70 protein-coding genes, 5 pseudogenes and 1 riboswitch (1 of these 76 cut by a window edge) are annotated in these 54739 nt (G+C 40.9%); of the genes and pseudogenes, 60 read left to right on the top strand and 15 right to left on the bottom strand.

Annotated elements, in window-relative coordinates; genetic code table 11:
• Positions 1 to 74: 74 nt before the first annotated feature.
• The 34 genes from P8F77_RS16640 to P8F77_RS16475 all read left to right on the top strand — a co-directional run bounded on the left by P8F77_RS16640 (position 75) and on the right by P8F77_RS16475 (position 18968).
• Complete coding sequence (locus P8F77_RS16640) at positions 75 to 377, top strand: nucleotidyltransferase domain-containing protein (protein WP_024729344.1); 303 nt, start codon at positions 75 to 77, stop codon at positions 375 to 377.
• Positions 364 to 753: an HI0074 family nucleotidyltransferase substrate-binding subunit gene (locus P8F77_RS16635; RefSeq protein ID WP_024729345.1), complete on the top strand. Its 390-nt coding sequence runs from the start codon at positions 364 to 366 to the stop codon at positions 751 to 753. Before P8F77_RS16640 ends, P8F77_RS16635 begins: the two co-directional genes overlap by 14 nt.
• 375 nt (positions 754 to 1128) lie before the next feature.
• Positions 1129 to 1449 carry a 30S ribosomal protein S10 gene (rpsJ, locus tag P8F77_RS16630; protein WP_009289945.1) on the top strand — a complete coding sequence of 107 codons (321 nt, stop codon included), beginning with the start codon at positions 1129 to 1131 and terminating at the stop codon, positions 1447 to 1449.
• A 118-nt stretch (positions 1450 to 1567) separates the two neighbouring features.
• Complete coding sequence (gene rplC / locus P8F77_RS16625) at positions 1568 to 2197, top strand: 50S ribosomal protein L3 (protein WP_024729346.1); 630 nt, start codon at positions 1568 to 1570, stop codon at positions 2195 to 2197.
• A gap of 23 nt (positions 2198 to 2220) precedes the next feature.
• Positions 2221 to 2841, top strand: a complete 621-nt coding sequence (gene rplD, locus P8F77_RS16620) for a 50S ribosomal protein L4 (protein ID WP_024729347.1) — start codon at positions 2221 to 2223, stop codon at positions 2839 to 2841.
• Positions 2841 to 3140, top strand: a complete 300-nt coding sequence (rplW, locus tag P8F77_RS16615) for a 50S ribosomal protein L23 (RefSeq protein WP_024729348.1) — start codon at positions 2841 to 2843, stop codon at positions 3138 to 3140. The genes rplD and rplW overlap by 1 nt, the downstream gene beginning before the upstream one ends.
• A gap of 188 nt (positions 3141 to 3328) precedes the next feature.
• Positions 3329 to 4171: a 50S ribosomal protein L2 gene (rplB, locus tag P8F77_RS16610; RefSeq protein ID WP_347256201.1), complete on the top strand. Its 843-nt coding sequence runs from the start codon at positions 3329 to 3331 to the stop codon at positions 4169 to 4171.
• Between the two features lie 16 nt (positions 4172 to 4187).
• The gene (gene rpsS / locus P8F77_RS16605; protein ID WP_006568489.1) at positions 4188 to 4469 is read left to right on the top strand and encodes a 30S ribosomal protein S19; all 282 of its coding nucleotides are present in this window, start codon (positions 4188 to 4190) and stop codon (positions 4467 to 4469) included.
• Positions 4470 to 4502: 33 nt separating this feature from the next.
• Positions 4503 to 4892, top strand: a complete 390-nt coding sequence (gene rplV, locus P8F77_RS16600; protein WP_006568490.1) for a 50S ribosomal protein L22 — start codon at positions 4503 to 4505, stop codon at positions 4890 to 4892.
• A 12-nt stretch (positions 4893 to 4904) separates the two neighbouring features.
• On the top strand, positions 4905 to 5561 hold the full coding sequence (gene rpsC, locus P8F77_RS16595) for a 30S ribosomal protein S3 (protein ID WP_024729350.1): 657 nt from the start codon (positions 4905 to 4907) through the stop codon (positions 5559 to 5561).
• Positions 5561 to 5998, top strand: coding sequence for a 50S ribosomal protein L16 (rplP, locus tag P8F77_RS16590; protein WP_006568492.1), 438 nt, complete (start codon positions 5561 to 5563; stop codon positions 5996 to 5998). The genes rpsC and rplP overlap by 1 nt, the downstream gene beginning before the upstream one ends.
• Entirely contained in the window at positions 5988 to 6191 is a 204-nt protein-coding gene (gene rpmC, locus P8F77_RS16585; protein ID WP_006568493.1) for a 50S ribosomal protein L29, read from the top strand. The genes rplP and rpmC overlap by 11 nt, the downstream gene beginning before the upstream one ends.
• Before the next feature lie 20 nt (positions 6192 to 6211).
• Positions 6212 to 6466 (top strand): 30S ribosomal protein S17, encoded by a 255-nt coding sequence (gene rpsQ / locus P8F77_RS16580; RefSeq protein ID WP_006568494.1) that lies wholly within the window; start codon positions 6212 to 6214, stop codon positions 6464 to 6466.
• A 28-nt stretch (positions 6467 to 6494) separates the two neighbouring features.
• On the top strand, positions 6495 to 6863 hold the full coding sequence (gene rplN / locus P8F77_RS16575) for a 50S ribosomal protein L14 (protein ID WP_006568495.1): 369 nt from the start codon (positions 6495 to 6497) through the stop codon (positions 6861 to 6863).
• A gap of 12 nt (positions 6864 to 6875) precedes the next feature.
• On the top strand, positions 6876 to 7187 hold the full coding sequence (gene rplX, locus P8F77_RS16570; protein ID WP_024729351.1) for a 50S ribosomal protein L24: 312 nt from the start codon (positions 6876 to 6878) through the stop codon (positions 7185 to 7187).
• 23 nt (positions 7188 to 7210) lie between these two features.
• Positions 7211 to 7750 (top strand): 50S ribosomal protein L5, encoded by a 540-nt coding sequence (gene rplE / locus P8F77_RS16565; RefSeq protein ID WP_024729352.1) that lies wholly within the window; start codon positions 7211 to 7213, stop codon positions 7748 to 7750.
• Positions 7751 to 7764: 14 nt separating this feature from the next.
• Complete coding sequence (locus P8F77_RS16560) at positions 7765 to 7950, top strand: type Z 30S ribosomal protein S14 (RefSeq protein ID WP_006568498.1); 186 nt, start codon at positions 7765 to 7767, stop codon at positions 7948 to 7950.
• A gap of 23 nt (positions 7951 to 7973) precedes the next feature.
• A complete protein-coding gene (rpsH, locus tag P8F77_RS16555; RefSeq protein WP_024729353.1) occupies positions 7974 to 8375 on the top strand; it encodes a 30S ribosomal protein S8 in 402 nt (133 codons plus the stop codon).
• 226 nt (positions 8376 to 8601) lie between these two features.
• Positions 8602 to 9144: a 50S ribosomal protein L6 gene (gene rplF, locus P8F77_RS16550; RefSeq protein WP_024729354.1), complete on the top strand. Its 543-nt coding sequence runs from the start codon at positions 8602 to 8604 to the stop codon at positions 9142 to 9144.
• Positions 9145 to 9158: 14 nt separating this feature from the next.
• The gene (gene rplR, locus P8F77_RS16545; protein WP_024729355.1) at positions 9159 to 9527 is read left to right on the top strand and encodes a 50S ribosomal protein L18; all 369 of its coding nucleotides are present in this window, start codon (positions 9159 to 9161) and stop codon (positions 9525 to 9527) included.
• A gap of 14 nt (positions 9528 to 9541) precedes the next feature.
• Positions 9542 to 10051 (top strand): 30S ribosomal protein S5, encoded by a 510-nt coding sequence (rpsE, locus tag P8F77_RS16540; protein ID WP_024729356.1) that lies wholly within the window; start codon positions 9542 to 9544, stop codon positions 10049 to 10051.
• 13 nt (positions 10052 to 10064) lie between these two features.
• Complete coding sequence (gene rpmD / locus P8F77_RS16535; RefSeq protein WP_009289941.1) at positions 10065 to 10247, top strand: 50S ribosomal protein L30; 183 nt, start codon at positions 10065 to 10067, stop codon at positions 10245 to 10247.
• A 23-nt stretch (positions 10248 to 10270) separates the two neighbouring features.
• On the top strand, positions 10271 to 10714 hold the full coding sequence (gene rplO / locus P8F77_RS16530) for a 50S ribosomal protein L15 (RefSeq protein WP_006568504.1): 444 nt from the start codon (positions 10271 to 10273) through the stop codon (positions 10712 to 10714).
• A gap of 1 nt (position 10715) precedes the next feature.
• Complete coding sequence (secY, locus tag P8F77_RS16525) at positions 10716 to 12032, top strand: preprotein translocase subunit SecY (protein WP_024729357.1); 1317 nt, start codon at positions 10716 to 10718, stop codon at positions 12030 to 12032.
• Positions 12033 to 12098: 66 nt separating this feature from the next.
• Positions 12099 to 12743, top strand: coding sequence for an adenylate kinase (locus P8F77_RS16520; RefSeq protein ID WP_024729358.1), 645 nt, complete (start codon positions 12099 to 12101; stop codon positions 12741 to 12743).
• 7 nt (positions 12744 to 12750) lie between these two features.
• Positions 12751 to 13506 carry a type I methionyl aminopeptidase gene (map, locus tag P8F77_RS16515; protein WP_287519851.1) on the top strand — a complete coding sequence of 252 codons (756 nt, stop codon included), beginning with the start codon at positions 12751 to 12753 and terminating at the stop codon, positions 13504 to 13506.
• Between the two features lie 17 nt (positions 13507 to 13523).
• Entirely contained in the window at positions 13524 to 13742 is a 219-nt protein-coding gene (gene infA, locus P8F77_RS16510; protein WP_006568508.1) for a translation initiation factor IF-1, read from the top strand.
• A 71-nt stretch (positions 13743 to 13813) separates the two neighbouring features.
• Positions 13814 to 13927, top strand: a complete 114-nt coding sequence (rpmJ, locus tag P8F77_RS16505) for a 50S ribosomal protein L36 (protein ID WP_024729360.1) — start codon at positions 13814 to 13816, stop codon at positions 13925 to 13927.
• Between the two features lie 245 nt (positions 13928 to 14172).
• Complete coding sequence (gene rpsM / locus P8F77_RS16500; protein ID WP_006568509.1) at positions 14173 to 14541, top strand: 30S ribosomal protein S13; 369 nt, start codon at positions 14173 to 14175, stop codon at positions 14539 to 14541.
• A 134-nt stretch (positions 14542 to 14675) separates the two neighbouring features.
• Positions 14676 to 15068 (top strand): 30S ribosomal protein S11, encoded by a 393-nt coding sequence (rpsK, locus tag P8F77_RS16495; protein ID WP_006568510.1) that lies wholly within the window; start codon positions 14676 to 14678, stop codon positions 15066 to 15068.
• An 18-nt stretch (positions 15069 to 15086) separates the two neighbouring features.
• Positions 15087 to 15680 (top strand): 30S ribosomal protein S4, encoded by a 594-nt coding sequence (gene rpsD / locus P8F77_RS16490; protein ID WP_024729361.1) that lies wholly within the window; start codon positions 15087 to 15089, stop codon positions 15678 to 15680.
• 45 nt (positions 15681 to 15725) lie between these two features.
• Entirely contained in the window at positions 15726 to 16682 is a 957-nt protein-coding gene (locus tag P8F77_RS16485) for a DNA-directed RNA polymerase subunit alpha (protein ID WP_024729362.1), read from the top strand.
• Positions 16683 to 16755: 73 nt separating this feature from the next.
• Positions 16756 to 17292 (top strand): L17 family ribosomal protein, encoded by a 537-nt coding sequence (locus tag P8F77_RS16480; protein WP_024729363.1) that lies wholly within the window; start codon positions 16756 to 16758, stop codon positions 17290 to 17292.
• Positions 17293 to 17600: 308 nt separating this feature from the next.
• Positions 17601 to 18968 carry an MFS transporter gene (locus tag P8F77_RS16475; protein ID WP_347256200.1) on the top strand — a complete coding sequence of 456 codons (1368 nt, stop codon included), beginning with the start codon at positions 17601 to 17603 and terminating at the stop codon, positions 18966 to 18968.
• Positions 18969 to 19029: 61 nt separating this feature from the next.
• Here P8F77_RS16475 and P8F77_RS16470 read toward each other — a convergent pair whose 3' ends face one another.
• Positions 19030 to 20979 (bottom strand): HTH domain-containing protein, encoded by a 1950-nt coding sequence (locus P8F77_RS16470; protein WP_148459116.1) that lies wholly within the window; start codon positions 20977 to 20979, stop codon positions 19030 to 19032.
• A 180-nt stretch (positions 20980 to 21159) separates the two neighbouring features.
• Between P8F77_RS16470 and P8F77_RS16465 the strand changes: the two genes are divergently transcribed.
• Genes P8F77_RS16465 through P8F77_RS16445 form a run of 5 tightly spaced genes read left to right on the top strand, consistent with a single transcriptional unit; the run spans position 21160 to position 27240 of the window.
• Positions 21160 to 21801: a class II aldolase/adducin family protein gene (locus P8F77_RS16465; RefSeq protein ID WP_270430656.1), complete on the top strand. Its 642-nt coding sequence runs from the start codon at positions 21160 to 21162 to the stop codon at positions 21799 to 21801.
• Positions 21802 to 21818: 17 nt separating this feature from the next.
• The gene (locus P8F77_RS16460) at positions 21819 to 22964 is read left to right on the top strand and encodes an iron-containing alcohol dehydrogenase (RefSeq protein ID WP_287519840.1); all 1146 of its coding nucleotides are present in this window, start codon (positions 21819 to 21821) and stop codon (positions 22962 to 22964) included.
• A 17-nt stretch (positions 22965 to 22981) separates the two neighbouring features.
• Entirely contained in the window at positions 22982 to 24949 is a 1968-nt protein-coding gene (locus P8F77_RS16455; RefSeq protein WP_287519838.1) for an FAD-dependent oxidoreductase, read from the top strand.
• Between the two features lie 44 nt (positions 24950 to 24993).
• Complete coding sequence (locus P8F77_RS16450) at positions 24994 to 26043, top strand: 2-hydroxyacid dehydrogenase (protein WP_287519836.1); 1050 nt, start codon at positions 24994 to 24996, stop codon at positions 26041 to 26043.
• Positions 26044 to 26058: 15 nt separating this feature from the next.
• Positions 26059 to 27240, top strand: coding sequence for an MFS transporter (locus tag P8F77_RS16445; RefSeq protein ID WP_148459117.1), 1182 nt, complete (start codon positions 26059 to 26061; stop codon positions 27238 to 27240).
• 217 nt (positions 27241 to 27457) lie between these two features.
• On the opposite strand, the gene P8F77_RS16440 is transcribed toward P8F77_RS16445, so the two are convergent.
• Positions 27458 to 28507: a zinc-binding dehydrogenase gene (locus tag P8F77_RS16440; protein ID WP_287519834.1), complete on the bottom strand. Its 1050-nt coding sequence runs from the start codon at positions 28505 to 28507 to the stop codon at positions 27458 to 27460.
• Positions 28508 to 28726: 219 nt separating this feature from the next.
• On the opposite strand from P8F77_RS16440, the gene P8F77_RS16435 reads away from it, so the two are divergent.
• Positions 28727 to 30289 carry an FGGY-family carbohydrate kinase gene (locus P8F77_RS16435; protein WP_287519832.1) on the top strand — a complete coding sequence of 521 codons (1563 nt, stop codon included), beginning with the start codon at positions 28727 to 28729 and terminating at the stop codon, positions 30287 to 30289.
• 318 nt (positions 30290 to 30607) lie between these two features.
• On the opposite strand, the gene P8F77_RS16430 is transcribed toward P8F77_RS16435, so the two are convergent.
• Positions 30608 to 32065: a DDE-type integrase/transposase/recombinase gene (locus tag P8F77_RS16430; RefSeq protein WP_270601766.1), complete on the bottom strand. Its 1458-nt coding sequence runs from the start codon at positions 32063 to 32065 to the stop codon at positions 30608 to 30610.
• Positions 32066 to 32230: 165 nt separating this feature from the next.
• Between P8F77_RS16430 and P8F77_RS16425 the strand changes: the two genes are divergently transcribed.
• The 9 genes from P8F77_RS16425 to ltrA all read left to right on the top strand — a co-directional run bounded on the left by P8F77_RS16425 (position 32231) and on the right by ltrA (position 39217).
• Positions 32231 to 32467, top strand: a complete 237-nt coding sequence (locus tag P8F77_RS16425; RefSeq protein ID WP_024729373.1) for an HPr family phosphocarrier protein — start codon at positions 32231 to 32233, stop codon at positions 32465 to 32467.
• Positions 32468 to 32601: 134 nt separating this feature from the next.
• Positions 32602 to 32676, bottom strand: a riboswitch (cyclic di-GMP riboswitch).
• A gap of 68 nt (positions 32677 to 32744) precedes the next feature.
• Positions 32745 to 33596 carry an energy-coupling factor transporter ATPase gene (locus P8F77_RS16420; protein ID WP_270430643.1) on the top strand — a complete coding sequence of 284 codons (852 nt, stop codon included), beginning with the start codon at positions 32745 to 32747 and terminating at the stop codon, positions 33594 to 33596.
• Positions 33581 to 34444: an energy-coupling factor transporter ATPase gene (locus tag P8F77_RS16415; RefSeq protein WP_287520520.1), complete on the top strand. Its 864-nt coding sequence runs from the start codon at positions 33581 to 33583 to the stop codon at positions 34442 to 34444. The genes P8F77_RS16420 and P8F77_RS16415 overlap by 16 nt, the downstream gene beginning before the upstream one ends.
• A complete protein-coding gene (locus P8F77_RS16410; protein WP_287520522.1) occupies positions 34437 to 35249 on the top strand; it encodes an energy-coupling factor transporter transmembrane component T in 813 nt (270 codons plus the stop codon). The genes P8F77_RS16415 and P8F77_RS16410 overlap by 8 nt, the downstream gene beginning before the upstream one ends.
• A 14-nt stretch (positions 35250 to 35263) precedes the next feature.
• Positions 35264 to 36022, top strand: a complete 759-nt coding sequence (gene truA, locus P8F77_RS16405; RefSeq protein ID WP_024729380.1) for a tRNA pseudouridine(38-40) synthase TruA — start codon at positions 35264 to 35266, stop codon at positions 36020 to 36022.
• Positions 36000 to 36347 carry a thioredoxin family protein gene (locus P8F77_RS16400; RefSeq protein WP_024729381.1) on the top strand — a complete coding sequence of 116 codons (348 nt, stop codon included), beginning with the start codon at positions 36000 to 36002 and terminating at the stop codon, positions 36345 to 36347. The genes truA and P8F77_RS16400 overlap by 23 nt, the downstream gene beginning before the upstream one ends.
• A 190-nt stretch (positions 36348 to 36537) precedes the next feature.
• Positions 36538 to 36972, top strand: coding sequence for a 50S ribosomal protein L13 (rplM, locus tag P8F77_RS16395; RefSeq protein WP_006568523.1), 435 nt, complete (start codon positions 36538 to 36540; stop codon positions 36970 to 36972).
• A 16-nt stretch (positions 36973 to 36988) separates the two neighbouring features.
• Positions 36989 to 37381: a 30S ribosomal protein S9 gene (rpsI, locus tag P8F77_RS16390; protein ID WP_006568524.1), complete on the top strand. Its 393-nt coding sequence runs from the start codon at positions 36989 to 36991 to the stop codon at positions 37379 to 37381.
• A gap of 552 nt (positions 37382 to 37933) precedes the next feature.
• Positions 37934 to 39217 carry a group II intron reverse transcriptase/maturase gene (gene ltrA / locus P8F77_RS16385; RefSeq protein WP_347256199.1) on the top strand — a complete coding sequence of 428 codons (1284 nt, stop codon included), beginning with the start codon at positions 37934 to 37936 and terminating at the stop codon, positions 39215 to 39217.
• Positions 39218 to 39365: 148 nt separating this feature from the next.
• Here ltrA and P8F77_RS16380 read toward each other — a convergent pair whose 3' ends face one another.
• The 7 genes and pseudogenes from P8F77_RS16380 to P8F77_RS16350 all read right to left on the bottom strand — a co-directional run bounded on the left by P8F77_RS16380 (position 39366) and on the right by P8F77_RS16350 (position 42069).
• Positions 39366 to 39542, bottom strand: coding sequence for a hypothetical protein (locus P8F77_RS16380; RefSeq protein ID WP_186992545.1), 177 nt, complete (start codon positions 39540 to 39542; stop codon positions 39366 to 39368).
• A 52-nt stretch (positions 39543 to 39594) separates the two neighbouring features.
• A complete protein-coding gene (locus P8F77_RS16375) occupies positions 39595 to 40122 on the bottom strand; it encodes a transposase (RefSeq protein ID WP_347256198.1) in 528 nt (175 codons plus the stop codon).
• Between the two features lie 89 nt (positions 40123 to 40211).
• A pseudogene (locus P8F77_RS16370) lies at positions 40212 to 40268 on the bottom strand (hypothetical protein); the annotation flags it as partial.
• Positions 40269 to 40362: 94 nt separating this feature from the next.
• A pseudogene (locus P8F77_RS16365) lies at positions 40363 to 41129 on the bottom strand (IS3 family transposase).
• On the bottom strand, positions 41126 to 41458 hold the full coding sequence (locus P8F77_RS16360) for a transposase (protein ID WP_289707462.1): 333 nt from the start codon (positions 41456 to 41458) through the stop codon (positions 41126 to 41128). The pseudogene P8F77_RS16365 and the gene P8F77_RS16360 overlap by 4 nt, the downstream one beginning before the upstream one ends.
• Before the next feature lie 78 nt (positions 41459 to 41536).
• Positions 41537 to 41806: pseudogene (locus P8F77_RS16355) on the bottom strand (recombinase family protein); the annotation flags it as partial.
• 62 nt (positions 41807 to 41868) lie between these two features.
• A complete protein-coding gene (locus P8F77_RS16350) occupies positions 41869 to 42069 on the bottom strand; it encodes a hypothetical protein (protein WP_051405269.1) in 201 nt (66 codons plus the stop codon).
• 383 nt (positions 42070 to 42452) lie between these two features.
• Between P8F77_RS16350 and P8F77_RS16345 the strand changes: the two genes are divergently transcribed.
• From P8F77_RS16345 to P8F77_RS16330, 4 genes and pseudogenes are all read left to right on the top strand, one after another.
• Complete coding sequence (locus P8F77_RS16345; RefSeq protein WP_347256197.1) at positions 42453 to 43307, top strand: AraC family transcriptional regulator; 855 nt, start codon at positions 42453 to 42455, stop codon at positions 43305 to 43307.
• 66 nt (positions 43308 to 43373) lie between these two features.
• Entirely contained in the window at positions 43374 to 44366 is a 993-nt protein-coding gene (locus P8F77_RS16340) for a C45 family peptidase (protein WP_347256196.1), read from the top strand.
• Positions 44367 to 44830: 464 nt separating this feature from the next.
• Positions 44831 to 45228 (top strand): annotated as a pseudogene (locus P8F77_RS16335) (sigma factor-like helix-turn-helix DNA-binding protein).
• Positions 45200 to 45403, top strand: a complete 204-nt coding sequence (locus P8F77_RS16330; protein ID WP_024729383.1) for a helix-turn-helix domain-containing protein — start codon at positions 45200 to 45202, stop codon at positions 45401 to 45403. The pseudogene P8F77_RS16335 and the gene P8F77_RS16330 overlap by 29 nt, the downstream one beginning before the upstream one ends.
• A gap of 417 nt (positions 45404 to 45820) precedes the next feature.
• On the opposite strand, the pseudogene P8F77_RS16325 reads toward P8F77_RS16330, so the two are convergent.
• Positions 45821 to 46075: pseudogene (locus tag P8F77_RS16325) on the bottom strand (helix-turn-helix transcriptional regulator); the annotation flags it as partial.
• A 158-nt stretch (positions 46076 to 46233) separates the two neighbouring features.
• Between P8F77_RS16325 and P8F77_RS16320 the strand changes: the two are divergent.
• The 3 genes from P8F77_RS16320 (at position 46234) to P8F77_RS16310 (ending at position 47696) form a co-directional block, all read left to right on the top strand.
• The gene (locus P8F77_RS16320) at positions 46234 to 47049 is read left to right on the top strand and encodes a helix-turn-helix domain-containing protein (RefSeq protein ID WP_347256195.1); all 816 of its coding nucleotides are present in this window, start codon (positions 46234 to 46236) and stop codon (positions 47047 to 47049) included.
• A gap of 70 nt (positions 47050 to 47119) precedes the next feature.
• Entirely contained in the window at positions 47120 to 47428 is a 309-nt protein-coding gene (locus P8F77_RS16315; RefSeq protein ID WP_024729386.1) for an antibiotic biosynthesis monooxygenase, read from the top strand.
• Positions 47429 to 47432: 4 nt separating this feature from the next.
• A complete protein-coding gene (locus P8F77_RS16310; RefSeq protein ID WP_347256194.1) occupies positions 47433 to 47696 on the top strand; it encodes a TIGR04076 family protein in 264 nt (87 codons plus the stop codon).
• Positions 47697 to 47700: 4 nt separating this feature from the next.
• Here the strand turns inward: P8F77_RS16310 and P8F77_RS16305 are convergent, their stop codons facing one another.
• Positions 47701 to 47958, bottom strand: coding sequence for a hypothetical protein (locus P8F77_RS16305; RefSeq protein WP_347256193.1), 258 nt, complete (start codon positions 47956 to 47958; stop codon positions 47701 to 47703).
• A 348-nt stretch (positions 47959 to 48306) separates the two neighbouring features.
• Between P8F77_RS16305 and P8F77_RS16300 the strand changes: the two genes are divergently transcribed.
• Both P8F77_RS16300 and P8F77_RS16295 read left to right on the top strand, forming a co-directional pair.
• Positions 48307 to 48585 carry a hypothetical protein gene (locus tag P8F77_RS16300; RefSeq protein WP_347256192.1) on the top strand — a complete coding sequence of 93 codons (279 nt, stop codon included), beginning with the start codon at positions 48307 to 48309 and terminating at the stop codon, positions 48583 to 48585.
• A 13-nt stretch (positions 48586 to 48598) separates the two neighbouring features.
• The gene (locus P8F77_RS16295; protein WP_186992527.1) at positions 48599 to 48769 is read left to right on the top strand and encodes a hypothetical protein; all 171 of its coding nucleotides are present in this window, start codon (positions 48599 to 48601) and stop codon (positions 48767 to 48769) included.
• Between the two features lie 277 nt (positions 48770 to 49046).
• On the opposite strand, the gene P8F77_RS16290 is transcribed toward P8F77_RS16295, so the two are convergent.
• The 3 genes from P8F77_RS16290 to P8F77_RS16280 form a co-directional block, all read right to left on the bottom strand.
• Entirely contained in the window at positions 49047 to 49640 is a 594-nt protein-coding gene (locus tag P8F77_RS16290) for a uracil-DNA glycosylase family protein (protein ID WP_024729387.1), read from the bottom strand.
• The gene (locus P8F77_RS16285) at positions 49637 to 50563 is read right to left on the bottom strand and encodes a YafY family protein (protein WP_235824642.1); all 927 of its coding nucleotides are present in this window, start codon (positions 50561 to 50563) and stop codon (positions 49637 to 49639) included. Before P8F77_RS16285 ends, P8F77_RS16290 begins: the two co-directional genes overlap by 4 nt.
• 559 nt (positions 50564 to 51122) lie before the next feature.
• A complete protein-coding gene (locus P8F77_RS16280; RefSeq protein WP_148460424.1) occupies positions 51123 to 52385 on the bottom strand; it encodes an IS110 family transposase in 1263 nt (420 codons plus the stop codon).
• Positions 52386 to 52680: 295 nt separating this feature from the next.
• Here P8F77_RS16280 and P8F77_RS16275 point away from each other — a divergent pair, with 295 nt between their 5' ends.
• Complete coding sequence (locus P8F77_RS16275) at positions 52681 to 54594, top strand: DNA mismatch repair protein MutS (protein WP_287520542.1); 1914 nt, start codon at positions 52681 to 52683, stop codon at positions 54592 to 54594.
• A 24-nt stretch (positions 54595 to 54618) separates the two neighbouring features.
• Positions 54619 to 54739: the beginning of a sugar O-acetyltransferase gene (locus P8F77_RS16270; protein WP_024729390.1), read on the top strand. It continues 440 nt past the right edge of the window; only the first 121 of its 561 coding nucleotides appear in the window; it begins with the start codon at positions 54619 to 54621; its stop codon lies off the right edge, out of view.

Genomic DNA, 54739 nt, shown 5'->3' with positions numbered 1-54739 from the left:
AATAGATATGCTACATTTATTCTATATAAAAGTAGTCAAACCAAAAAGAAAAATTAGAAATAGGAACAAAATATATGGATATCACTGATACAAGCGGAATAAAGAAAACAGTATTTGAAGAGATCAGAAAATTGGCAGAAGATTACGGCGTTAAAAAGGTTATTTTATTCGGCTCCCGTGCCCGTGGGGATTACCATAAGAAAAGTGACATTGATCTGGCAGTGTGCGGCGGAGACACAAATCGGTTTACACTGGCAGTGGATGAGGAGACTTCTACTCTGTTGATGTATGATGTAGTAGATTTGGGTCTGCCGGTTCAACAGGAATTGAAAGATAAGATAATTGAAGAAGGGTTAGTCATCTATGAAAAAATTTGAAAACTTCTGCAAGGCAGCAGATAATTTAGAAGATATATATAAGTATAAAGAGCCGTATGACAACGTTGTTCTCACTGGTTTGGTAGGGCTCTATGAAATCTGCTTTGAGCAGTCATGGAAGGCGGTCAAAGAAGTTCTATATGACAATGGAATAAAAGAGGCAGCCACAGGTTCACCCCGCAGTATTATAAAACTGGCTTACAGTTCAGATCTGATAAAGGATCAGGAGGTCTGGCTGGAGGCGCTGATTTCCAGAAACAATGTTGCTCATGCATACAATCATGCTATCGCCATGGATATTGTCAAAAAGACAAAAGAGAGATATGTTGATATGTTCCGGGAATTGAGAGAAGAAATAAAAGAAAACTGGATTTAAAGGTATTTCTTCTATATTATATAGCAAAAAGAAAAAACTTTGACCAATTTAGAAAATTTACAGTCTGGTATTCCAAAAAAAACAAAAAAAGCCTTGCAATACCTTGGATATTCGTATATAATCAAATCGTTGTGACCTTGATAGCGGTGAAGCGTGAGGTTGCTGTACCGGCAAAAGCCGGCGCAGGTTTTCCGTGGAGCGAATGTCAAGTTGTTAAAACTGGCGACAAGTCACTGTACGAATATTACAATCTATTTTTATAATATAAAGATAGAGACGCAGTGTGTAAATCTTACGATACACACGGAGGAGTGTACAGTCACCACTTGTCGTGCTACAAGAAATTTATAGTGCGAAAAGGAGGCGGCTTTTTTTATGGCAGCAAGTCAAGTAATGAGAATTACATTAAAAGCGTATGATCATCAATTAATCGATGCATCAGCAAAGAGTATCATCGAAACAGTAAAGAAGACAGGATCTAAGGTGAGCGGACCGGTACCGATGCCGACAAAGAAGGAAGTAGTTACCATCATCCGTGCCGTACACAAGTACAAAGATTCCAGAGAACAGTTCGAGCAGAGAACTCACAAGAGATTGATTGACATCATCACACCAACACAGAAGACAGTCGATGCATTATCTAAGTTAGAAGTACCGGCTGGTGTTTACATCGATATCAAGATGAAAACAAAATAGGAAGTTATCCCGCAGGGTTATGAACAAATAAGGAATCCCCTTTAGCTTTCATAGCGTCTAGGATGATTTTAACGTCATGCGTTATAATCCGCTGTAGATTAAATAGGAGGAAATATCAATGAAAAAAGCGATTTTAACAACAAAAGTCGGAATGACTCAGATCTTTAACGAAGACGGAGTTTTAACACCGGTTACTGTACTGCAGGCTGGGCCTTGTGTCGTTACTCAGGTAAAGACAGAAGAAAACGATGGCTACGAAGCAGTTCAGGTCGGATTTGCAGATAAGAAAGAAAAGTCTGTAAACAAACCGGAGAAGGGGCACTTCGACAAAGCAGGTGTTGCACCTAAAAAATTCGTGAGAGAATTCAGATTTGAAAATGCTTCTGAATACACAGTAGGTCAGGAAATCAAAGCTGACATTTTTGAAGCAGGAGATAAAATTGATGCAACTGCTACATCCAAAGGTAAAGGATATGCAGGTGGTATCAAACGTCACGGTTTAAGTACTGGTCCTAAGACACATGGTTCTAAGTATCACCGTCATGCAGGTTCCAATGGTATGGCTTCTGATCCGAGCAAAGTTTTCAAAGGAAAGAAAATGCCGGGACAGATGGGTGCTGAAAGAGTTACCATTCAGAATCTGGAAGTAGTAAAGGTTGATGCAGAAAAAAACATTATTTTGGTAAAAGGTGCTGTACCAGGACCTAAGAAATCTTTAGTAATGTTAAAAGAATCAGTGAAGGCGTAGGCCTAGGGAAGGAGGACAAACAGATGGCAGAAGTATCTGTGTTAAACATGGAAGGAAATGAAGTTGAGAAATTAAATCTTAACGACAGCATCTTCGGTGTTGAAATAAATGAGCATTTAGTGCATTTGGCAGTTGTAAGCCAGTTAGCAAATAACCGTCAGGGTACACAGAGCGCGAAGACACGTTCAGAAGTACGCGGCGGCGGAAGAAAACCCTGGAGACAGAAAGGTACCGGTCATGCAAGACAGGGATCTATCAGAGCTCCGCAGTGGACAGGCGGAGGAGTTGTATTTGCTCCGAAACCAAGAGAATATTCTAAGAAGTTAAATAAAAAGGAAAGAAGATTAGCTCTGAAATCCGCTTTAACTTCCAGAGTCAATGAAAATAAGTTCATCGTAGTAGATGAGTTCAAATTTGACGAAGTAAAGACAAAGAATGTTGCAAACATGTTAAACAACTTAAATGTAAAAAAAGCGCTGGTTATCATGGGAGATAAGAACGACAACTTAATCTTATCTGCAAGAAACATTCCTGGAGTAAAAACTGCTCTCACAAGCACCATCAACGTATATGATATCTTAAAATATGATACCGTTGTTGTTTCTAAAGAAGCAGTAGCAAATATTGAGGAGGTGTACGCATAATGGCAGACATCAAATATTATGACGTTATTTTAAAGCCGATTGTAACTGAAAAAAGTATGAATGCAATGGCAGAGAAAAAATACACTTTCTTAGTTCATCCGACTGCAACAAAATCTCAGATTAAAGAAGCAGTGGAAAAGATGTTCGAAGGAACAAAGGTTGCCAAAGTCAACACAATGAACTACGACGGAAAGACAAAAAGACGTGGAATGACTTTCGGAAAGACCGCTAAGACAAAGAAAGCGATCGTACAGTTGACAGAAGAAAGCGCAGATATCGAGATCTTCGAGGGGTTATAGGCATTGAGCACTTAGAGAATGCAAGCGAAAGCGCAGCATGAGCTTAGTGCGAAAGCCGTTACCGAGACTCAGTGAAGCCGAGCCGCAGGCGAAAGCTGAACGCTAGTCGAGTGTAACTACCTTATATATCTTATGAAGCTATACGCAACAAAAGCGTGATATTAAATTGGAATTGAAAGGAGAAAGACATGGGAATCAAGACATATAACCCATATACACCTTCCAGAAGACATATGACCGGGTTAGATTTTACTGAAGTGACAAAGAGCACTCCTGAAAAATCTCTGACAACTTCCTTAAAGAAGACAGCCGGCCGTAATAATCAGGGTAAAATTACAGTAAGACACCGCGGAGGCGGAGTCAGAAGAAAATATAGAATTATCGACTTCAAGAGAAGAAAAGATGGTATTCCGGCAACAGTAACAGCTATCGAATATGATCCGAACAGAACAGCAAACATTGCACTGCTCACATATGCAGACGGTGAGAAAGCTTATATCATCGCTCCGAACAAATTAGCTGTAGGCGCTACAGTTATGAACGGTCCGGACGCTGAGATCAAAGTTGGAAACTGCTTACCGATGGCAAACATTCCGGTAGGTACAGAAATCCACAATATCGAAATGTATCCTGGAAAAGGCGGACAGTTAGTTCGTTCCGCGGGAAATTCCGCTCAGCTTATGGCGAAAGAAGGAAAGTATGCAACCCTTCGTCTTCCGTCAGGTGAGATGAGAATGGTTCCTGCTGTGTGCAGAGCTACTATCGGCCAGGTTGGAAACATTGAACATGACCTCGTAAACATCGGTAAAGCGGGACGTAAACGCCATATGGGATTCCGTCCTACAGTCCGCGGTTCTGTTATGAACCCTAATGAGCATCCGCACGGTGGTGGTGAAGGTAAGACTGGTATCGGCCGTCCGGGTCCATGTACACCTTGGGGTAAACCGGCACTTGGTTTGAAGACACGCAAGAAACACAAACAGTCTAACAAGATGATCATTAGAAGAAGAGACGGTAAAAACGTTAAATAGTTTAAGGAGGTAACTTATGGCTCGCTCACTGAAAAAAGGACCATTTGCGGATGCAAGCTTATTGAAAAAAGTTGATGCAATGAATGAAGCTGGAGACAAAAATGTCATCAAGACATGGTCCCGCCGTTCCACAATCTTCCCATCCTTTGTAGGGCATACAATTGCCGTACATGACGGAAGGAAGCATGTGCCTGTATATATAACAGAAGATATGGTTGGACACAAGCTCGGGGAGTTTGTTGCGACCAGAACATTCCGTGGTCATACAAAAGCAGAAAAGAAATCAGGAATCAGATAATCGATAGAGGAATGGAAGGAGGTTTCACAATCCATGGCTAAGAAATACAGCAGATCTCAGTACAAAAAAGAAAGAAATGCACAAAAAGATACGAGACCTAGCGCTACCTTATCCAATGCCAGAGTGTCTGTTACTAAGGCATGTTTCGTATTGGATGCGATCAGAGGAAAGAGCGTTCAGGAAGCACTTGGTATCTTATTATATAACCCAAGATACGCATCTAGTTTAATCGAAAAATTATTAAAGTCTGCAATTGCCAATGCAGAAAATAATAATGGAATGAATCCGGAAAACCTTTATGTTGCAGAGTGTTATGCAAACAAAGGACCAACAATGAAAAGAGTTAAACCTCGGGCACAGGGAAGGGCATACAGAATCGAACACCGTATGAGCCATATCACTGTTGTGCTTGACGAAAGATAGAAGGAGGCAATAATGGGACAGAAAGTTAATCCTCATGGTTTAAGAGTTGGTATTATCAAAGACTGGGATTCCAGATGGTATGCAGAAGGCGATTTTGCAGATAACCTGGTTGAAGATGATAAGATCAGAAAATATGTAAAGAAAAAATTATACAATGCAGGAATCTCCAGAATCGAAATTGAAAGAGCTTCCGACAGAGTAAAATTGATCGTCTATACAGCAAAACCTGGAGTAGTGATCGGAAAAGGCGGATCTGCCATTGAAGAACTTAAAAAAGAACTCCAGAAGATGACAGACAAGAAACTGCTGATTGACGTAAAAGAAGTAAAAAGACCGGACAAAGACGCACAGTTAGTTGCAGAAAATATTGCACAGCAGTTAGAAAACCGTATCTCTTTCAGAAGAGCTATGAAGTCCTGCATGCAGAGAACGATGAGATCCGGAGCACAGGGAATCAAGACATCCGTCTCCGGACGTTTAGGCGGAGCTGACATGGCCCGTACAGAATTTTACAGCGAGGGAACAATTCCTCTGCAGACACTCCGTGCAGACATCGATTATGGATTCGCTGAAGCAGACACAACTTATGGTAAAGTCGGAGTTAAGACTTGGATCTACCATGGTGAAGTTCTTCCGACGAAAGAAAAGCAGGAAGGGGGAAATAAATAATGTTAATGCCTAAGAGAGTAAAACGCCGTAAACAGTTCCGCGGAAGCATGCGCGGAAAAGCGACTCGCGGTAATAAAATCACTTACGGAGAATTCGGTATCGTGGCAACAGAGCCGGCTTGGATCAGATCCAACCAGATCGAGGCAGCCCGTGTCGCTATGACCCGTTACATCAAGCGTGGTGGTAAGGTTTGGATTAAGATTTTCCCTGATAAGCCAGTGACAGCACAGCCTGCTGAAACTCGAATGGGTAAAGGTAAAGGTAACTTAGAGTACTGGGTAGCAGTTGTAAAACCAGGACGCGTTATGTTTGAGATTTCTGGTGTAAGTGAAGAAGTTGCAAGAGAAGCTTTACGTCTTGCTGTTCATAAACTACCTGTTAAGTGTAAAATTGTTTCTCGTGAAGCTTTAGAAGGCGGTGACAACAGTGAAAACTAAAGAATTTGTAAAAGAGTTAAATAATAAATCTATTGATGAATTAAACAAAGAGCTAGTAGCTGCGAAAAAAGAATTATTCAACTTGAGATTCCAGAATGCAACAAATCAACTTGAGAACACAAGCAGAATCAAAGAAGTTAGAAGAAACATCGCTCGTATCCAGGGAGCGATTACAGCAAAGGCTAACGCTTAAATCGAAAGGAGGAATTTGTTGTGGAAAGAAATTTGAGAAAAACCCGTGTCGGGAAAGTTGTAAGCGACAAGATGGATAAGACAATCGTAGTTGCAATCGAAGATAATGTAAAACATCCATTATATAAGAAAATCGTGAAAAGAACTTACAAGTTAAAAGCTCATGATGAAAATAATGAATGCCGTATCGGAGACAGAGTTAAAGTTATGGAAACAAGACCTCTCTCTAAGGACAAGAGATGGAGACTTGTGGAAGTAGTCGAAAAAGCGAAATAGATTGTTCCATTAGGAAAGGAGAAACAGCATGATTCAACAGGAGTCAAGACTTAGAGTGGCTGACAACACTGGGGCAAAAGAAATCCTTTGCATCAGAGTGTTAGGTGGATCCACTAGAAGATATGCTAACATCGGCGATATTATTGTAGCTACGGTCAAAGATGCAACACCAGGTGGCGTTGTAAAAAAAGGTGATGTAGTAAGAGCCGTTGTTGTTCGTACGAAAAAAGGTGCCCGCCGTAAAGACGGATCTTATATTAGATTTGATGAGAACGCTGCAGTTATTATCAAAGAGGATATGAATCCAAGAGGAACTCGTATCTTTGGACCAGTGGCAAGAGAGCTCAGAGACAAAAAATTCATGAAGATTGTTTCATTAGCACCAGAAGTATTATAAGGAGGAAACACTGTGTCAGGAATTAGAATTAAAAAAGGCGATCTTGTGAAAGTCATCGCTGGAAAAGATAAGGGTAAAGAAGGCAAAGTTGTTGCAATCGACCACAAGAAGAATACTGTTATCGTTGAAGGTGCTAATATGCTCACAAAGCATACAAAACCAAGCGTACAGAACCAGCAGGGCGGTATTGTGACAGAAGAAGGCCCGATCCATATTTCCAACGTGATGTTTGTTCATAACGGCAAAACTACAAAGATCGGCTATAAAGTAGAAGACGGTAAAAAAGTCCGTGTTGCAAAGGCAACCGGAGATGTGATTGATTAATAAAGAGAGGAGGTTTCGGACAGTTGAGTAGATTAAAAGAACAGTATACCAACGAAATCATGGAAGCCATGATGAAGAAATTCGGATATAAAAATATAATGCAGGTACCAAAGCTCGAGAAGATCGTGATCAACATGGGCGTTGGTGAAGCAAAAGAAAATAAAAAGCTCTTAGATGCTGCTGTTGCAGATCTGGAAACGATCTCCGGACAGAAAGCGATCGTAACCAAGGCAAGAAAATCTGTTGCTAACTTCAAGTTAAGAGAAGGAATGCCGATCGGATGCAAGGTTACATTAAGAGGAGAGAGAATGTACGAGTTTGCTGATCGTCTGATCAACCTGGCACTGCCTCGTGTACGTGACTTCAGGGGTGTAAGCCAGAACTCTTTTGATGGAAGAGGAAACTACGCATTAGGAATCAAAGAACAGTTAATTTTCCCGGAAATTGAATACGACAAAGTGGATAAAGTCAGAGGTATGGATGTAATTTTCGTTACAACAGCCAACACAGACGAAGAAGCTCGTGAATTATTAACCTTATTTGGTATGCCGTTTAAGAAATAGTTAGGAGGGTTCCCATGGCTAGAAAGTCAATGGTATTAAAGCAACAGAGAAAACAGAAGTTTTCAACAAGAGAATATAGCCGTTGTAGGATTTGTGGACGTCCACATGCTTACTTGAGAAAATACGGAATCTGCAGAATCTGCTTCCGTGAGTTAGCGTACAAAGGACAGATTCCAGGCGTGAAAAAGGCCAGCTGGTAAGAATAGGGAAGGAGGAACTAACAATGACAATGAGCGATCCGATTGCAGATATGCTTACAAGAATCCGTAATGCAAACACTGCGAAACATGATACCGTAGAAATTCCTGCTTCTAAGATGAAGGTTGCGATTGCTGAAATCCTTTTAAAAGAAGGTTTCATCAAATCTTTCGACATCAAAGAAGAAGGTGCATATAACAACATCGTTATCACATTAAAGTACGGACAGGACAAGAATGAAAAGATCATCACAGGTCTTAAGAGAATTTCTAAACCGGGACTTCGTGTGTATGCAAACTCAGAAGAACTTCCTAAAGTATTAGGCGGACTTGGAGTAGCGATCATTTCAACAAACAAAGGTGTTCTTACAGACAAAGAAGCAAGAAAAGAACACGTAGGCGGAGAAGTACTTGCGTTTGTATGGTGACCTAGAGCACTTAGCGAAGGCAAGCGTCAGCGCAGACTGAGGTCAGTGCGAAGGTCGTTCGGAGGAATTTAATGAACCGAACTTCCTTACAAAAGGCTTGCGTAAGTTTCGAAAAAATTTTTTAACTTGAATTTATCTTATTGTTAAACTTTATATTATATAATAAAACGAATTCTGAAAACAGAAAGGACGCCCAGTCCTTTCCGACAATTTAAGGAGGTAACCTATGTCTCGTATAGGTAGATTGCCAATCGATATCCCTCAGGGAGTTGAGGTTAAGATTGAAGAAGGAAATAAAGTGACTGTGAAAGGTCCTAAGGGAACACTGGAAAAGAATCTTCCGGTGGAGATGGAAATTAAATTAGAAGACAACCAGATCGTGGTATCCAGACCGAATGACTTAAAGAAGATGAAATCCTTACACGGGTTGACCAGATCTTTGATCGCCAACATGGTGACTGGAGTGTCTCAGGGATATGAAAAGAAGCTTGAAATTAACGGTGTTGGTTACAGAGCACAGAAAAAAGGAAAAGAAATTACTTTCAATCTTGGATTTTCACATCCGGTAGCAATGACAGATCCAGAAGGCATCGAAACTGAAATGGAAGGTCAGAATATCATTATCGTTAAAGGTATTGATAAAGAAAAAGTTGGACAGTACGCTGCGGAAATCAGAGAATTAAGAAAACCTGAGCCTTACAAAGGAAAAGGTATTAAATATGCTGATGAAGTTATCAGACGTAAAGTCGGTAAGACTGGTGCGAAGTAAAGGAGTGAGATAGGATGATTAAAAAACAGTCAAGAAGCAAAGTTCGTGCGAAAAAACATTTAAAGCTTCGTAATCATATTAGCGGAACAGCGGAGAAACCGCGTTTAAGCGTATTCAGAAGCAATAATCATATGTACGCTCAGATCATTGATGACACCGTTGGAAATACTTTAGTATCAGCATCCACTTTACAGAAAGACGTAAAAGCTGATTTAGAAAAGACTGACGATGTAAAAGCGGCAGCTCACTTGGGAAAAGTGATTGCTGAAAGAGCTATCGCAAAAGGTATCTCCACCGTTGTTTTTGACAGAGGCGGATTTATTTATCAGGGAAAAGTAAAAGCATTAGCAGACGCAGCACGTGAAGCTGGTCTTAAATTCTAACAGGAGGAAATCAAATGAAGCGTACAATGATCGACCCTAGCCAGTTAGAGCTGGAAGAAAAAGTTGTATCTATCAAACGTGTTACCAAAGTAGTAAAAGGTGGACGTAATTTCAGATTCGCAGCATTAGTTGTTGTTGGAGATAAGAATGGACACGTTGGTGCAGGATTAGGAAAAGCAATGGAAATTCCAGAAGCGATCCGCAAAGGAAGAGAAGCGGCTGCTAAGAAATTAGTGGAAGTACCGATTGACGAAAAAGGAAGTACACCGCATGACTTCACAGGTAAATTCGGAAGTTCATCTGTATTATTAAAGACATCCCCGGAAGGTACCGGAATCATCGCAGGAGGTCCTTCCCGTGACGTATTGGAGCTTGCAGGATATAAGAATATCCGTTCTAAGTCCTTAGGTTCCAATAACAAGCAGAACGTTGTTCTTGCAACGATCGAAGGACTTAAAAACTTAAAAACTCCAGAAGAAGTAGCAAAGCTTCGCGGAAAATCTGTAGAAGAGCTCTTAGGTTAGGAGGAACATGAAAATGGCAGATAAATTAAAAATTACTTTGGTAAAATCTACAATCGGTGCCATTCCAAAGCATAGAAAGACAGTGGAAGCTTTAGGACTCAAGAAGTTAAACAAAACTGTTGAAATGCCGGACAATGCAAGTGTCAGGGGAATGATTCATCAGGTTCAGCATTTAGTAAAAGTAGAAGAAATTTAATTGTAGATTAGGAGGTGCGAAGGATGGAATTATCAAACTTACGCCCTGCAGACGGATCTAAGCACAGCGACAATTTCAGAAGAGGTCGCGGACATGGTTCAGGAAATGGAAAAACTGCAGGTAAAGGACATAAAGGACAGAAAGCCCGTTCCGGCGGCGGAGTAAGACCGGGATTTGAAGGCGGACAGATGCCTTTATACAGACGTATTCCAAAGAGAGGCTTCACTTGCATTAACTCTAAAGAAATCATTGGAATCAACGTATCAGCATTAGAGAGATTTGAAGACGGAGCCGAAGTTTCTGTTGAGACTTTAGTAGAAGCAGGAATCGTTTCTAATCCTAAAGACGGTGTCAAAATCTTAGGCAGTGGGGAACTCACAAAGAAACTTACAGTAAAAGCAAATGCTTTCAGTGCAGGGGCAAAAGAAAAGATCGAAGCTCTTGGAGGAAAAGCCGAGGTGATTTAGTATGGCGAATGCATTGACAAATGCGTTTAAAAACAAAGAACTAAGGAAAAAGCTTACGTTTACGGTGATCATTCTGATTGTCGTGCGCTTCGGGTCACAACTGCCGATTCCAGGAATCGATACTGCCCAGGTGACTGCATATTTAAAGAGTACTTTGGGAGATTCATTCAATCTCCTGAACTCTTTTACCGGCGGGTCCTTTTTGCAGATGTCAGTATTTGCACTGAGTGTTACGCCATATATTACATCTTCCATCATCATGCAGCTGATGACGATCGCTATCCCTGCATTGGAGGAGATGCAGAAAGACGGCGAAGATGGAAGAAAGAAAATAGCTAAGATCACGAGATACGTGACGGTTGTATTAGGACTCATCGAGTCCGCCGGTATGACCATCGGTTTCAGCCGCAGCGGTGCGCTGGGAGCTGAACATACCAATTTTACCATTGTGACGATGATCATTGCCCTGACAGCAGGTGCGATCCTCGTTATGTGGCTTGGTGAGCGTATCACGGAAAATGGTATTGGAAACGGTATTTCTATCATCCTGTTGATCAACATCGTATCAGGAATGCCGAAAGATTTTTATGCGCTCTATAATCAGTTCATGAAAGGCAAACAGATCGGACCGGCACTTATTGCAGGATGTGTGATCGCAGCTGTTGTGCTGTTGACTGTCGTGTTCGTTATCATCCTTTCAGATGCTGAACGCCATATTCCGGTACAGTATTCAAAGAAAGTTCAGGGAAGAAAAATGGTCGGCGGCCAGTCAAGCCATATTCCGCTGAAAGTGAATACAGCCGGAGTTATCCCGATTATCTTCGCCTCATCTATTATGCAGTTCCCGCTGATCATTCAGCAGCTGTTTAAGTATGAGAGCAATGGATTTATGGGAAAAGTTCTGCACAGTTTAAGTTCGTCCACATGGTTTGACGCAAATCATCCGAAGAGATCGCTGGGTCTTCTTATATATATTGTACTTGTTGTTATTTTTGCATATTTCTATACATCGATTACTTTTAATCCTCTGGAAATCTCAAATAACATGAAGAAACAGGGAGGATTTGTACCGGGTATCCGTCCTGGCAAACCGACAGTGGATTATTTAAACAAGATCTTAAAATATATTATTTTTATAGGTGCAGCTGGACTAACAATTGTAGCAGTCATTCCGTTTTTCTTTAACGGTGTATTTAGTGCTCAGGTTTCTTTTGGAGGAACTTCCATCATTATCGTGGTTGGAGTTATATTAGAAACGATCAAGCAGATTAAATCTCAATTGTTAGTGCAAAACTATACTGGTTTTTTAAATGACTAATGTGCGATAAGCTGTAGGGAATTCTACAGCTTATTTGTGCATTACATAATGTAAGGAGGATTCATTATGAAGATTATTATGTTGGGGGCTCCAGGAGCAGGAAAGGGAACTCAGGCAAAGCAGATTGCAGAGCAGTATAACATTCCGCATATTTCGACCGGTGACATTTTCAGGGCGAATATCAAGAATGGAACTGAGCTTGGCAAAAAAGCCAAAGAGTATATGGACCAGGGACTGCTGGTTCCGGATGAGCTGGTAGTTGATCTCGTGGTTGACAGGATTGAGAAAGACGACTGCCAAAAGGGCTTCATTTTAGATGGATTCCCAAGGACGATTCCTCAGGCAGAAGCGTTGGATGCGGCTCTTGCTGCAAAAGATATGAAAATTGATTATGCGCTGGATATCGAGGTTCCGGATGAGAATATCATTGACCGGATGTCCGGAAGACGTTCCTGCAAGGAATGCGGTGCGATCTTCCACGCAAAATATAATCCTCCGAAATCAGAAGGAATCTGTGATATATGCAGCGGTGAGCTGATCCTCCGAGATGACGATAAGGAAGAGACAGTAAAGAAAAGGCTGGATGTTTATCACGAACAGACCGCACCGCTGATCTCTCACTATAAGAGTGCAGGCAGCCTGCATGAGATCGACGGCACAAGGCACATTGATGTAGTATTTGATGAGATCAAAAGTATTTTAGAGGCATAAGATTAAGATGGCAGTGACGATCAAATCAAAAAGAGAAATCGAACAAATGAGAGAGGCCGGTAAGATCTTGGAAGAGACGCATGACCGTTTGGCCGAGATCATCAAACCGGGAATTTCTACTTTAGAGATTGACGAGTTCGGGGAAAAGATCATAAGGGAATACGGGTGTATTCCTTCTTTTCTGAATTACAATGGTTATCCGGCATCCATCTGTGTGTCTGTCAATGACGAAGTGGTCCACGGCATTCCAAAGAAGGAGCGGATCTTAAAAGATGGAGATATTGTCAGCCTGGATGCAGGGGTCATCTATCAGGGATACCACTCTGACGCCGCCAGGACTTATGGCGTCGGGGAGATCTCAGATGAAGCAGCCCGCCTAATCAGGGTTACAAAGGAAAGCTTTTTTGAAGGTATGAAGTTTGCCAAAGAAGGGAATCATCTATTTGACATTTCCGAGGCAATCCAAAGACACGTAGAGAACAATGGCTATTCCGTGGTGAGAGACCTGGTGGGCCATGGGATCGGAACGCATCTCCATGAGGACCCTCAGATCCCGAATTTCAAGGAACGCAGAAAAGGCATGAAGCTCAGGGCCGGTATGACCCTGGCAATCGAGCCGATGGTTAATGCAGGGACCTGGGAAGTCGAATGGCTTTCTGATGACTGGACTGTAGTGACAGCAGACGGAAGTCTTGCTGCCCACTATGAAAACACAATTTTAATTACCGAAGATGGTTACGAAATATTATCATTATCAAAGTAGAAAAAGGAGTCGGAAAAATGGCAAAGTCAGAAGCAATTGAAGTAGAAGGAATCGTATTGGAGAAACTGCCGAATGCGATGTTTAAGGTAGAGATCGAGGGAGGGCATGTGATTTTGGCACATATCAGCGGAAAGCTCAGAATGAATTACATCAAGATCCTTCCGGGCGACAAGGTTACTCTTGCACTTTCTCCGTATGACCTGTCAAAGGGAAGAATTATTTGGAGGGATAAATAAGAAAAGCCTTGAAAATTAAATAACATGATGATATAATTGAATCCGAACGTTTTGGGAAAGGAGAATTACAAGTGAAAGTTAGAGCATCTGTAAAACCTATGTGTGAAAAATGCAAGGTAATTAGAAGAAAAGGTTCTGTCAGAGTGATCTGTGAGAATCCGAAGCACAAACAGAGACAGGGATAATTTCTATTTCATATAGCAAGGATTCCTATCTTTGTTCTTTGTGTGTTTATATTACTGTATTCAAGGTACCATACAGTAATACTTTTTGTTAGGCGGCTGCAGTATGGAACGCAGATTCCATGCTGATATTTATATAGATAAAATCGTAGTCAGGCAAGAGACATATATATCATTTCACCGTACGCGGATATATGGATTGCCCCTGAACAACATTAAAATGAATAATTTTTGGAGGAAGAAAAAACATGGCTCGTATTTCAGGTGTTGATTTACCAAGAGAAAAACGTGTGGAGATTGGACTTACCTATATTTATGGAATCGGTCTTACAAGCTCTAAACGTATTTTATCAGAAGCAAATGTAAACCCGGATACTCGTGTACGTGACCTGACAGATGATGAAGTTCGCAGAATCAGCGAAGTTATCTCTGAGTCACAGACAGTAGAGGGAGATTTAAGAAGAGAAATCGCTCTTAATATCAAGAGATTAAAAGAAATAGGATCTTACAGAGGAAAACGCCATAGACAGGGACTGCCTTGCCGTGGACAGAAGACAAAGACAAATGCCAGAACATGTAAAGGTCCTAAGAAAACTGTTGCAAACAAGAAAAAATAACAGCATATACATGGATCATCAAATATTTGATGGTATACTTTGGACGGAAATACATGACACGCCCCGTTGGGTTGTCAGGTTTTCTCGCTGTTTAGTGGATATGGTTTAGTTTAAAGAAAGGTAAAGAGTTAATTATGGCTAAAGTTACAAAAAAAGCGGCTAAAAAACGTGTGAAAAAGAATGTTCAGCACGGACAGGCACACATTCAGTCATCTTTTAATAATACAATCGTTACATTAACTGATGCTCAGGGAAATGCTCTTTCTTGGGCCAGTGCAGGTGGATTAGGATTCAGAGGATCCAAGAAATCTACTCCTTATGCGGCACAGATGGCTGCTGAGACAGCAACAAAAGCAGCATTGGTACACGGTTTAAAAACAGTGGACGTTATGGTAAAAGGACCGGGATCAGGAAGAGAAGCAGCAATTCGTGCTTTATCAGCAGCTGGTCTGGAAGTTACAAGCATCAAAGATGTAACACCGGTACCTCACAACGGATGTCGCCCACCAAAACGCAGAAGAGTTTAATTAGGAGGAATTTGAAAGATGGCAATTGATAGAACTCCAGTCTTAAAAAGATGTAGATCCTTAGGCCTCGATCCTGTATTTTTAGGAATCGACAAAAAGTCTAACAGAACCTCAACAAGAGGAAATAGAAAAAAGAGTGAGTACGGACTTCAGCTCCGTGAAAAACAGAAAGCGAAGTTTATCTACGGTGTATTAGAAAAACCGTTTAGAAACTACTACGCAAAAGCAGAAAAGATGAAAGGTCAGACAGGTGTAAACCTTATGACACTTCTGGAACTGAGACTTGACAATGTATTATTCCGTCTCGGATTTGGAAGAACAAGAAAAGAATGCAGACAGATCGTTGACCACAAGCATGTTCTTGTAAACGGCAAAACAGTCAACATCCCATCTTACAAAGTATCAGTAGGTGATGTGATCGAGATTAAAGAAAAACACAAAACTTCTCCTAGATACAAAGAAATCTTAGAAGTGACCGGCGGAAGAATGGTTCCTTCTTGGTTAGAAGCAAATCAGGAAGCACTGAGCGGAACTGTAAAGGAATTACCTGCAAGAGAAGAGATCGACGTTCCTGTAAATGAGACACTGATCGTCGAGTTATATTCTAAATAATCGTAATAACCCTCAACAAATTCCTAACCCAGAAGGAGGGCTTAAATGTTTGAATTTGAAAAGCCAAATATTGAGATTAGTGAGATTTCTGAAGATAACCGTTTTGGGCGTTTTGTAGTCGAGCCGTTAGTGCGCGGCTATGGAACGACACTCGGAAACTCCTTAAGGAGGATCATGCTCTCATCTCTGCCGGGCGCTGCAGTCAGTGCCGTAAAGATCAAGGGTGTGCTGCATGAGTTCAGTTCAGTCCCGGGAGTGAAAGAGGATGTCCCTGAGATCATCATGAACATCAAGTCCCTGGCGATTAAGAATAACAGTCCTACGGACGAACCAAAACAGGCCTTTATTGAGTACTCTGGAAGCGGTGTCGTGACTGCCGGTGACATCAAGGCTGACAGTGATATCGAGATTTTGAATCCTGATATGGTCATCGCGACGTTGAGCGGAGATGACGCACATCTGGATATGGAACTTACGATCACAAAAGGCCGCGGTTATGTCGGTGCTGACAAAGCAGACAAGGAAGGCAACTCTATCGATGAGATTGCAGTTGATGCAATCTATACTCCGGTAGAGCGTGTGAATTTAAAGGTGGAAAATACCCGTGTAGGACAGGTGACAGACTACGATAAGCTTACTTTGGATGTCTTTACAAACGGAACCCTTTCACCGGACGAGGCGGTCAGCCTCGCCGCTAAAGTATTGTGCGAACACCTGAACCTGTTCGTAGATCTCTCTGAGAATGCCAAGACAGCAGAAGTCATGGTAGAAAAGGAAGACGACGAAAAAGAAAAGGTTCTGGAAATGAGCATTGACGAACTGGAACTTTCCGTTCGTTCTTATAACTGCCTGAAGAGAGCAGGAATCAATACCGTGGAAGAACTGACCAACAAGACTTCAGAAGATATGATGAAGGTCCGCAACTTAGGACGCAAATCATTAGAAGAAGTTCTTGCAAAATTAAATGAACTTGGATTGGCATTAAATTCAGGGGACGAATAAGAAATCATAAAAAGACCCGCCTAGGCTGAAGGTATGAAGTAGGCATGGCGAAAAATCACAGGAGGTCATTACAATGGCAAAGTATAGAAAATTAGGAAGAACATCTTCTCAGAGAAAAGCATTATTGCGTTCACAGGTAACAGATCTTTTATACAGAGGCAAGATCGTTACTACTGAAGCAAAGGCAAAAGAGATCCGCAAGATTGCAGAAAAACTGATCGCTATGGCAGTCAGAGAAAAAGATAACTTTGAGACAGTCACTGTTGATGCTAAAGTAGCAAAGAAAGACAGCGACGGAAAACGTGTCAAAGAGGTTGTGGACGGAAAGAAAGTTACTGTATATGAAACAGTGAAAAAAGAGATTACAAAGGATATGCCTTCCCGCCTTCATGCAAGAAGACAGATGTTAAAGGTATTATATCCGGTGAAAGAAGTTCCGACAGAGCTTGCAGGCAAAAAAGCTAATACAAAGACTGTTGATCTTACAGAAAAGTTATTTAACGAGTATGCACCGAAGTATGCCGATAGAAATGGTGGGTATACAAGAATCGTCAAAATCGCACAGCGTAAAGGTGACGGTGCTTTAGAAGTATTGCTTGAATTAGTTTAAGATTGATCCTATAAAAAGCAGCAGGAGATTGAACGGGCCTCTGTTAAGTACACAGGAAGAATAACTAAAAATTGTATAAGTAAATGCGGCCATGTTGTTGGCCGCATTTTTTATGCAGTTTTTTATGATGAAGGTATTCAGCAAGTGTCTTTCTGCGGACATCCTTGTTAGCAGATTCTGATATTTCCCTTTCTAAACGGAAAAAGACTGTTTGAAGAGATGCACTTATGTTTTGTATATTATGTATATCATAGTTGAGTATATATAAAATAGATGCATCAATTTTACCAACTACACGGTCAAAAGTTATGAAGATTACACATAAAGTAACTGAGAAACAGTTGATGAAAGAAGTTTGGCAGGGAGCATTAAGTATGGAAAAAAAGCTAATGATAAAAGAAAGCTTCAATTTGGGTAAAGGCTGGAATTTGATGTTTTTTGCAATTTTAGCAATGTTAGTTACAAATGCGGGTGTTAACGATGGATTAAACATTGCACTTCCGCAAATTGCGAAAGGAGCAGGATTAAACTATGATTTATGTCTGAGTATGGGTACGGTAGCAGGGTTTGTCGGTGTGGCAATGATGCTTGTAATTGCAAAGTTCAGAGATAAATTCGGGGGAAGAAAAGTAAGTTCGGCATTATTTATTATATTTGGATTAACATATTATTTTTTATTCCTAAGAGCAGCAAATATTGTAATGTATGCCATTGCACAGTGCATTATGGTTAGCTGCGGACAGGGATGCTTCTATCTATGTACAGGGCCAATGCAGTCTGATTGGTTCCCTAAAAAAAGGGGAGTTGTCAATGGAATCAGTACAATTGGAGCAAATATTGGTACAGCGGTTTTAGCACCACTTATGACTTTTTTATTAACGGTGGCAGAGTATAAAACAAGTTTTTCACTGTTTGCAATCACCGCCATTGTCTTAGGAATCTTTGCGTATATTACATTGCGCGATAATCCGATAGAAGCGGGTATGTATCCGGATAATGTTTCAAAGGAAGTTTATGAAACAGAGTATAAACAATTATCAGAAAAAGATGAGTATGTAAGTGATTGGACCATTCCTAAAATGTTAAAATGCAAAGAGGTGTGGATTGCAGCGATTGTTCCGGGATTTATTACGTTGGGACTTTTGGGTATCATTACACAATTCGTAAAAAGAAATATGGCGTTAGGTTTATCTAATGGAGTTGCAATATCGGCAATGACAATCGCGGGGCTTGTCGGGATTATTGGAAGTTATGCAATTGGATATATGGATACAAAACTTGGTACAAAAAAGGCATGTATGATTTATTGTGCAGTATTTGCGACGGGAATTCTATGTAACCTTCTTGCGTCATTATGGATGCCGTTGGTATATGTTTCAATTATTATTGTAGGTTTTTCATTGGGAGGAAGCACCAATATGTCACTGTCATTTCCAGCGTCTATTTTCGGAGTACTTGATTATCCAAAGGTAAACGGAGTGATTTTTCCAATCAATTATTGTATCGGATGTCTGAATTTTGCGGTGAACGCAGCAGTCATGAAATTTACAGGCAGTTTGACAGGAGCGTACGTAGTATATTTATGCCTTTTCCTGATCAACATTGTGATTGTAGCAATAACGGAAGAAGGAAAGTGGGATAAGCTAAAGCATCCGGAACCGGCAAATAATAAATAGCAATGGATCTGAACCAAAAAAGAGAGAGGATATTCCTTTCTCTTTTTTGGATTTTGAAATGTTAAGAATCAGAACTATATGTCAAGAAAAAATCTAATAATGCTTGTTTTGTTTTTAAAAACTTGGTTTCTTCTATGTCAAATAAATTTCCATACAGCAGATTCAGGAAACTGAAAATAAGTGTGGTATCTTCCGGCCGGACAGCTAATGAAATGATGGTACGAATCTTGTATCCATTCCGGCGAATTCGATGTTTCATTGTGGCAATGGAAAGACAGGTTCTTGTACTTGGAGTTAAAGCGTACATCAGAACAATACTGGGTTTAAATGCAAAAGTTAAAATTGCTTCTCTTTGAAACAACTTTGTAATGTAGTCAGAGGTCACATAACCGTGCCGGATAAAATCTCCAGCTAAAAGTTCCGCTACTTCCAGATAATTATCACTTTCTAATTGTTCATGCCAAAATGCGTCCTGAAGCAGCTTGTGGATAGAAGGAAGTCTGTTAGAACACAGTCGTATGATTTGTAATTTTGAAATATAAGCATCCAGTTTTTCTTCATCCTGAGCGGTCAGAAATGGGGAAATCCTAATCGTTTGGCAATCTTTATTTTCTGTTATATTTTTATTAATCGTTGTCACGATCAAATCCACTTTAGAAAAATCATAGCTGTCTTTTATGTAGACAGGGAGTAGCGCAGTAATTGAAAGATAATCCTGAAATTTGCTCAGAATTTTTTGTTTCAAATACCAAGTGGAAGACAGATTTAAATGTGACATAACAACTGTTTTTAATTTTGGCGCCGTTCTATTGTTATAAGATAAAGCTCCGGAAATACAAAAAGCTAAAAATAACAGTTCGGTATAATCTAAATAATTTTTATAGTATTCGGCGGCAAGCGGCTGAACCAAAAAAGCGATTTCAAAAGAAATAATTAGATTGCTGCGGGCAATATCATAGGGAATATCAACATTATTGAAGTGATGGACCGGAAGAAACATATAACGGAAAAATTGGAGGATGGTAATGAAAAAATCTTCATTTTCCGTTAAGTCTATATGATAAGTTTCTTTGATGATTTGCAAATAGCGATTGCATATCTCAAGGGTATTTTTATTAAAATATGTCCCGGCTGTTGCAAAACTTAGTTTACTTGCGTCTAAGAGCCGTGCACAAGAAATATGTAAGTATACTTCTTGCCGTTCTGCTTCCGGAAATCTGCAATTTAATTTCTTCTCCAATGCATCAAAAATTTCTTTGGCTGCATGAACAGCGGTGGCATCTTCATAAGCTAAAGCAGTTATATCAGTGAGAATATGTCCGTTAATCATTCGATAGTACATAATGGCAATCGAGAGATTCAAAATTACCATATTAATATCTTCAAAAACAATATTGTATTTTTGAAGATATTTCTGTGTAATAGGCATAATCAAATTTACAATTTCTTCTTCCAGATATTGATACTGATAATAAGTATTCCCCCGGGCATTATAATTCCAATTTTCAGTAAATAATTTGTTAAGAATGGCTCTCCTCTTCTGTTCGTCTTTTCCGAAAAAAATTGTATTTTGGGCGCGGTGAAAATCAATGTGAGGGAAGGGAAGAATATATTTGCTGCGCAGCATTTCTAAATCGTGCTCTAAGGTTGTATGGCTGATGTACATTTCATCTTCTAAATCATATAGATTAATTGGATGTTCGGCAAGGCAAAGCCGAAAGGCAATATGCCGGATCCGGTCTTCTCTCGATAAAAAGGAACGCCCTGTCTGGCTTAATTCCTTTAATAAGTTATTGTCTTCCGAAAATAGCAGATACCCACGGCTTCTTTTTGAATGTACTTGAATACCATGGTCTTCAAGGAGTTGGTTCATTTCGTTAATATCATTTCTGATGGTTCTGGCGGATACATTTAGATGTTTTGCAAGCTCTTCTCCAGTTACGTATTCTGTTTTTTGTTGAATATAGTTTAACAGTTTTCTTTGACGCAAAGTTAATGAAGTGTGTTCCATAATTTCCTCCTTGTACAGGAATTACAATTCATTGTTAAGGATATTTTACCTTTATTATAATAATAAATTACTAGTATATAAAATAAATAAAATTTCCGTTTTAAAACGGAAAATCCTTGTTTGAGCATAAACTTACAATAGACTAAGATTTAAATACAAATTTAAAGGAGGATTCAAACAATGAAGTACGAAAAAATCAGAGAACAGGTATTAGAAGCAATTTTAGATGCAGTTGATCAAGGATTAATCAAAGGAACATCAGGAAATATCGCATTAAGAGATGACGAGGACGATGTTGTTGCAATTACACCAAGTGGAGTTCCATATAAAGGAATGACATTAGAAGATATTGCAATCGTTGACTTAAACGGGAAATGGCTGGATGGGAATTTTAAACCATCTTCTGAAGTTCCAATGCATACAGCAGTCATGAGAGCCAGACCAGATGTAAAAGCTACGGTACATACACATGCAATGTTTGCAACAATCATGGCTATGGGAGCAGAAGAGATCAAAGCAACCACACCTCCGCAATGTGAATTTGTACCCGTCAGAGTAGTACCATTTACAATGCCGGGCAGTGATGAAGTTGCCGATCGGGTTGTGGAAGCTTTAGGAGAAGATGGAAAGTCAGTTCTTATTAAAAATCACGGAATGTTCTGCTGCGGAAAAAATATGAAAGCTGCGATGTCAGCAACCGTATATACAGAGGAAATGGCAGTTACAGAATATTATGCAAGAGTTCTTGGAAACTTTGAGCCAATGCCTCAGGAAGCAGTTGATAAAATGCAGGCATTAATCGCAGCGGATCAGGCAGTCTAGAGTCAGGGGGATTTAAAATGGCAAAAGAATTTTTTGTAAAAAGCAATGTGGTATTTGGAAAAAATGCCGCAAAGGCGCTGCCGGAGATTTTAAAAGAATACGAAGCAAACAACGTTATGGTTGTGTACGATGCCGGAGTTAAGATGGCAGGTATCTCTGAAAAAGTATTAGCTGAAATTAAAAAAGCAGATGTGAATGTAACCATATTTGACGGAGTGATTCCAAATCCGACAAACGAAGTAGTTGAAGAGGCAGCATCCATTGCACTGCAAAATAAAATTGATGTTTTTGTTGCAGTTGGCGGCGGAAGCAGTATTGATTTAACAAAAGCAGTAAATATTTTGATGACAAATCCAGGACCAATTGGACAGTATGGCGGAATTGGCCTTGTAAAAAAAGGAGTACTGCCATTGATCGCAGTGCCAACCACAGCTGGCACGTCAAGTGAAGTTACAAATGTAGTAGCTTTAACAGATATAAAAGCAGTATGTAAGTATGTGATTATTGATAACAAGCTGGTTCCGGACAAAGTCATAGCGGATCCGGAATTTACAAAAACAATGCCCGCAGGTGTTACGGCAGCAACAGGAATGGATGCCATTACACATGCAGTGGAAAGCTATATTTCTAACATGGCAACTCCTTTAACCCAATATCATTCCATCAAAGGCCTTCAGATATTTCATGAGAATCTTCCAAAGGCAGTTGCGGATGGCTCAAACATGGATGCGAGAGAAAATATGATGCTCGGTTGTATAATTGCCGGATTTGGATTTTCTAATGCGAACTTAGGATTGGTCCATGGAATCGCACATACCTTAAGTGCACATTTCCACTTGGCCCACGGAATGGCAAATGCAACGGTACTTCCATTTGTTATGGAATACAATGCAGATACATGCCCTGAAAAAATGATCGAACTTGCCAAAGCAATTCAGCTTCCGGTGAGCGGAAACCCAGAAGAAGACAAATATTCTTTATCTAAAGAATTGTTAAGGCTGACAAAAGAATTAAAAATAAAAACATTGTCAGAACAAGGAATCAAAGAAGAAGATTTCGATATGATTGCAAACGATGTATTGAAAGAACCTGTTCTTAATTTTAATCCGAAACAAGGGGTTACAAAGGATGATGTTCTGGCTATTTTGAAAAAAGCCCTGTAATAAGAAAAGGAGACAGTATGGAAGAAAAGAAACTATGCGGAAAAAGATATCCACATTTATTTTCACCATTGAGAGTCGGAAATGTAAAGATGAAAAACAGAATCATCTGTGCGCCAACAAGTCCAAGCATGATTGATTTAAATGGCCATTTTACACCGGAGATGACAGCATACTTAGAAGAAAAAGCAAAAGGCGGGGCAGGTGTAGTTACATACGGAGAGGCGATTGTACACTCTGCAACAGGAAAATCCCATAACAAACAGCTTCAACTAGATGCTTTTGGAGTCAGACAAGGCATGACGGAGGCAGCAAGATTGATTCATAATGCAGGGTCGTATGCAAACATCCAGCTCTCTCATGGTGGTATGTACGGAGGTCTTGCCAGCGTTGGCGGAGATGTGGACAAGGAAAATATTGCGTATGGTCCCAGTGATTTTGAAATGCCGCAAGGACATGTCACAGAGATGCCCCGGGAATTGATCTATGAAATTATTGAATCTTATGGAAAAGCTGCAAAGCTTTGTAAGGAAACCGGTTTTGATATGGTTCAAGTACATGCAGCTCATGGCTGGTTATTTTCACAATTCTTATCGCCCGTTTTCAATCAGAGAACCGATGAGTTCGGCGGGTCTTTAGAAAACCGGGCAAGATTTTTCATGCTTTCATTGGACGCTGTAAGGAATGCAGTTGGACCATTATTTCCGATTGAAGCGCGTATATCCGGGGATGATTTTACCGATAGAGGTTTGGGCATGGATGACTGTGTGAAAGTAGCGGAAATGATTGATGACAAAGTTGACCTTATCAATGTCTCATGTGGAAATCATGAGGATCCGGATATGTTTTGCCGAACTCATCCATCTGCATTTTATAAACGAGGAGTTAATGTATATCTTGCAGCAGAAGTAAAGAAACATGTAAAAACTCCGGTTGCATGTGTGGGATCACTCAACGACCCGGCTCAAATGGAAGAAATCATTGCATCTGGAATGGCAGATGTTGTGGAACTTGGAAGGGCAAGTCTTGCAGATCCATACCTTCCACAAAAAGCTTATAATGATGAAGCTGATGATATTACACCATGCCTTCGATGCTATGAATGTTTTGGTGCAACTGGTGAATTGGAGATGGTAAAATGTGCGGTTAATCCAATTATGGGAGAGCAGCTGCAGGCGAGATATAAAAGACCTCTGCCGGAAAAGAAGAAAAAAGTTTTGATTGTCGGCGGCGGACCGGCAGGTATGGAAGCCGCGATTACAACAGCCAGGCGGGGACACCAGGTTACACTTGTGGAAAAAACAGAAAAGCTGGGCGGAAATCTTCATGCAGCAGGAGCTGCATATTTTAAAGAAGATGTACAAAAGCTGATAAAAGTTTTAAGCAGCCGGGTAAAGAAAGCGGGTGTAAAGGTAATTCTGAATACAGAGGTCACAACAGATTACATTAAAACGTTTCATCCGGATGCACTTATGGTGGCAATCGGATCGGAAGAATTAAGGCCGCCAATAAAGGGGCTTGATTCAGATCATGTAGTTATGGCTATTGAAGCGGAACTTCATCCGGAAAAACTTGGCCAGAAGGTTGCTATTGTTGGCGGCGGTCTTGTGGGGGCAGAAGGTGCAGTTGGATTCAAACATGAAGGCAAAGAATGTGTGATTATCGAGATGAAATCAGAGATCGCAGAAGAAGTAAACTCATTTTACAGAGGCGGTCTTATGGTAGAAGTTGAAAAATCTGCAGCGTGCTATTTGAATACAAAGGTGAAAGAAATCCTTTCCACAGGAGTTTTGTGTGAAAAGGACGGAGAAGATATTATCATCGAAGCAGATACGGTTGTATGTGCCTTAGGTTTTAAGTCACCATTTGAAAAAGTGGATGCACTTACAGATTGTGTTGACGAATATTATATCCTTGGTGACTGCAGGAAGGTTGGAAAAATATACGATGCGATCAACACAGGATATTATACAGGATTACGTGTTTAATATAAAGACGAAATTTATATCACCTGAATATTGGGAGGAAAACGATGAAAAAAAGGTTAGTACTTTGTACTCAGCTTCCTGAAAAGAGAAGACAGGAAATTGAAAAGCTATGTGATGTTACAGAGGCCGGAGAGTTAAAACACGGAAAAGGAAACGTAACAGAAGAGATGATCCGTGAGGAATGTAAAGGATTTGAGATCGTTGTTTTAGGAGATGAAAATGCAAAGGCGGATACAATCAATACATGGATTAAATCTGGAATGAAATTCATTGGAGTTGCCAAAGGAACACCAGTTACAGTTGACAATGAAGTGCTAAAGGCAGCAGGGATTCCACTGTCATACACACCGGGAAGAAACAGGGTTGCCGTTGCAGAATTTAATATGGGATTAATGATTGCGGCAGCACGAAATCTGGCCCTTAGTTCCACAGGACTTTCTAAAGGGGAACATACAGGACCAGCGAAAGCAAATATCTATGATGTTCCGGATGTTAAAAATGTAACATTTGGTCCGTTAGATGAGAACCATCCTTTCACAGATTATGGGATTGGATTTGAACTTTATGGAAAGAAGCTTGGCATTGCCGGATATGGTGCAATCGGACGTGAAGTTGCTGTTAGAGCAAAAGCATTTGGTATGGAAATTTTAGCATATGATCCATTTATGCCAGAGGAAGTAATCACAGCAGATGGCGCCAAGAAAGTTGATTTGGATACGATGCTCACAAAGAGTGATATGGTAAGTCTTCATCTTCCGGTAATTGAAGATACAAAGGCATCTGTTAATAAAGACTGGTTCTCTAAAATGAAGAAATCAGCTTTCTTGATTAACACAGCACGTGCGGCAGTCATTGACCAGAAAGACCTTGTAGAAGCACTTCAAAACGGAGACATTGCAGGTGCGGCGATTGATGTGTACTGGGAGGAACCGGTTCCGGCAAACCATCCGTTATTACAGATGAGAAATGTTGTATGTACACCACATATGGCAGGGTTAACAACAGATGTGGACGGATGGTCTGGTGAAATGATGTCTCAGGAAATATTAGCTTACTTAAATGGAGAAGAACGAAAATACATCTGGAAAAGATAAGAGGAGGAGTATAAAATGGAAAACACAAAAAATAAAAAATTCATTGCTGCCGGATTGTTGGTGATGTCGTTGACTATGGCGTGTAATAGTGCATTGGCGCCGATTTTAGCGGAGGTTGGAAGATTCTTTCCAGGGGCAGGTGATTCAGCAATTCAGATTGTTTTGACCCTGATTAATTTGACAACTTTACCGGCAATGTTCATAGAACCAATGTTGGAACCGAAGATCACCAAAAGGAATATTGCAGTAATTGGTACAATTCTTATGCTCGTGGGAGCCTTGATACCACAAGTATTAAATACGCAATTATGGATGCTTTATGTAGCAAGTATTGTAATCGGGGTAGGTTTATCTTTTGTTGTTGTAACAAGCTCATCGTTGATTTCTGACTACTTTACAGGACTTGAAAAATCAAGAGTCATGGGATTACAATCAATTTTTGTAAGTATCGGCGGAACTATTATCGCAAAAGGTTCTGGTTTATTAACAGCTATGGCTGGATGGGAACGAGGATACCTCGTATTTTTGATTACGATACCTATCGTATTGATCATTCTGTTTACAGTACCTAAGGGAGAAACAATACCGGCAGTTGTAAAAGGTGAAAACAGCAGGATTTCAAATGAAATGGTGTATTTTGGTGTCTTATGTTTAATCACAGGTATTTTTGTTGCAACATTTAATACAAATATTGCTATGTACATCGACCGAAAAGGAATTGGGGATGCAAGTACAGCTGGTACGGTTGCTTCTATTATGCAAGTTGTAGGTATCGTAGGAGGCCTCTTGTTAGGAACAACTGTTAAAAAGTTCAGGAAATTTACTATTGGTGCAGCGATTCTTTTGATGGCGGTAGGTACCGCAATGGTTGGTGTGTCTACAAATTTCTATGTCATCTGTATAGGAGCATTAGTTGTAGGTTTTGGTTTTGCAATCAGGAATCCAGGTGCAGTAACATTTGCGGCAAATATGGTTCCGGCGGCACAGGCTTCTCTTGCAATCGCTATCGTATCTGCAACCTATAATATTGGTAACTTTATCTCAGCATACGTAGTAAATGCAATGGCAAATGTAATGGGAAATGATATTTCCAACCGTTTTATTGTTTCAGCAATTGGACTGGTAGTCGTTGGTATCATCGCTTGTGTCAAGACGCCAACAACGAATGCACAGGCACTAGATTCTCAAGGAGAATAATCTCCGATATCGGAGAAAAACTATAAGGGACGGCACCTTTTATTATGGTGCCCGCCATAAAAACGCTCCGCGAGGATGCACACAAAATGCGAAAGGAAAACATTTGACTTCGTCAAATCGCATTTGGCGCTCAAAGTTGTCAAGCCCCTCTTGAAGGAGGGGCTTGACAACTTTGTTCTGTCTGAAGAGCAAAAAAAAGAGCATCACCAATACGATGTTAGTTGTCAAATGGATGAAGAACCACTTTAATTGCTTCACCCGTACGCGTAAGTTGAATTCCTTCATTGATCTTATCTAATGGAAGGATGTGTGTAATAAATTTCTCTGTTGGAAATGATGAAGAAATTGCAAGTTGGAATGCGCGTTTTGACTGGCTGTAGGAAGCGCCAAAGTGACCTTTAATCCAGATGTTGTTATAATGGATCAAATTACAATCTAATTCGGTCATAGAGCCTTTTGGAACGCCGCCAAAGAAAACAGCCAAACCGCCTTTTCGTACCATATGGATACTCTGTGTTTGTGTTGCGTTTGCAGGTGTGGCGGAAATTACTTTATCGGCTCCTTTTCCACCTGTAAGCTTTTGAACTGCTTCAATGGGATCTTCTTTTGAACTATTGATTGTGATGTCCACTCCAAAGCCTTTGGCCATTTCCAGACGGGTATCATTTAAATCAATCATAATAACTTTCTGTGCACCGCGGATTTTAGCTAACTGCGCCATGAAACATCCAATAGGACCGGCACCGATGATGACTAAGGTGTCAGGATATTCAACCTTTACATTTTCCAGACATGCAAATACGGAAGTTAAAGGTTCTCCGAGACTTGCGGCATCAAAAGATACGTCATCGGGAATCTCATAAATACCTCCTCTTCGGATCTTTTCGCCGGATACAGAAACATACTGGGCAAATCCTCCGGTACCTGCAAGTTTTGCAACCTCGGTGTTTGAACAATTTTCACTGTGACCGCTGATGCATTCATCACATTCCATACAATAGGTTCCCGGGAATAAAAACAGGCGGTCGCCTACTTTATATTTTTTTTGCTCTTCCCCGATTTCATCAACAAAACCTACAATTTCGTGTCCATAGATAAAAGGGTAGTTTCCTTTTCTGGAATCAGTTGTTAAGTTTCGGATATCGGATCCGCATAAACCTACGGACATGACCTTTAAAATCAGACCATCTTCAGGACAAATAGGTTTGTCTGTTTCCTCAACGCGAATATCGCTTGGTCCATACATTAACGCTGCTTTCATTTTCATAAGTAAGTCTCCCTTCTTTATTTGTTATACCTTCTTACAACTCTAGTATAATGAATAAAAACAGAAGAAAACAAACACGTTATTGCCGTTATATTGCGGCAAATGGTATCTGAAATATTTCCGTTTAAAAGAGGAAAAAGACCTTTTGAGTGTGAAGAATAAATTTGTTATTCTTACGTTAATCAATATAAAGTCTTAAATACCATTGGAGGAAGCGGAATGAAAAAAGCGGATAATTATTTATTAGGTATGGATTGCGGAACAACAAATATGAAAGCGATTATACTTAGTGAAGATGGAGATGTTGTTGCAGAGGCAGGCAGACGAAGTAAATTTCTGGTACCTGGTCCGGACATGCAGGAACAAGATGCAAACGAGTGGTGGAGCAATACAGTTGCTATATTCAAAAGTCTGGGAGAACAGGCAGGATCTGAGGTTATAAAGAAAATCAGAGGAATTTCCATTAGTTCACATACAGTTACAATGCTTCCATTGGATGAAAATGGAACACCGCTCAGAAATGCTTTAACGTATCAGGACAATCGCTCAGCAGAAGAATTGCATTACATAGTTGATACCATAGGAAGTGATAAATTTGTCCGTATTGTAGGGGGACAGCCGGCGGTGGCCTTTCTTCCGAACAAAATTTTATGGTTTAAAAACCATGAGCCGGAACTTTTTGCAAAGACAAAATATTTTTTACAGGCAAGTTCTTATATTAACTATAAACTGACTGGAAAAATGACATCTGATATTGACCAGGCAACAAGAACGCAATGTCTCGATATCAGTAAAATGGAGTGGTCAAAGGAGATAGGAGATGTCATTGGTGTTGATTTGGAAGCAATGCTTCCTGAATTAAAGTTAGTAGATGAAATTATCGGATTTGTCACAGAGGAAGCAGCCAAAGAAACTGGATTAAAGGAAGGGGTTCCAGTCATTGCAGGATGTAGTGATGCTATGGCATCTATGCATGCAACAGGAATCAGTCGTCTTGGGGAATGTGGGGAGTCATCTGGAACAACATCTCTCGTTTTCATTGGAAGTGATGTTAAGAGTGCGCCGGATGTACCGGTTGTTACGAGACCTTGTGCAGTTGATGGAATGCCATGGGTATTTGATGCACCAATTCAGACAAGTGGAGCGGCGTTAAAATGGTTTATTGACACTTTTGCAGCAGAAGAAAGAGCATACGCCGAAGCAAACGATAAAAATATTTATTCATACTTAAATGAGTTGGCATTGGAGTCAGAACCAGGATCAAATGGTGTGATATTCTTCCCATATTTGTTAGGAGAAAGAGCGCCGTTGTGGAATGAATATGCAAGAGGTATGTTTATCGGAATGGGAATGGATATGACCAGAGCAGATTTAATACGTTCTGTATTTGAAGGTACGGCATACGCTGTTCGCCATGTATTTGAAACAGTAAAAAAATCAGGGGCGGCCGTTGATTGTTTACGAATTTGCGGTGGCGGAGCAAAAAGCCGTACATGGGCTCAGATAAAGGCATCCATGCTTCATATTCCTGTATATTTATTAGACGAAAAATCAGGGGATGTTCCGGTGGGAGACGCATTCATTGTTGGACGAAAAGTTGGAGTATTTCCGGACCTTACAAAGGCAGCCGAAAAAATCGTAAAAGTAAAAGAAATAATTCAGCCGGTGAAAGAATGGGAAGAAGCTTATGACAGGCTGTATCCATATTATGTAGAAATGTATCAGAGCTTAGATCAAGATTTAAAGAGTTTAAAAGAAACAATAGGCGAACTGAGAAAATGATAGTGTCAAGTGATGTATGAAAAAGCTGAGCATAAAAAATAGGCTCAGATGAACCTTGAAACCTGTAGATATTGATAACGTTAAGCTCTCCGAGGGCTTAGGGCGCTGCCCTAAGTACCCGCAAGGGACTTGTCCCTTGACCTAATATCAGGCTTTGCCCGAACCCATCCTCGCCGGAAGGCAGGAAAAGGGCGCAGTTGCCCCTTTTCTGCTAAACAGGATAATCCGAGAACCCTTATGTCAAGCAACTTTCGCGGCATATCCTTGTGCGGTGCACTGTGGTATTCCACGGTTTGCGTGACAACGGTTCCGCTCCTTTTAGGCTGTGGTCCGGTTTTGAAGATTCAGGATCGTCTGTTGACCAAGGAATATAAGAAGCTGCCACTTGCCGGGCATGTTTTCGGCTCCTTTTAGCAGTTCCACCTCATTTAGGACTTTATATCCTGTGTGTTTGTGAGGACGAAGGAAATTGTAGTAAGCAACCCATAGAGCAAGGTCATAGTTGGCGCCGTCGATGTTGTCAAAGCCGTTCGTAGGTCTGTAAGAGACCTTGTATGTACGATTGAGCCTTTCAATCATCTGCTTGTATGGTCGGAATTCTTTTGACACTTCATCGTCGTTGGTAAGTCCAATTACCTGAGTGATGCTGAACTTAAATTTATCACCAAACTCATGGAAGAACTGCTGGGCAGCTAATGGATAGGCACTGTATCCATCCGCAATAAATTTAAAGTTTTTCGGAAGCTCTTTTAGATTTCGGAAAGCCATTCTCATCGCAAGGATACAGGGACCAACACCGCGATTATCAGAGATCCGGTATCCAATGATGGAACGTTTTGCAGCATCCATAATGAACCAGACGTAAGCTTTAAGACCACGGATTTTGATATAGGTTTCATCAGCCGTGAAGACGGATTCGGTGCCATAATCGTAATGATCGACAAAGGGTTTGATGCAAAGAGCTGCGGATTTACAGTAGTTGGCAATGCTCTGATGAGAGATAGTGATACCGTAAAGGTCATGGAGCGCCTGCTTAGTTTTCCTGAGAGAAAGTCCAAGATTCACATGCATAGTCAGACATAGAGACATGGTGTGGGAATCAAACTTGGTGAATTTGAGAGAAGAGGCATTCTTTGGGAGAGAGTTTAAATCCATCCGAAAGAAATCTATCGTGAATTCACGGTAGATGTAGTGAAGCTTATATTTATTTTTACCGTAATCCTCATTCAGATGCTTTTTATCAACTTTTTTCAGGTTGTGCAGATAGTAAGGACACTTAGGATTTACGCATTTATGAATAATAAAGTGTTTACGGTCTTTCTTGTGTTCAAGATTGCGGTTGCAGTGAGGACACTTTAACACGGTAGTTTTGGAAAAACGGTTATCTTTGGTTGGAGAAAAATGTGTCTGGCAGACCTTGCACAGCACTTGGGATTTTCGTTTCCCATCGTTCCACGTGAGATAGTCAACCGGCGCACCGCAAACAGGACAGTGACAGGATTTGGGGATATCACATTCCACGCGTCTGAACACAGGCTTAATGGATTTATGGTAACGCCGCTGATAGTAAGAGATGAGATCCTTCCAGTTCCATTCCTGTTTATAGGAAATGAATTTGGGGAGCTGATCAATTTTAAATTTTTGATATTTCGGAGAATGGGAATCATCGAAAGCCCACTGCTTAAGTGGGATGTATCTACAGATAAAGTTAATAAGCCAGCAAAGTTGTTTATGTTGGTATTGAATAAGTTGAAGTAAATAAAGTATAATGTCCATGAGCAATGAACTCCTTTCGTATTATGTTTGGTTGTGGTAACTACATTATACTTCAAAAAGGGAGGTCATTGCTCTTTTTATTGCAAACTCCCATAAAATCAAGGTTAAAACAATAAGACAGGTAGTAAAACTTGACACTACCGAGAAAATAAAGGGAGTAAAATTATGGTTAAAAAAACGATTCAATTAGATACTGTAGAGGATGTAAAAACGTTTGCCGCAGCTGCCGGCAGATATGATGGAAGTGTAGATTTAAAGTCAGACAGATATGTGATTAATGCAAAATCGATCTTAGGAATTTTCAGCTTAAATATTTCCCATCCATTAGAACTTCAGATTGAACCGGAGAAAAGTGATTACGGGAAATTTCTAGAAGAAATAGATGAGTATATCATTGGATAAAACAATCTATATGACAGCCCCTCTATTTTATCTATAAAGTATACAATGTAAGGTAAACTGCACGAAAAGAGTGCAGTGTAAGATCCATTGACAGGACAGTCAGATCAAATATGAATGATGTCCGATAGGTAAAATGGAGCAGCCGGCTGTCATACCATCTCATGGTTTAGGCCCCTGGCTTTGCGTCACGGGATTTACCCGCAGTAATGTCAATGAATACCTATTGTTTCCAGCCCATTTTATTGATATAATGGAGCATATGTCAAAGGAGAAACCAATGTCAATATTACAGATCAAAGATTTAATTCATCAATATATAACTTACGGGGAAAAGGAAGAGGAAAATCAGACCGTCAATGCCGTAAATGGTGTGGATATGTCGGTGGAAAAGGGGGAGTTCATTGCCATTCTGGGACACAACGGCTCCGGCAAATCTTCCCTGGCAAAACATATCAACGGACTGCTCCAGCCCACATCCGGTTCTGTCTATTTAAAGAGTATGGATACAAGAGACCATGAAAAGCTCCTGAAGATCCGTCAAAGTGCAGGCATTGTATTTCAAAACCCGGACAACCAGATTGTCGGTTCTGTGGTGGAAGAAGATGTAGCCTTTGGCCCGGAAAATATCGGCGTGCCCACAAAAGACATCTGGAGCCGCGTGGCAGGGGCATTGGAGGGCGTCGGGATGACTGCTTACCGCAGCGCAAGCCCCAATCATTTATCCGGCGGGCAGAAACAGCGCGTGGCCATTGCAGGGATCATGGCCATGGAACCCGAATGTATAATTTTGGACGAGCCCACTGCGATGCTGGACCCCAGGGGACGACAGGATGTTCTGTCTCTTGCAGGGGAGCTGAACAGGGAAAAAGAGATCACGATCATTCTGATCACTCATGATATGGAAGAAGTACTGCTGGCTGACAGAGTGTTTGTCATGGATCAGGGAAAGGTCGTGATGAGCGGAAAGCCAAAGGAAGTCTTTGCACATGTAGAGGAGCTGAAAGGGTACGGGCTTGAGGTGCCATTTGCCGCAGAGCTTGCCTATGAGCTTAAAAAGGAGGGAATCAGGCTTTCCGATGCGGTAACGACAAGGGAAGAACTGGTGGAAGAGTTATGTCAATTAGTTTAGAGAAAGTAAGTTATATATATGAAGATAATTCGGATATAAAAAAGCCCGCGCTGATCGATGTAGATTTAGAGATCGGAGAGGGAGAGTTTATCGGCATCATCGGACACACGGGATCGGGTAAGTCTACGCTGATCCAGCATCTGAACGGGCTCATGGAACCTACAAAAGGACGGGTATATTTTGAGGGAAAGAATATCCATGCCGAGGATTATGATATCAAAAGTCTTCGGGGAAAGGTTGGCCTCTGCTTTCAGTATCCGGAACACCAGCTATTTGAGACGACCATACTGGAGGATGTCTGTTTCGGTCCTATGAACTTTGGGGCCTCCAAAGAAGAAGCCGAAGAAGTTGCGAAGGAGGCACTCAAAGACGTGGGGATCTCTGAGGAACTGTTCGGAAAGTCGCCATTTGAACTGTCCGGAGGACAGAAGCGCAGAGTGGCCATCGCAGGCATTCTGGCAATGAAGCCTGAATATTTTATCCTGGATGAACCGACCGCCGGTCTGGACCCTGAGGGAAGGGTACAGCTGTTGGAACTTCTGAAGTGTCTCAATCAGGAACAGGGGATCACAATCATACTTGTGTCCCACAGTATGGAAGATATCGCATCCTATGTAGACAGGATGATCGTCATGAACCGTGGACGCCTTGAATTTGACGGGGATAAGGAAGAAGTGTTCTCTCATCAGGAAGAACTGGAGCAGATGGGGCTGTCCGTACCATTTTTCAGACATCTGGCCAACGATCTGAAAGAAAAGGGATTTCCTGTTGAGGGAGAGATCCTGACCCTTGAAGATGCCAAGACGGCAATCTTAAAAACATTAAAGAAGGAACAAACATATGATTAAAGATATCACCATAGGACAATATTACAGATCAGACTCTATTCTTCACCGGCTGGACCCGCGGGTGAAGCTGGTGGGGACATTGATTTTTGTCATAACCTTGTTTTTTTCAAAGTCTTTGCTGACTTATGCGGCTTCTCTGCTGTTTTTGGCTTTGATGATCGGGCTTTCCACCGTACCCCTCTCTTTTATTGTCAGGGGTCTGAAAGCCGTTGGCGTTATTTTGCTTTTTTCCGTTGTCATCAATATTTTCTTTATACCGGGCGAAGCGATCGTACATTTTGGTGTCATCAGGATCACCAAAGAAGGAGTCGTCACAGCCGTTTATCTGGGCACAAGGCTGGTGATGCTTGTATTGGGCACTTCCCTTATGACCTTTACGACCACACCCAATGAGCTCACAGACGGGCTTGAAAAGTCGCTGGGCTTTTTGAAACTGATCAAAATTCCTGTGCATGAGATTGCGATGATGATGTCTATTGCCCTAAGGTTTATCCCGATCCTCACAGAGGAGCTGGACAAGATCATGAAGGCTCAGACCGCAAGAGGAGTGGATTTTAAAAACGGAAGTTTTCTGCACCGGATGAAGAGTATGGTGCCGATTGTAGTGCCGCTGTTTGTGGCGGCCGTGAGGAGAGCCAATGACCTGGCCCTGGCCATGGAGTCCAGGTGCTACCACGGCGGAGAAGGGCGGACGAAGATGAAGCCTCTCAAATACTGCAGAAGGGACCTGCTGGCTTATCTGTTCCTGGCTTTATTTTTGGCATTGATGATTTACCTGGGATTTTTCTGTCCGATTGGCAGATAGGCGTGAGGTGATCTATGAAACGGATAAAATTAGAAGTGGCATATGAAGGGACAAATTACTGCGGCTGGCAGATACAGCCAAAGGATACGACCATAGAAGGGGTTCTCAATGAGAAACTTGGCAGTCTTTTAGGAGAAGAGATCACGGTGATCGGTGCCAGCCGCACCGACTCCGGGGTTCATGCCCTTGGGAATGTGGCAGTATTTGACACGGAGACGGAGATTCCGGGTGAGAGGATCGCCAGGGCTCTGAACCAGAGGCTGCCGGATGATATTGTCATACAGTCTTCCAAAGAAGTGAGGGACGATTTTCATCCCAGGTATCAGGATACGAGAAAAACTTATGAGTATACCATTTACAATTCAGAGTTTGACAATCCGGTCACGGCGAGGCATCATCATTTTGTTTATGTACCTTTGGATGTGGAGCGTATGCGTACAGCCGCCCGCTATTTTTTAGGTGAGCATGACTTTTTAAGCTTCTCCACTACAGGAAGTCCTACAAAGACTACTGTGCGCACGATTTATGAGTGTGAGGTGAGGCAGAACAGCCGGTATATTACAATGAGAGTTACGGGAAACGGATTTTTATATAATATGGTGAGGATGATGGCCGGAACTCTGATCTCTATTGGAAGGGGCAAAAGAGAACCGGAGTGGGTCCGGGAGCTTTTCCTGCATCCGAAAAGAGGAAAGGCAGGTCCAAATGCCCCGGCAAAAGGACTGACACTCATTAACATACGTTATATGAATGAAGAAAAGGAAGCTGTATGATCCCAAAAATTCTGTCCTGAAAGCATCCAAGACTCCGAAAAAAGACATAAGCTTTGCCTCAGAGGCGGAAAAGAAGATGGAAGAAGCCCAGAAAATGCTTCTGTTTACAACCAAAACTTGTCCGAACTGTAAGATGGCTGGAGAGGTCCTTAAAAGTTCCCAGATTCCGTTTGAAATCGTGGATGCGGAAGAACATCAGGAGCTGGTGCAGGAATACGGTATTATGCAGGCTCCGTCCCTGGTCGTACTGCGGGGGGATGAATTCGAGACTCACTGCAATGTTTCCAATATTAAAAAGTATGCAGAACAAAATCACTGCGGCTGATCACCGTCAATAGATAATAGCTGTCCCGGTCTGCTCTGTTTCATAATTTTTGGAGAAAATTTATTGACACACCCCGGTCAGTGTTATATAATATGAAAATGTGACATAAAAGAAAATGCTTACCCCAATGCCCCGGAGGGAGTATTTTATATAGAAGACACATTGATTGAGAAATTTAGGAGGAAGAACCATGAAGAGCTTTATGGCAAGCCCATCAACAATTGAAAGAGAATGGTATGTAGTTGACGCCACAGGACATACATTAGGACGTTTAGCATCAGAGATCGCAAAAGTTTTAAGAGGAAAGAATAAGCCGACTTATACTCCTCACATTGACACAGGCGACAACGTGATCGTTGTGAACGCAGATAAAATCCAGGTAACAGGAAAGAAATTAGACCAGAAGATCTACTACAATCACTCTGATTATGTAGGCGGAATGAAAGAAACAACTTTAAAAGAAAAAATGGCAAAAAAGCCTGAAGATGTTATCTATCTTGCAGTAAAAGGTATGCTTCCAAAAGGTCCTTTGGGAAGAGCAATGATTAAGAAACTTCACGTATATGCAGGCGCAGAGCACAACAACCAGGCTCAGCAGCCAAAAGCATTAGAGATCAAGTATTAAGAAGGAGGACGATTAAGTGGCTACAGCAAAATATTACGGAACTGGTAGAAGAAAAAGCAGTATCGCTAGAGTATATTTAGTACCAGGAACAGGAAAGATCACAATCAATAAAAGAGATATTGACGAATATTTAGGATTAGAGACATTAAAAGTAGTCGTACGCCAGCCATTGGTTGCTACTGACACTCTCGGAAAATACGATGTATTGGTAAATGTTATCGGCGGTGGATTTACAGGACAGGCAGGAGCAATCCGCCACGGTATTTCCAGAGCTTTATTACAGGTTGACGGAGACTTCCGTCCGGTATTAAAGAAAGCAGGATATTTAACCAGAGATCCTCGTATGAAGGAAAGAAAGAAACCGGGACTTCGTTCTGCACGTCGTGCACCACAGTTCTCAAAGAGATAATTTTTGCTATATAAGAGAATTAATCAACCCCATGAAAACTTTTTGTTTTCATGGGGTCTTTTTAAGTATGACGGGCATGTCCGTGTTCTGTGGTGCAAGTCCACATAGGCGTAGCTACCGACGAACTTGTAAGCGACTCCCAAGGTTTGCATCGTGAGGTGTGGGCGAGAAGAAGGGATAGCGAAATCGTAGCCCTACGGACAGAAACCCGATATTAAGGCGTACATGGTGGGTAAGTTGACTTAAAGCAACGAAGCCCTAAAGGTAGCCGTAACCCATGTGCGTAAATCGGGAGGGTAGACGAGGAAAGAACACGGACTTATCCCGTGAGGTCTCACAGGCGGTTTCATCAGCCGTAGTAACAACGAACTGTGAGAAGTCAGCAGAAGCCATAGTAGGAGAAATCTGAAGGGCTGAACAATGTAACCGTGCAGACGAATGTATGTACCTGTGAGTATTCGACAAGCGGATGTAGGCGAAACGTATATGAGCTGTAAACGCATAAACATAGGACAAATCACAGGGAGCGGAAAGGAGCGAAGCACACAAAGTATGTCGGAATTGTTGGAAAAGATACTGGAGAAAAAGAACATGAACGAAGCATATAAGAAAGTCTGTGCCAATAAGGGTGCAGGCGGCGTTGACGGCATGGAACTGGAAGAACTTGATGGATTTATCCGTAAGAACTGGAACAGTATCAGGGAGCAAATCAGAGGAAGGAGTTACAAACCTCAACCCGTGAGGCGTGTAGAAATCCCGAAGCCTAACGCAAGCAAAAGAAAACTTGGAATACCGACAGTCATGGACAGGGTAATCCAGCAGGGTATAGCACAGATAATCAGCCCTATGTGCGAGCCGCTGTTTTCAGACCACAGTTACGGATTCCGTCCAAACAGGAGCTGTGAAATGGCTATCAAAGATATGCTCATGTTCCTCAATGAGGGATATGAGTGGATAGTGGACATAGACCTAGAGAAATTCTTCGATAACGTACCGCAGGATAAGTTGATGAGCCTTGTCCACAACATCATAAATGACGGAGATACGGAATCGCTGATACGGAAATATCTGAAAGCAGGAGTCATGGTGCAGGGCAGGTATGAGAAAACAGAACAGGGAACGCCGCAGGGTGGCAATCTGTCGCCGCTATTGTCTAATATCATGCTGAATGAACTGGATAAAGAGATGGAAAGACGTGGATTGCGCTTCGTGAGGTACGCTGACGACTGTGTAATAGCAGTCAGAAGCGAAGCAAGTGCCAAACGTGTTATGTATTCGATAACGGACTGGATAGAGAGGAAGCTTGGTCTGAAAGTAAATGCAGATAAAACACACATAACAAGACCAATGAACCTCAAATATCTCGGCTTTGGATTCTGGAAAGATTCCAAGACGAAAGAATGGAAGTGCAGACCACACAAGGATTCTGTGCAGAAATTTAAGAGGACGTTAAAGAAGCTGACAGAAAGAAGAAAATCAATGGCGTTTGCGGAAAGGGTAAAACAGCTCAACAGGGTAATCCGAGGTTGGATAAACTACTTTGCAATAGGTAGGATGAAAACAGCAATGACCGACATAGACGCACATTTGCGTACAAGACTGCGAGTAATAATCTGGAAACAATGGAAAGTACCGAAGAAACGGCAGTGGGGATTGCAGAAGCTGGGTATAGGAAAAGACCTTGCAAGACAGACATCATACATGGGAGACCACTATCAATGGATAGTAACGAAAACCTGTGTAGTCAGGGCAATCTCAAAAGAAAAGCTGAAACAGGCAGGGCTTGTGAGTTGCTACGATTATTACATGGAACGTCATGCTTTGAAGTTATGTTGAACCGCCGTATGCCGAACGGCATGTACGGTGGTGTGAGAGGGGAGATTTAATCTCCCCTACTCGATTTTATAGGAAAGTTCGACAAACGTCGAACTCTTGAATGAAAATAGCCCGCATCAAGGCGGGCATTGGAATTGGACGACGTTGGTTAGAAGATACAAAAACCTTCTACACCAGCCTCGTCATCGAACAAATCATCTTCATTTAAGAAATAATCCATATCCAGAAGTTCATCTTCGCTCATATGGCGAATGTCCTTAGATGTCATTCCTTCTGGCGGATTATCGATATATTTTTTGCGTAATTCCTCGATATTAGGTTTCATGGGTGTATCTCCTCTTTTTAGAGGATTATAGCATAGAATGCGAAAAAAGGAATCATGCAGAAGAACGCTTTCCACGAGATTTGGACATTGCTTTCTCGTATAATTCTTCAAGGGATACGCATTTGTGATTGTAATATATTTCTAAAACAGTAATTTTGTGCTTGCAGTTAGGACATTCCAAAGGATCGTAACCGAAGGAAGTCAAAATGGCAGTTCTCCATTGATTAAAACTCCGATAGATACGGTGTTTGCTTTTAGAAACGGCACGGTAAAGTTTGGAATCAATTTCGCGGTGTCTGGCGTATAAGCCGCCATATCGAATCATTTTAAAATGTTTTTCAGGGATGTGGCGAATCAACCGCTTGATGAAGTCAATTGCGGGAATTGTTTCCTCTATATATTTGCCATCTTCATGGCGGTTGTAGTGGAAAGTGACATTATCGCCATCATATTTATCGATTCTGGAGGTGGCGATAACAGGGCGTCCAAGATAACGCCCAATATATTTGATAACTGTTTTGGGGTCACAGAGATTGGGCTTAGCATAAACATAAAAGCCCTGTTTATATCGGTATAACATTTTGATTTTATCTTCTTAAAGGATGGCCCAATGATAGATTCCATTTCGTTCAGGAGAGCCGTGCGGAAAGCATTACGGAGAAAATTGTAATTAAAGTGTTTCACATGACGCCAGAAGCCGTCATCACTAAAACCGCCTTCGGAGATAAGGCAGTGGATATGAGGGTTCCATTTGAGATCCCTGCCGAAGGTATGATATTGTCAATATTAGTTGACACATTTTTCTCAAGCATATCACTGACTATGCGGCCAGTTCCAAATCCTCATAATACTGCCTGCGTTTTATCATAGGTGGAAGCCCGCCATTGGCAGAGCATATCCTCCGGTTATTCCAGTAGCTGAGGAAGTATCTCCAAATGAGTACCTTTAATTCCTCTACAGTCATCTGCTTTTGGTGTACTGTGTTCCACGGTCACTGTGGATGATAGCGCCTTCCAGTGCAGGATAAGCAGTCAGGGCGTTTTCCAGTGTATGGACACACAGATCTGCTTTCATGTTTGTTTCCATTGCCAGACCAAGGACGCTAAGATCAAAGCAGTCGAAAATCACAGATACATACAGTTTCCCATTGGACGCCGGGATTTCCGTGATATCTGTAATACATTTTTCTAATGGGGCATCTGAATGGAAATCCCGTTTCAGCAGATCATCTGATTTCATAGCCTCCCGGTCTGCCTTTGTGATCCCGTTCGGTCTTCGCTTGGGGCGATGGCTCAGGCCAATTTGGTCCATGACCCGGTATACGGTCCGCTCACTGGGAATCGACACTCCCTCCGGCCGCTTCAGGCACAGTGCCTGATACATCCGAATCCGTCCGTAAGTATCGTTACATTCATCCTCGCTGGCGATTTCTTTCATGGCATCCGCCAGGTCTTGGTACTTCCAGGGACGATCTTTGGTTTCAAGATATTTATAGAAGCCTTGCCGGCTGATACCAAGCATTCGGCAATAAAATGAAATTTTCCCGGTAATCCTGCCGTCCTCTGTTTTCAAAGCCAAAAAGATCATTCTCTGGTTTTTACTGACTTCCGACGGCTGGCGGCGAAAAAAGCGCTGGCCTCCTCCAAAAATTCGTTTTCTTCCTTTAGGCGACGGATTTCTTTATCCTGCTCCTTAACCCTCTTACGCAGCATGGTAATCTCTTCTGACAGGCTCATTGCGCTGGCAGGGGTATGGGAACCTTCCCCAATATCCAACTTGCCAGCTCTTACGGCTTTCAGCCATGTATGGATGGTTCCTTCAGGGATTCCCAGTTCTTTAGCCGCTTTGACGCCTCCGATTTCTTTGGCAAGTTTTACTGCCTGTACTTTGTATTCATGGTCATATTTACGTGCCACTTTGAATACCTCCTTATTCTCTTGGTTTTATTATGAAATCCTTGAGAATAAACTGTCAACTTTTTTTATACCACACCATCTTGACATATCCTTGACAATGACCGTTGCCACGTTTCCGGCTTCAATTTCCGCAATCATACGGTTAAAATTTGGTCTGTCAAACGTCACTCCCGATACTCCATCGTCAATGAAGAAAACGGGATTGGAAAAGCCGTTGTCCGCCGCATATTTGGAAAGGACTGCTTTCTGGTTCACAATGCTGTTGCTGTCGCCCTCTAACGTATCTTCCTGCGAAAGACGGGCGTATAATGCTGTTGTCTGTCCGGGCTTATTTGTATTTGCTGTCATGTGTTCATTCCTCCTGTAATGAACGCCCGACAAACAGTAGTGCTGTACTTATTATACATCGCCTATCCCTGTTTGTCATTGGGCGTTTTGACGGTTTCCGATTTTATGAGCCGTATCATCTTATCCCGTAGCCGTTCCGAGCCGCCGCAGGAGGTAGACACTTCATAGTATGTGCCGCCGATTTTGTAGCAGACGGTTTCCTCTGTCGGTTTCCTGTTCTGCGGTACAAATTCACTGTCCTTGATTTCAATATCCCATTCCATTCTTTTCCCTTCCCTTCCGTATTTATTAAAGTGAGAAGTTTCGGAGCAAGCATAGGAAAAGGGTACCCTTTTCCGTAAATCTGCCCGTTTTCGCCTGCGGCTTGCGGACAGATTCTGCTTGTTGGGAAGAATCCCAAACCCTCTTGAAAATCCTCTCACTACCTACAACACCGCACAGAGCGAAAATGACGGAGTTTTGAGAGAAATTCTTCAAAAAGTTTTCCTTATGCCCTACTACGGGAAAGTTTGGAAAATGCCAAATGAAAACAAAATTTTTATGAGTTGAAAGAAAATTTTTAATGCGGTAGAGTTTACAAAAGAGGACAGAAAAAGCGAGGAAAAAAATCTTATCTTCGGGTATGATTTTCACGAGGAGGTTAAAAATGGAGTGGTTGAAAAATTTAAGCAATGCTATAGAGTATATAGAGGAAAATCTTGATAAAGAAATTTCTGTAGACACCGCCGCCAGTATCGCGTGTTGCTCAACCTATTACTTTCAACGTATGTTTTCCTATGTTGCGGGTATCTCATTGGCAGAATATATCCGTAAGCGCAGGATGTCACAGGCGGCTTTTGAATTGCAGAGGACAGACAGAAAGGTAATAGATATTGCGCTAAAATATGGGTACAATTCCCCGACATCGTTTAACCGGGCATTTCAAAACGTTCATGGAATTGCACCGGCTGCGGCTAAGAATAATGGAATTACCCTAAATTCATACCCACCCATAAGGTTCTCTGTAGCAGTTACAGGAGGAGATGCTATGCCATACCACATTGAGGAAAAATGTCCTATGCGTATGATTGGGGTTCGGATGCCTTTAGTTGATGATATAGAAGTCAATATGCAGAATATTCCCGGATTCTGGAAACAGACATTATACACAGAGCATTTTAAACAATTATGCAGTTTTCACCAAAATGAACCAAAGGGTATTTTAGGCGTTACAGCATATCAAGACCCGGACAATATTTTTTACTATATCGCGGTTTCAACGGATACCGCTGTTCCTTATGGAATGGCAGAATTTGAAATCCCGGCAGCAACATGGGTTGTTTTTGAAAACACCGGACGTTTTAAAGAAAATGTGCAGAGCGTATTCCGGCGTTTTTACTCTGAATGGCTTCCGTTTTCGGGATATGAATATGCAGGGCTTCCCGATATTGAAGTATATCCGATTGTTGCAGAAGCGCCAGTCTGCGGTCATTCGGAAGTATGGATTGCAATAAAGAAGTAGAAGGAGAGAGAAATGTATCATTTAAGGTTAAAGGGCGAACATTACCAAATGGGAGTAAAAAGAGGATTGATTTTTCAAAAAGCAAAAATGGCTTTCCCACTTCACCTTGACAAGTTTCAGATAGAACATGGAAAAGCAAGTGAAAAAATTCTAAAAGAGTTTTTCCCTGAAGTATGCGAAGAAATACTGGGAATCAGCGATACGATGGGAATAGATTATTTACCATTTGCTTCATGGATGCTGTGTATGGGGTGCTGTATGTATAATTTAGAAGAAAACATACCTGTTGAAATCCGTGGATGCACAGCATTTGCTTTTTCAAAAAATGGCAGAATCATATATGGGCGAAATAATGATTTGCCGCCATATCTGCGCGACGGGAGCAAGAGCGAAATCTATGCTCCGGCAGACGGAAACCGCTTTAACATTACCACATCTTCGTTTGTCAATGGAGAAGAGGGGCTGAACGAGCATGGGTTAGCTGTTGCCATGACGTTTGTTATGACTGGGCTTGAAAAAATACAGGCGGGATTTAACTCGTGTTTTGTTGTTCGGTATTTACTTGAAAAAGCGGACAGCACGGAAGCGGCAATTTCTTTGCTTATGCCATTACCGATTGCTTCAAACTGTAATATCCTGCTTGCAGATAGAAGCGGCAATATGGTAGTTGTTGAGTGTACTCCTACTGCTAAAAGAATCAGAAAACCAGAGATGTTTAAAAATGGCAAAATTGTTTGCACAGTAAACAGTTTTACCTCTGATGAAATGAAACAATATGATGATGCGAATGGAAATGATTATGATTCTGCAAAACGTTATGGAGTAGTTATGGACAGCTTTTCGCATTGCATTACGGATGATGTCATTGAAACAACCAAACTGCTTTTAAAAGGGGAATATGGATTTATGTGTCAGTATGACAATGAGCCGGATTTTGAAACGGTCTGGAGTTCCATATTTGATTTAAGAAGTCTGGTTATTTTCCGGGCAGAGGGTGACCCAAGAAAGAAAAAATTTATTGCCGATAGCAGACTGCATGATATTGTATCAGAAAAATAAAAAATCTGTTTTCACATACCTGCCACACAATGGTATTGCCATAAATGGCAAAAGAAAAAAAGCCGTTGTCAGCAGGAGTATTAGTGCGCTTCCATTCTTTTGTGGCAGTATTTGAGAAATCAAAACCGCCATTTCTTTATATCTCCAATAGGGCTGTGCTATTTCTTACAATGATAGCGGCGGATAGAGGTAACCGCTATGAAACATGCACTATATATACAGAATCCCACAATCTTTAAGCTGTTAAAAAAATCTCGTCCACCGCCGGGGAGTATTTTGCTTATGAATATGAACTGTCAATTCATTTAATATGTTATCATAACTCTATGTTGTATCAGATACCCATGCAATTTATCCTGCATGGGATTTTTTTGTCCTTTTATATAGGGAGAAAGGTAGGTAATATGAAATACTCTGAACAATTTATAGAGCATATCTAATATGCTTTTAGCGGATTCTGTAAAATTGTCCTGTGCCATGAAGCAATTAACGCTGGCGGGATTTGAAGCGGAAAGAAGCAAAGGAAATATCCCTTAACTATCTGATGTCGGAAAGATTTTTTGAACCGTCTGCTATGGATAGTTACTTTGAAAAGCTGGACAAGCCGACCGCATTTCTTGTGTTTGGGAAAGAAATTATCGTTGATAATGAACAGTTAGCGACGGCATTGTCAAGATTACCGAAATTACGGCGTGAAGTCCTGTTGCTTTATTACTTTGTCGGCTATCGTGATGAAGCAATCGGCAGACTGTACGGGCGTTGCAGAAGCACGATAAACAGCAGGCGAAATATTGCGCTTAAACAGTTACGAAAAGAATGGGAGAAACTGGAACATGAGAAACAAAAAACTGATACCTTTTGAAATAATCGAAAAAGCGGTTGCCGGAGAACCGGAAGCAGTAGACGCAGTATTACGGTATTACACAGGATACATCAAGTATCTGTCTATGTATAAGGGACATATCAATGACGACACGCAGGACAGGCTAAAGGCAAAACTGGTTGAAGCTATATTGAAATTTCGCTTCGACCGTTAGGAAGTAGCAAAGACAGGAAAAGCTGTCAAGAGGACGAAATCAGTAAACTGCTTTCGCCCTCAATTTATTATGGGGGTTGTTACGCAATAGGAGTTATTTTGTCCTTGATTTATGCGGATTTGCGAGTGTTAAAATGACGGGGCAAAGGTTTTATATGTCTGCCCTCAAAAACGGCTTTCTATGGCGTAACAAAAAAGCAGAGAACCGACCACTAAAGAAAGTGATATATTCTCTGCTTTTGTTTGCACCCTGTCTGTCAGCGTTATGGATAAGTTGTTATAATACTTCCTTATCACTATTAACCCTTGTATCATGGGGCTTTGCGGGCGCGGTTTTGACCGGGCAAGGGAAATTAACCCCACAAAAACACCGTCCTACCGCGTGACACCCCCCATCGGCAAGCAGACTGTCGAGCTACCGCCGCCCGGTAGATTTTTCCGTTTCCTCATTTGGGAAAAAGAACTGGTCCACCGACACATCTAAAAAGGTGACAAGCTCATAAAAGATTTGTAGGCTTGGGTGCTGTCCGCTGTTCTCAATGGACGCGATATAGCGCGGCGCAATGTTCAGTCTGTCCGCTAACTGGTTGCGCGAGATACCCTTTGCCTTTCGTGCTTCTTTTATGGCTTGCCCGAAAGCCTTAAAATCATACTTCACTTTGTCCTGCTTCATATTTTTCACCCTACTACATTTTACCGTTCACCTTTCCTTTTTGAATATGATTACACATATCATAGTGCTGATTAGAATAGAACATGGTATTTGCAGGTAATATGTTGATATTTTGAGGTCAAACATTTATAATGATACATAGAAAGTTTCGATTAGAGGTGATTAACATTTTAAATATTACCCGTTATGCAATTAAAAATGAATGTCTTATTCCGTGGGTGAAATTTTTTTGGCACATTGAAGCCGCGAATGCAGACATACACTATAAACTTCTTCCAACGGATTGTATTGATGTTATATTGAATTTGGCTGATGATGTGGTATATGAAACAGAATGTAATAAAATAATAGCACCCCCTTTTCATATCAATGGACTACGTAGCAAGTACAGTTTTATCCATCAAGAAAAAAACATTAGTATTTTTGGTATATCATTTTATCCTCATGGGCTATATCCCTTTGTGCATAAATCACTTAAGGAAGTTCAAAACAAAGTGGTTGATCTAAATGGGCTTTCATACAGTTTAGGAGAAAAGTTAAAAAAAGCAGTCAGTAATGATACTACTGAAAAAATAATAGCTGAAATCGAAAATACTTTGATTCAGGAGTTATCTATAAAGCAAGATTTTGTGGATAAAGCACAGCTAATATCAGATTTTATAACAATTAGCGATGATATATCTATCAAATCCTTTTGTTATGAACGGTCAATAAACATAAAAACTTTTGAGAGAATGTTTTTAAATTATACGGGCTATACTCCGAAAATTTTGCGTCGTATAAAACGTTTCCAGAATACATGTAATCAATTAGTACATCAACATATTAGTTTAACCGATATTACTTACGATAATAATTTTACTGACCAATCATATTTTATAAAAGAGTTTACACGATTTTCGGGAACAGCACCACGCACCTTTCAGACAGAGAAAGCTACTGTAAAAGAGAATGTTAAATACAAATACCTATGACCAGTCGATTTTCTACTATATCTCTTGTTTTATTTCATGTAGACTATGAAAAAAACAGGAGGTATTTTTTATGTCTATTACAACGGAAATCGTAACAATGAAAGCTTCACAGGAGGTAACAAAAGACAGCTTTATCAGCATTGTGGACTCGCTTGAAAAGGACTATCATTCAAAGCAACAGGGTTTTATTGACACGGAGCTTCTCTACAACGAAGAAAACAGGGAATGGACTATGATACAGCATTGGGCTTCAATGGAAGAACTCAAGGCTGCTTCTGATAAAATGTTTCAAGATGAGGGAGCAGCCCCTTTTGTAAAAGCACTTGACGCTGCAAGTGTCAAAATGAGCATATTACCACAAATGAAAAAATGGGGATAAAAAAGTGAAAAAGTTTGAATTTCAAATTGAAAAGGTAACAGGGCATTGTTCATGTGGATATAAGGTAGGGGACGTATTTCAATGTGAGGGTATGAATACTCCCTGTACTCCATTTTGTGGAGGTGCTTACATGGCTTTGTTTCCTATTCAAGTCGCCCTACACAATGGAGCTACCTTTAATTTTGAAGAAAACCCAAAGTCAAAAGGAAATTTGGCTTGTCCTGATAATGGGTATGTTGTTTTCAAAGTTACTCTGATTGAGGACTAGTTATTTAAGTGAAAATTTGAAACGGAATACAACGGAACGCCCAAACAAAATAAAGCGAGCCTAACGGCGGTTTTGACATAACAATCAAAGCCGCCGTTTTCTTTTTCAAAAATAGGAATATGGAGGGTGTGTTAAAGTCGCCCTTGTTTAAGGATACGGCGGTATCAAGGGGGTATCGCCATGATGCTTTTGTATCGACATAATCCGACAACATTTTTATCAAAAAAAGCCCGCCCATCGCCACGGAATATTCGGGCTTCATGGATGATTACACACATCATTATAATACTGTTTATATTTCATTACTCCTTCTTCTGTTATCTGATATATAGAAACTTATTAGTTTGTGGCGGTAATTGGTGATATTAGGGAGTCGAGAAAATTAGGATCAAGAATTACTTTAAGAGATGAATTTCAAGGGTTTTTATTACACGGAAAAAATCTTGTAAATATTGTTCAGGAAATAAAAATGAGACTGTATCCTGTAGAAATTCGGTTTGGTATTGGTAAATAACGACAGAGATAAATACGGATATGGCATTGGGAGCAGATGGACCGGCATATTATTATGCCAGAAATGCAATAAATCTGTTAAAAGAAAAATAAGAAAGTGATTTCAGATATATATATTGAAGCCGAAAATAAAAAAGAAGTGATGCTGATAAATACAATTTTTGAATTAATAAAGGTTATTGAACAAGATTGGACAGAAAAACAAAGAGTTATTATTTGTGATATGATTGAAAATAAAGATACACAGAAAAATATTGCTATACGCAATGGAGTTACACAGCCATCTGTTAATAAGATGTTATCGAAAGAAAATTATTACGTATATGATAAAGCAGTCAGAAGTACGAGTGAAGTGTTAGGAGAATATATAAGATAATGAAAGAATTATTATGACAATTTTAATTTCGGTAGATCAGTATTCAGCGGTAGGATTAGTTCTTACAGCAAAATCCATTGCTCGTTATGATAAAATATCTAAAGATCAGATATTTGCAGAATACTACTTGCTGGGTACTTTGTTGAGTGCAATATGTTCAATTGTTGTTGCGACTTTGATATAAGCAAAAGGTATTTTTGTTTACCTATGATATAGTATGATAAAATTTGGTTATGGAACAACCGTGTTACAGGGTGGTTTGACCTTCATACATTTGATCAGTCATTAGCTATGCATAGAAAAACCACCCTTGAGAACTTTGGCAAGTAATAGGGTGGATTTTCTGCTTTTATTATTAGGTCAAACCGCTTTGAACGGTTGTTCCTTTTTCTGCTTAAAATATACCACTAATTTGAAAGTTTGTAAAGAATTCATTTTTGATGAAGATGAAACACAATACCTTAATTGATCATATAAATCATGTTAGAAATATCTTCAGAAGCCATCTGAAACTTCGACTTTTCAATTAGGATGTTTGTCCCTGTCATAATATAGGAGGGCATCAGTCGTATATTTTTATAGTAAATTTCGCTGTGGCGCAGTTTGTATGTTGAAACAGCAGGAATTGCATTCCTTTTCGTTGTTTTTTTAGCGATCATGTTCATTGCTTTTTTTGCCACATCCCCCATCAGCATGACTACCTGGACATTAGGAAATAAGGACAGCTCCTTCTCAAGAAAGGGCAGGCTTTCTTCGATCATGCTTCTTTCAACGGAAGTGTGAGATTTTGGTTTCTTTACTGCATTTGTAATATAGATCCCCAAGTCCAGCAGCTCTTTTGCTGTTTTCACTGCTATCCCTGCGTTGTGGAAAAGAGAAATAGCGGCAGAAAGATATTCTCCCTCCTGTTTTCCATAAAAATCGTTATCAGGATCTTGGGGAACGACTTCATTAATAAGTACAGCTTTGATATTCTCCGGGACAACATCAACGTCATTGAAATAAAAATTACTGCCCGAAGCATCTATGGTTTGCAAACTTTTTTTTATATTCATAATCCCGCTCCTTTGTGATGGTTTAGAGCTTTTTCACACCGCTCTATGATTTCTTCTTTTAAGCTTATCGGGTGTACAATTTCAACATTCTCTCCGAAAGATAATAACATTTCGTACAGCCATTCGTTCCGGGGCAGCGACGCCTTTACAACAATCTGTTTATCGTTTTGTATTATCGCCTCTTCACTGAAAATATCTAAAACTCTATGCCCCATGTTCAGTGGAAAGCGAAGTTCTATTTCGCATAATACTTCCATATCCTCAGGCAGCGGCAAAATTCTTGAACTGTCATCAGAAATTTCATCAAACATAATTTCTGTGAGCTCTAGCTTTCTCATTCTTGAGATACGGAATAATCTGTAATCTTTTCTTTTGCAGCAAAATCCAAACAAATACCACGACCTGTCTTTATACAATAATTTTATCGGACGGCACCGCCTTTCACTGATGTCTCCTTTGGAGTTATAATAACAAAATATAATTTCCTGTCTTTTTAAAACAGAGGTTTTCAGCAGAGAAAATATTTCGCTTTCTTTTTGAACGCAGGCTCCCCAGCGAGAAAAATCAATTTCAATCCAGTCTGTATTTGTCTGCTTAAAAAGAGCACGTAATTTTTCTAATGTACTTTCATGATCGGAATACCGGGCAGCGGATAAGCTTTGCAGACCGATTAAGATATCCTGAATATCAGACTCAGACAGCAAGGCTTTGCTGATTATAAAATCATCATACAGTTTAATACCGCCGTCCCTTCCGGCAGCGGCATATACTGGGATTCCTGCACTGCTCATTACATCAATATCGCGGTAAATGGTTCTCACAGATACTTCAAACTTTGAGGCCAGTTCAGGTGCAGTTGCCTGTCCTTTTTCCAACAGATAGTAAATAATTTTGAATAAGCGGCTTTCGTGCAATCGTTTCACCTCCTTGTCCCCTATTATATCAGAAAAACCCTGACAACGTGTGTCAGGATAAAAATGGATGTTGACAATATCAATGTCAGAGACTATAATAAATAAAAATGAGAAATGAAATGAGGTGTCTTGGTGTTACGGGTTTCTGGAATGAGCATTGCAGAAAAATAAAATATTGATCAGGAAGGACAGGTATGGATATGCCGGTCTGTCTTTTGTCAGCCTGCCTATAACTGCAGTCTGATCTGATATTTTGCCTTACGAACCCGTTTCATACGCTTTATATAGATGGAAAGAGATGTTGGAACATAGCTGTAATGCTGTGTTTTTTTATTATTTTAATTTAGACTTCTTTCGTCAGAAGATCACAGGGAATGTACCGGTTTCGGGGCAATGTATCTGTGATCTTTATTTTATTTCAAGAAAATGTAATTTTGATATTATAGGCATAATTCTGTCTTGACTGAGAAAGGAATCTACTGTGAAAGAAAGTAGAGGACAGCCAATAAAAGGCGCACTTTAATAAGCTGTCTAATGGCAGCGCAAAAAAGATTATTGTTTTAAAAAGCTAAGAAGCTAATTGCGATTCGGAAATTTTCCCTTCGCGTATAAGAAGTTTCATAGCCTGCTTGATTGCCTTTTCCTTTTGTTTTTCTTTCATAGGTTCTGGCATATCAATTTTAAATAAATCGGTCGGATTCCATGCTTCCCCAGTAGATAACATCTGATAGATAGCAGTGAGAATCATCCGGGCGATAGCAATAATGGCACGTTTTTTACCACGACGTTTCATGATGCGTTCATACTTTTGCTTGTAGTAAGGAGATTTATCAGATTTCACGGCTGCATGGGCAACTTGTACCAATGCAGGTTTGAGGTAGACACCGGCACGTGTTATCCTGACAGATTTCTTCTTACCAGCAGATTCATTGTTGCCGGGAGTGAGTCCCGCCCAACAGCATAAACGTTTGGAATTCGAAAACGGAGTCATATCGGTACCAATTTCAGAGATAACAGTGATTGCACTGTTACGATCAACACCTGGAATGGTACACAGTAACTGGACAGCATTTTCATATGGAGCAATCAAAGAATCAAGCATCGTGTCTATATCATTTATCGTAGATGTGATATAATCCAGATGTGCGCGGATGAGGCGCATACGATATTTTTGGGAATCAGTCATCTGATAGCCTTCGATGGATTCAATGACACTGTCAGACTTCTTCTTTAGGGAACGAAGCAGTCTGGAAGCTATTTCTTCGTGGTTGATGGAATTGTCAGGTTGTTCAATTAGGTAATCAATAACAGATGTAGCTGATTTCCCGAAGATATCGGAAACTACTGAATCTAATGCGACATTACAGACAGTGAGCGCATTCTGATATCTGTTCTTTTCACTGGTACGGCAGGAAGTCAGTTTGTAACGGTATCTTGTAAATTCACGCAGAATACGAATCGGCTTACAAGGGATATAACTTCCCGGAACCAGACCTAATCGAAACAAATCCCCAATCCATTTGGAATCTTTCGTATCATCTTTATTGCCTTTGACAGCTTTTACCCATTTAGGGTTAGCGATGGTGACGTTTATTTCGTCTTCTAAAAGGTTAAAGACGGGAATCCAGTATTTTCCGGTAGATTCCATACAGACATCGCGACATTGGTTTTTAACAAGCCATTCTTTGAATTGCAGAATAGAATTGTTAAAGGTGGAGAAACGCTTCTTTTGATACGAAGGTTCCACACCGGAAGTGGTTTTAATGATTGTGGCAACGAGAAAAGATTTGTGAACATCGACACCACAACAGGTTTGATAAACAACTTTCATAATCAAGAACTCCTTTCAAAATAAGATAAAGAAGCCATTGACTGTTCCACCACACATTTAACAGAGAAGTTAAAACAATTCTTACTGTACGGTCTTATAGAGCCCCTTATTTGTGCTTGAAAGATGGAACTTACACTGATTATTATGCTGTCTAAAACGAAGAAAGTCTTTACGACTTACCTCACCGTGCTTTGTAGTATAGCTTCTTTAAAAACTATTTTATCAGCAATGTGGAAAAGTGAAAGACTTTCATTACTATTTGTGCCGCCGACTTGGCGGCGGAATGGAGATTATTATGAAAAATGAATCATTAAAGACATTAGGTTATTATCAGATATTAGAGCAGCTCAAAGACTATGCATTTTCTGCGGGTGCAAAGGAACGGATCGGCCGGATGCGGCCTTTACTGTCTGAACTGAAACTGAGGAAGTATATAAATGACACATCCCAGGCCAAAGGAATGGTGGAGGCGTATGGAACACCACCTCTTCCGGCCATGGACCATATGGATGAATATATTAAAAAAGCAGCTGCGGGGGCATTGCTCCTGCCGGAAGAACTGGAAGAATTGTGTATGTTTTTAAATTCTGTCGGACGGCTGAAGATCTACCTTGGAAAAGGGGAGGATGAAAAAATCAGCCTGGCCTTTTATAATCAGAATTTAGAATCCCTGGATGACTTGAAAGAAGAGATCAGGCGATGTATCAGGAATGGAAGAGTAGATGACTATGCATCACCGTACCTGAAAGACATCCGAAAGCAGATTGTTTTGCTCAGTGAGAAAATCGGAGAGAAAGCTGAAAAAGCACTGAAGGCAAATAAAGCTTATATAAGCGATGCATTTGTTGTGAAGAGAAACGGAAGGTATTGTATTCCTGTACGTAAAAAATGCAGAAATATGGTTTTGGGAAGCGCAGTTGACCAGTCTTCCACCGGTGCCACTATATTTGTGGAGCCTGCTTCGGTTGCAGGGCTCAGAGAGGAACTGGAATTTTATCAGATTGAGGAGGATTCGGAAGAAAGAAGAATCCTTTACAGCCTGACGAGCCTGGCAGCCCAGAACGAGGAAGCTTTGAAAGAAGATATTCGCGTGATCGAAAAGCTTGACTTTATATTTGCCAAGGGACGCCTGAGTCTTCACATGGATGCAGTTGAACCTGAAATCAATACAGAGCATTATATCAGGCTGAAGAAAGCCAGGCATCCAATGCTGTCAGGAGATACCTGCGTGCCATTAGACTTTGAAATAGGCAGAGAAAACCGTGGAGTCATCATAACAGGACCAAATACAGGAGGAAAAACGGTTGCAATTAAGACTGTCGCCTTAATGAGCGCGATGGCATGCTCCGGGCTTCATGTTCCCTGTGAGCGTGCAGAGATCTGCATGCAAAATGAAATCCTCTGTGATATTGGGGACGGACAGAATATTTCTGATAACCTGTCTACCTTTTCAGCCCACATCAAGAATGTTCTGGAAATATTAAAAAGAAGTCAGAAAGACAGTCTTGTAATATTGGATGAACTCGGTTCTGGGACCGACCCGGCGGAAGGGATGGGAATTGCTGTGGCGATCCTTGAAGAATTGAGGAACAGCGGGGCATTATTCCTGGTGACTACTCATTATCCGGAAGTAAAAGAATACGCTGACCGGTATCCGGAAGTGGTGAATGCAAGAATGGAGTTTGACAGGGAAACTCTGAAGCCCTTGTACCGGCTGAAGGTAGGCGAGGCGGGAGAGAGCTGCGCCCTCTACATTGCAAAGCGGCTTGGTTTCCCGGGGAAAATGCTCAGTGCTGCAGCCAGAGAGGCGTACGGAGATAAAAGCGAGGCTGTCATAGACAGTTTGCAGCTAACAGATACACAGGAGAGACTGCGGAGGGAAAAAGCCCCGTCCATTCAAAAGACAGAGAAGAAAAAGGAAACTAAAATAAGAAAATTTGTTACCGGGGACAGTGTGACAGTCCTGCCGGAAGGAGAGATCGGGATTGTAGTGAAGCCTGCCGATGAAAACGGTCAGGTGTTGGTACAGATTAAGAAAGAAAAGAAGTTCTGCAGCCATAAACGCCTGAAACTAAAAGTAGCAGCAACAGAACTATATCCCGAGGACTATGATTTTTCCATTATTTTTGATACAGTAGAAAACAGAAAGGCAAGACATAAAATGGGGAAAGGCTTTCGGGAGGACCTGGTCATAAAGACAGACGAATAGAGAAAAGAACAGGAGGAATTGAAAATGACAGAGAAGGAAAAAGCGGCTTTGGGAATGCTTTATAATGCAAACTATGATACTGATTTAAAGGAAGAGAGACTTGATTGTCAGGAGCTGTGTGCAGAATATAACCGGCTGATGCCGA

Origin of the sequence: Anaerostipes sp. PC18, from assembly GCF_039789045.1 — a bacterium.
GTDB classification, from domain to species: Bacteria; Bacillota; Clostridia; order Lachnospirales; family Lachnospiraceae; genus Anaerostipes; species Anaerostipes hominis.
Note: the sequence above shows the minus strand (reverse complement) of the source record. Positions and strands in the feature narration are given on the sequence as shown.

What these genes read in the sequence shown, in the direction of transcription:
- P8F77_RS16445 (WP_148459117.1), top strand. Translation starts at nt 26,059, where the DNA reads ATGGAAAACACAAAAAATAAAAAATTCATTGCTGCCGGATTGTTGGTG.
- P8F77_RS16435 (WP_287519832.1), top strand. Translation starts at nt 28,727, where the DNA reads ATGAAAAAAGCGGATAATTATTTATTAGGTATGGATTGCGGAACAACA.
- rpsD (WP_024729361.1), top strand. Translation starts at nt 15,087, where the DNA reads ATGGCAATTGATAGAACTCCAGTCTTAAAAAGATGTAGATCCTTAGGC.
- ltrA (WP_347256199.1), top strand. Translation starts at nt 37,934, where the DNA reads ATGTCGGAATTGTTGGAAAAGATACTGGAGAAAAAGAACATGAACGAA.
- P8F77_RS16460 (WP_287519840.1), top strand. Translation starts at nt 21,819, where the DNA reads ATGGCAAAAGAATTTTTTGTAAAAAGCAATGTGGTATTTGGAAAAAAT.
- P8F77_RS16475 (WP_347256200.1), top strand. Translation starts at nt 17,601, where the DNA reads ATGAAGATTACACATAAAGTAACTGAGAAACAGTTGATGAAAGAAGTT.
- P8F77_RS16380 (WP_186992545.1), bottom strand. Translation starts at nt 39,542, where the DNA reads ATGAAACCTAATATCGAGGAATTACGCAAAAAATATATCGATAATCCG.
- rpsS (WP_006568489.1), top strand. Translation starts at nt 4,188, where the DNA reads ATGGCTCGCTCACTGAAAAAAGGACCATTTGCGGATGCAAGCTTATTG.
- P8F77_RS16315 (WP_024729386.1), top strand. Translation starts at nt 47,120, where the DNA reads ATGTCTATTACAACGGAAATCGTAACAATGAAAGCTTCACAGGAGGTA.
- rplR (WP_024729355.1), top strand. Translation starts at nt 9,159, where the DNA reads ATGATTAAAAAACAGTCAAGAAGCAAAGTTCGTGCGAAAAAACATTTA.
- P8F77_RS16430 (WP_270601766.1), bottom strand. Translation starts at nt 32,065, where the DNA reads ATGGACATTATACTTTATTTACTTCAACTTATTCAATACCAACATAAA.
- map (WP_287519851.1), top strand. Translation starts at nt 12,751, where the DNA reads ATGGCAGTGACGATCAAATCAAAAAGAGAAATCGAACAAATGAGAGAG.
- P8F77_RS16295 (WP_186992527.1), top strand. Translation starts at nt 48,599, where the DNA reads ATGACAATTTTAATTTCGGTAGATCAGTATTCAGCGGTAGGATTAGTT.
- P8F77_RS16485 (WP_024729362.1), top strand. Translation starts at nt 15,726, where the DNA reads ATGTTTGAATTTGAAAAGCCAAATATTGAGATTAGTGAGATTTCTGAA.
- rplW (WP_024729348.1), top strand. Translation starts at nt 2,841, where the DNA reads ATGGCAGACATCAAATATTATGACGTTATTTTAAAGCCGATTGTAACT.
- rpmD (WP_009289941.1), top strand. Translation starts at nt 10,065, where the DNA reads ATGGCAGATAAATTAAAAATTACTTTGGTAAAATCTACAATCGGTGCC.
- rpsC (WP_024729350.1), top strand. Translation starts at nt 4,905, where the DNA reads ATGGGACAGAAAGTTAATCCTCATGGTTTAAGAGTTGGTATTATCAAA.
- secY (WP_024729357.1), top strand. Translation starts at nt 10,716, where the DNA reads ATGGCGAATGCATTGACAAATGCGTTTAAAAACAAAGAACTAAGGAAA.
- P8F77_RS16470 (WP_148459116.1), bottom strand. Translation starts at nt 20,979, where the DNA reads ATGGAACACACTTCATTAACTTTGCGTCAAAGAAAACTGTTAAACTAT.
- P8F77_RS16410 (WP_287520522.1), top strand. Translation starts at nt 34,437, where the DNA reads ATGATTAAAGATATCACCATAGGACAATATTACAGATCAGACTCTATT.
- P8F77_RS16350 (WP_051405269.1), bottom strand. Translation starts at nt 42,069, where the DNA reads ATGGAATGGGATATTGAAATCAAGGACAGTGAATTTGTACCGCAGAAC.
- P8F77_RS16415 (WP_287520520.1), top strand. Translation starts at nt 33,581, where the DNA reads ATGTCAATTAGTTTAGAGAAAGTAAGTTATATATATGAAGATAATTCG.
- P8F77_RS16420 (WP_270430643.1), top strand. Translation starts at nt 32,745, where the DNA reads ATGTCAATATTACAGATCAAAGATTTAATTCATCAATATATAACTTAC.
- rplP (WP_006568492.1), top strand. Translation starts at nt 5,561, where the DNA reads ATGTTAATGCCTAAGAGAGTAAAACGCCGTAAACAGTTCCGCGGAAGC.
- truA (WP_024729380.1), top strand. Translation starts at nt 35,264, where the DNA reads ATGAAACGGATAAAATTAGAAGTGGCATATGAAGGGACAAATTACTGC.
- P8F77_RS16330 (WP_024729383.1), top strand. Translation starts at nt 45,200, where the DNA reads ATGAGAAACAAAAAACTGATACCTTTTGAAATAATCGAAAAAGCGGTT.
- P8F77_RS16560 (WP_006568498.1), top strand. Translation starts at nt 7,765, where the DNA reads ATGGCTAGAAAGTCAATGGTATTAAAGCAACAGAGAAAACAGAAGTTT.
- rpsE (WP_024729356.1), top strand. Translation starts at nt 9,542, where the DNA reads ATGAAGCGTACAATGATCGACCCTAGCCAGTTAGAGCTGGAAGAAAAA.
- P8F77_RS16455 (WP_287519838.1), top strand. Translation starts at nt 22,982, where the DNA reads ATGGAAGAAAAGAAACTATGCGGAAAAAGATATCCACATTTATTTTCA.
- P8F77_RS16450 (WP_287519836.1), top strand. Translation starts at nt 24,994, where the DNA reads ATGAAAAAAAGGTTAGTACTTTGTACTCAGCTTCCTGAAAAGAGAAGA.
- P8F77_RS16635 (WP_024729345.1), top strand. Translation starts at nt 364, where the DNA reads ATGAAAAAATTTGAAAACTTCTGCAAGGCAGCAGATAATTTAGAAGAT.
- infA (WP_006568508.1), top strand. Translation starts at nt 13,524, where the DNA reads ATGGCAAAGTCAGAAGCAATTGAAGTAGAAGGAATCGTATTGGAGAAA.
- P8F77_RS16440 (WP_287519834.1), bottom strand. Translation starts at nt 28,507, where the DNA reads ATGAAAATGAAAGCAGCGTTAATGTATGGACCAAGCGATATTCGCGTT.
- P8F77_RS16400 (WP_024729381.1), top strand. Translation starts at nt 36,000, where the DNA reads ATGAAGAAAAGGAAGCTGTATGATCCCAAAAATTCTGTCCTGAAAGCA.
- rplB (WP_347256201.1), top strand. Translation starts at nt 3,329, where the DNA reads ATGGGAATCAAGACATATAACCCATATACACCTTCCAGAAGACATATG.
- P8F77_RS16280 (WP_148460424.1), bottom strand. Translation starts at nt 52,385, where the DNA reads ATGAAAGTTGTTTATCAAACCTGTTGTGGTGTCGATGTTCACAAATCT.
- P8F77_RS16520 (WP_024729358.1), top strand. Translation starts at nt 12,099, where the DNA reads ATGAAGATTATTATGTTGGGGGCTCCAGGAGCAGGAAAGGGAACTCAG.
- P8F77_RS16640 (WP_024729344.1), top strand. Translation starts at nt 75, where the DNA reads ATGGATATCACTGATACAAGCGGAATAAAGAAAACAGTATTTGAAGAG.
- rpsJ (WP_009289945.1), top strand. Translation starts at nt 1,129, where the DNA reads ATGGCAGCAAGTCAAGTAATGAGAATTACATTAAAAGCGTATGATCAT.
- rplV (WP_006568490.1), top strand. Translation starts at nt 4,503, where the DNA reads ATGGCTAAGAAATACAGCAGATCTCAGTACAAAAAAGAAAGAAATGCA.
- P8F77_RS16345 (WP_347256197.1), top strand. Translation starts at nt 42,453, where the DNA reads ATGGAGTGGTTGAAAAATTTAAGCAATGCTATAGAGTATATAGAGGAA.
- rplM (WP_006568523.1), top strand. Translation starts at nt 36,538, where the DNA reads ATGAAGAGCTTTATGGCAAGCCCATCAACAATTGAAAGAGAATGGTAT.
- rpsM (WP_006568509.1), top strand. Translation starts at nt 14,173, where the DNA reads ATGGCTCGTATTTCAGGTGTTGATTTACCAAGAGAAAAACGTGTGGAG.
- rpsK (WP_006568510.1), top strand. Translation starts at nt 14,676, where the DNA reads ATGGCTAAAGTTACAAAAAAAGCGGCTAAAAAACGTGTGAAAAAGAAT.
- P8F77_RS16465 (WP_270430656.1), top strand. Translation starts at nt 21,160, where the DNA reads ATGAAGTACGAAAAAATCAGAGAACAGGTATTAGAAGCAATTTTAGAT.
- P8F77_RS16305 (WP_347256193.1), bottom strand. Translation starts at nt 47,958, where the DNA reads ATGAAGCCCGAATATTCCGTGGCGATGGGCGGGCTTTTTTTGATAAAA.
- P8F77_RS16375 (WP_347256198.1), bottom strand. Translation starts at nt 40,122, where the DNA reads ATGTTATACCGATATAAACAGGGCTTTTATGTTTATGCTAAGCCCAAT.
- rplF (WP_024729354.1), top strand. Translation starts at nt 8,602, where the DNA reads ATGTCTCGTATAGGTAGATTGCCAATCGATATCCCTCAGGGAGTTGAG.
- P8F77_RS16275 (WP_287520542.1), top strand. Translation starts at nt 52,681, where the DNA reads ATGAAAAATGAATCATTAAAGACATTAGGTTATTATCAGATATTAGAG.
- P8F77_RS16425 (WP_024729373.1), top strand. Translation starts at nt 32,231, where the DNA reads ATGGTTAAAAAAACGATTCAATTAGATACTGTAGAGGATGTAAAAACG.
- P8F77_RS16290 (WP_024729387.1), bottom strand. Translation starts at nt 49,640, where the DNA reads ATGAATATAAAAAAAAGTTTGCAAACCATAGATGCTTCGGGCAGTAAT.
- rplO (WP_006568504.1), top strand. Translation starts at nt 10,271, where the DNA reads ATGGAATTATCAAACTTACGCCCTGCAGACGGATCTAAGCACAGCGAC.
- rplD (WP_024729347.1), top strand. Translation starts at nt 2,221, where the DNA reads ATGGCAGAAGTATCTGTGTTAAACATGGAAGGAAATGAAGTTGAGAAA.
- rplN (WP_006568495.1), top strand. Translation starts at nt 6,495, where the DNA reads ATGATTCAACAGGAGTCAAGACTTAGAGTGGCTGACAACACTGGGGCA.
- rpsH (WP_024729353.1), top strand. Translation starts at nt 7,974, where the DNA reads ATGACAATGAGCGATCCGATTGCAGATATGCTTACAAGAATCCGTAAT.
- P8F77_RS16480 (WP_024729363.1), top strand. Translation starts at nt 16,756, where the DNA reads ATGGCAAAGTATAGAAAATTAGGAAGAACATCTTCTCAGAGAAAAGCA.
- rplC (WP_024729346.1), top strand. Translation starts at nt 1,568, where the DNA reads ATGAAAAAAGCGATTTTAACAACAAAAGTCGGAATGACTCAGATCTTT.